46 protein-coding genes, 1 pseudogene and 1 riboswitch (2 of these 48 running past the window's edge) are annotated in these 57,671 nt (G+C 47.3%); of the genes and pseudogenes, 41 read left to right on the forward strand and 6 right to left on the reverse strand.

The window, feature by feature from the left end; genetic code table 11:
- Positions 1 to 771, reverse strand: the 5' portion of a protein-coding gene (locus BN1360_RS15955; protein ID WP_068780841.1) for a YhgE/Pip domain-containing protein. The gene continues 1,395 nt to the left of window position 1, outside the view; only the first 771 of its 2,166 coding nucleotides appear in the window; its start codon is at positions 769 to 771; its stop codon lies beyond the left edge, outside the window.
- A 476-nt stretch (positions 772 to 1,247) separates the two neighbouring features.
- On the opposite strand from BN1360_RS15955, the gene BN1360_RS15960 reads away from it, so the two are divergent.
- The 5 genes from BN1360_RS15960 (at position 1,248) to BN1360_RS15980 (ending at position 6,200) form a co-directional block, all read left to right on the forward strand.
- The gene (locus BN1360_RS15960; RefSeq protein WP_068780842.1) at positions 1,248 to 1,748 is read left to right on the forward strand and encodes a PTS sugar transporter subunit IIA; all 501 of its coding nucleotides are present in this window, start codon (positions 1,248 to 1,250) and stop codon (positions 1,746 to 1,748) included.
- A 28-nt stretch (positions 1,749 to 1,776) separates the two neighbouring features.
- The gene (gene nagE, locus BN1360_RS15965) at positions 1,777 to 3,240 is read left to right on the forward strand and encodes an N-acetylglucosamine-specific PTS transporter subunit IIBC (RefSeq protein ID WP_068780843.1); all 1,464 of its coding nucleotides are present in this window, start codon (positions 1,777 to 1,779) and stop codon (positions 3,238 to 3,240) included.
- 196 nt (positions 3,241 to 3,436) lie between these two features.
- The gene (locus tag BN1360_RS15970) at positions 3,437 to 4,606 is read left to right on the forward strand and encodes an FtsW/RodA/SpoVE family cell cycle protein (RefSeq protein ID WP_068780959.1); all 1,170 of its coding nucleotides are present in this window, start codon (positions 3,437 to 3,439) and stop codon (positions 4,604 to 4,606) included.
- A 129-nt stretch (positions 4,607 to 4,735) separates the two neighbouring features.
- A complete protein-coding gene (locus BN1360_RS15975; RefSeq protein ID WP_068780844.1) occupies positions 4,736 to 5,590 on the forward strand; it encodes a sensor histidine kinase in 855 nt (284 codons plus the stop codon).
- Complete coding sequence (locus BN1360_RS15980) at positions 5,565 to 6,200, forward strand: response regulator (RefSeq protein WP_068780845.1); 636 nt, start codon at positions 5,565 to 5,567, stop codon at positions 6,198 to 6,200. The genes BN1360_RS15975 and BN1360_RS15980 overlap by 26 nt, the downstream gene beginning before the upstream one ends.
- 48 nt (positions 6,201 to 6,248) lie before the next feature.
- Here the strand turns inward: BN1360_RS15980 and BN1360_RS15985 are convergent, their stop codons facing one another.
- Together BN1360_RS15985 and BN1360_RS15990 are read right to left on the reverse strand one after the other, a co-directional pair.
- Positions 6,249 to 7,010 (reverse strand): enhanced serine sensitivity protein SseB C-terminal domain-containing protein, encoded by a 762-nt coding sequence (locus BN1360_RS15985; protein WP_068780846.1) that lies wholly within the window; start codon positions 7,008 to 7,010, stop codon positions 6,249 to 6,251.
- A complete protein-coding gene (locus BN1360_RS15990) occupies positions 7,000 to 7,251 on the reverse strand; it encodes a hypothetical protein (RefSeq protein WP_068780847.1) in 252 nt (83 codons plus the stop codon). Before BN1360_RS15990 ends, BN1360_RS15985 begins: the two co-directional genes overlap by 11 nt.
- A gap of 360 nt (positions 7,252 to 7,611) precedes the next feature.
- Between BN1360_RS15990 and BN1360_RS15995 the strand changes: the two genes are divergently transcribed.
- From BN1360_RS15995 to BN1360_RS16005, 3 genes are all read left to right on the forward strand, one after another.
- Positions 7,612 to 7,974, forward strand: a complete 363-nt coding sequence (locus BN1360_RS15995) for a replication termination protein (RefSeq protein ID WP_068780848.1) — start codon at positions 7,612 to 7,614, stop codon at positions 7,972 to 7,974.
- A 112-nt stretch (positions 7,975 to 8,086) separates the two neighbouring features.
- Positions 8,087 to 8,274, forward strand: a riboswitch (cobalamin riboswitch).
- Positions 8,275 to 8,435: 161 nt separating this feature from the next.
- Complete coding sequence (gene metE, locus BN1360_RS16000) at positions 8,436 to 10,727, forward strand: 5-methyltetrahydropteroyltriglutamate--homocysteine S-methyltransferase (protein WP_068780849.1); 2,292 nt, start codon at positions 8,436 to 8,438, stop codon at positions 10,725 to 10,727.
- A gap of 153 nt (positions 10,728 to 10,880) precedes the next feature.
- On the forward strand, positions 10,881 to 11,507 hold the full coding sequence (locus tag BN1360_RS16005; protein WP_068780850.1) for an FMN-dependent NADH-azoreductase: 627 nt from the start codon (positions 10,881 to 10,883) through the stop codon (positions 11,505 to 11,507).
- 160 nt (positions 11,508 to 11,667) lie between these two features.
- Here BN1360_RS16005 and BN1360_RS16010 read toward each other — a convergent pair whose 3' ends face one another.
- Entirely contained in the window at positions 11,668 to 11,808 is a 141-nt protein-coding gene (locus BN1360_RS16010; protein WP_068780851.1) for an aspartyl-phosphate phosphatase Spo0E family protein, read from the reverse strand.
- Between the two features lie 259 nt (positions 11,809 to 12,067).
- Between BN1360_RS16010 and BN1360_RS16015 the strand changes: the two genes are divergently transcribed.
- The 14 genes and pseudogenes from BN1360_RS16015 to BN1360_RS16080 all read left to right on the forward strand — a co-directional run bounded on the left by BN1360_RS16015 (position 12,068) and on the right by BN1360_RS16080 (position 26,710).
- Positions 12,068 to 12,565 (forward strand): metal-dependent hydrolase, encoded by a 498-nt coding sequence (locus BN1360_RS16015; protein ID WP_068780852.1) that lies wholly within the window; start codon positions 12,068 to 12,070, stop codon positions 12,563 to 12,565.
- A gap of 258 nt (positions 12,566 to 12,823) precedes the next feature.
- Positions 12,824 to 13,537 (forward strand): MgtC/SapB family protein, encoded by a 714-nt coding sequence (locus BN1360_RS16020; protein WP_068780853.1) that lies wholly within the window; start codon positions 12,824 to 12,826, stop codon positions 13,535 to 13,537.
- A 1,524-nt stretch (positions 13,538 to 15,061) separates the two neighbouring features.
- On the forward strand, positions 15,062 to 16,846 hold the full coding sequence (locus BN1360_RS16025) for an ABC transporter ATP-binding protein (RefSeq protein WP_068780854.1): 1,785 nt from the start codon (positions 15,062 to 15,064) through the stop codon (positions 16,844 to 16,846).
- A 25-nt stretch (positions 16,847 to 16,871) separates the two neighbouring features.
- On the forward strand, positions 16,872 to 17,558 hold the full coding sequence (locus BN1360_RS16030) for a response regulator transcription factor (RefSeq protein WP_068780855.1): 687 nt from the start codon (positions 16,872 to 16,874) through the stop codon (positions 17,556 to 17,558).
- Entirely contained in the window at positions 17,555 to 18,619 is a 1,065-nt protein-coding gene (locus tag BN1360_RS16035) for a sensor histidine kinase (protein ID WP_068780856.1), read from the forward strand. The genes BN1360_RS16030 and BN1360_RS16035 overlap by 4 nt, the downstream gene beginning before the upstream one ends.
- A gap of 106 nt (positions 18,620 to 18,725) precedes the next feature.
- Positions 18,726 to 19,421, forward strand: a complete 696-nt coding sequence (locus BN1360_RS16040; protein WP_068780857.1) for a response regulator transcription factor — start codon at positions 18,726 to 18,728, stop codon at positions 19,419 to 19,421.
- Positions 19,411 to 20,505, forward strand: coding sequence for a sensor histidine kinase (locus BN1360_RS16045; protein WP_068780858.1), 1,095 nt, complete (start codon positions 19,411 to 19,413; stop codon positions 20,503 to 20,505). Before BN1360_RS16040 ends, BN1360_RS16045 begins: the two co-directional genes overlap by 11 nt.
- A 318-nt stretch (positions 20,506 to 20,823) precedes the next feature.
- Positions 20,824 to 21,318 carry an RNA polymerase sigma factor gene (locus BN1360_RS16050; protein WP_229521020.1) on the forward strand — a complete coding sequence of 165 codons (495 nt, stop codon included), beginning with the start codon at positions 20,824 to 20,826 and terminating at the stop codon, positions 21,316 to 21,318.
- Between the two features lie 77 nt (positions 21,319 to 21,395).
- Positions 21,396 to 22,238, forward strand: coding sequence for an aldo/keto reductase (locus BN1360_RS16055; protein WP_068780860.1), 843 nt, complete (start codon positions 21,396 to 21,398; stop codon positions 22,236 to 22,238).
- Between the two features lie 146 nt (positions 22,239 to 22,384).
- Positions 22,385 to 23,185, forward strand: a complete 801-nt coding sequence (locus tag BN1360_RS16060; protein WP_068780861.1) for a DUF817 domain-containing protein — start codon at positions 22,385 to 22,387, stop codon at positions 23,183 to 23,185.
- A gap of 23 nt (positions 23,186 to 23,208) precedes the next feature.
- Positions 23,209 to 23,607, forward strand: a complete 399-nt coding sequence (locus tag BN1360_RS16065; RefSeq protein WP_068780862.1) for a hypothetical protein — start codon at positions 23,209 to 23,211, stop codon at positions 23,605 to 23,607.
- Between the two features lie 62 nt (positions 23,608 to 23,669).
- Positions 23,670 to 24,554: a Rossmann-fold NAD(P)-binding domain-containing protein gene (locus BN1360_RS16070; protein ID WP_068780863.1), complete on the forward strand. Its 885-nt coding sequence runs from the start codon at positions 23,670 to 23,672 to the stop codon at positions 24,552 to 24,554.
- A gap of 38 nt (positions 24,555 to 24,592) precedes the next feature.
- Positions 24,593 to 25,340: pseudogene (locus BN1360_RS16075) on the forward strand (SDR family NAD(P)-dependent oxidoreductase).
- A 95-nt stretch (positions 25,341 to 25,435) separates the two neighbouring features.
- Positions 25,436 to 26,710 carry an MFS transporter gene (locus tag BN1360_RS16080; protein ID WP_068780864.1) on the forward strand — a complete coding sequence of 425 codons (1,275 nt, stop codon included), beginning with the start codon at positions 25,436 to 25,438 and terminating at the stop codon, positions 26,708 to 26,710.
- 181 nt (positions 26,711 to 26,891) lie between these two features.
- Here the strand turns inward: BN1360_RS16080 and BN1360_RS16085 are convergent, their stop codons facing one another.
- Entirely contained in the window at positions 26,892 to 28,193 is a 1,302-nt protein-coding gene (locus BN1360_RS16085) for an MFS transporter (RefSeq protein ID WP_148466588.1), read from the reverse strand.
- A gap of 51 nt (positions 28,194 to 28,244) precedes the next feature.
- Positions 28,245 to 28,844 (reverse strand): TetR/AcrR family transcriptional regulator, encoded by a 600-nt coding sequence (locus tag BN1360_RS16090; RefSeq protein WP_068780960.1) that lies wholly within the window; start codon positions 28,842 to 28,844, stop codon positions 28,245 to 28,247.
- Between the two features lie 232 nt (positions 28,845 to 29,076).
- Here BN1360_RS16090 and greA point away from each other — a divergent pair, with 232 nt between their 5' ends.
- The 19 genes from greA to BN1360_RS16185 form a co-directional block, all read left to right on the forward strand.
- Positions 29,077 to 29,553 carry a transcription elongation factor GreA gene (gene greA, locus BN1360_RS16095; protein WP_068780866.1) on the forward strand — a complete coding sequence of 159 codons (477 nt, stop codon included), beginning with the start codon at positions 29,077 to 29,079 and terminating at the stop codon, positions 29,551 to 29,553.
- A gap of 743 nt (positions 29,554 to 30,296) precedes the next feature.
- Positions 30,297 to 31,481 (forward strand): aminoglycoside phosphotransferase family protein, encoded by a 1,185-nt coding sequence (locus BN1360_RS16100; protein WP_068780867.1) that lies wholly within the window; start codon positions 30,297 to 30,299, stop codon positions 31,479 to 31,481.
- 409 nt (positions 31,482 to 31,890) lie between these two features.
- Positions 31,891 to 33,432 (forward strand): DUF4127 family protein, encoded by a 1,542-nt coding sequence (locus BN1360_RS16105; protein ID WP_068780868.1) that lies wholly within the window; start codon positions 31,891 to 31,893, stop codon positions 33,430 to 33,432.
- Positions 33,433 to 33,646: 214 nt separating this feature from the next.
- Positions 33,647 to 34,663 carry a glycoside hydrolase family 130 protein gene (locus tag BN1360_RS16110; RefSeq protein WP_068780869.1) on the forward strand — a complete coding sequence of 339 codons (1,017 nt, stop codon included), beginning with the start codon at positions 33,647 to 33,649 and terminating at the stop codon, positions 34,661 to 34,663.
- Between the two features lie 191 nt (positions 34,664 to 34,854).
- Positions 34,855 to 36,168, forward strand: coding sequence for an extracellular solute-binding protein (locus tag BN1360_RS16115; RefSeq protein WP_068780870.1), 1,314 nt, complete (start codon positions 34,855 to 34,857; stop codon positions 36,166 to 36,168).
- Between the two features lie 117 nt (positions 36,169 to 36,285).
- Entirely contained in the window at positions 36,286 to 37,161 is an 876-nt protein-coding gene (locus BN1360_RS16120; protein ID WP_068780871.1) for a carbohydrate ABC transporter permease, read from the forward strand.
- 18 nt (positions 37,162 to 37,179) lie between these two features.
- The gene (locus BN1360_RS16125) at positions 37,180 to 38,010 is read left to right on the forward strand and encodes a carbohydrate ABC transporter permease (RefSeq protein WP_068780872.1); all 831 of its coding nucleotides are present in this window, start codon (positions 37,180 to 37,182) and stop codon (positions 38,008 to 38,010) included.
- Positions 38,011 to 38,049: 39 nt separating this feature from the next.
- Entirely contained in the window at positions 38,050 to 39,855 is a 1,806-nt protein-coding gene (locus BN1360_RS16130; protein WP_068780873.1) for a sensor histidine kinase, read from the forward strand.
- The gene (locus BN1360_RS16135; RefSeq protein ID WP_229521021.1) at positions 39,845 to 41,434 is read left to right on the forward strand and encodes a response regulator; all 1,590 of its coding nucleotides are present in this window, start codon (positions 39,845 to 39,847) and stop codon (positions 41,432 to 41,434) included. The genes BN1360_RS16130 and BN1360_RS16135 overlap by 11 nt, the downstream gene beginning before the upstream one ends.
- Before the next feature lie 65 nt (positions 41,435 to 41,499).
- Positions 41,500 to 43,830 (forward strand): glycoside hydrolase family 3 N-terminal domain-containing protein, encoded by a 2,331-nt coding sequence (locus tag BN1360_RS16140; RefSeq protein WP_068780874.1) that lies wholly within the window; start codon positions 41,500 to 41,502, stop codon positions 43,828 to 43,830.
- Positions 43,831 to 44,311: 481 nt separating this feature from the next.
- Entirely contained in the window at positions 44,312 to 45,436 is a 1,125-nt protein-coding gene (locus BN1360_RS16145) for a glycoside hydrolase family 88 protein (protein ID WP_068780876.1), read from the forward strand.
- Positions 45,426 to 47,600, forward strand: a complete 2,175-nt coding sequence (locus tag BN1360_RS16150; protein WP_068780877.1) for an alginate lyase family protein — start codon at positions 45,426 to 45,428, stop codon at positions 47,598 to 47,600. Before BN1360_RS16145 ends, BN1360_RS16150 begins: the two co-directional genes overlap by 11 nt.
- A gap of 81 nt (positions 47,601 to 47,681) precedes the next feature.
- The gene (locus BN1360_RS16155) at positions 47,682 to 49,397 is read left to right on the forward strand and encodes a cache domain-containing sensor histidine kinase (protein ID WP_068780878.1); all 1,716 of its coding nucleotides are present in this window, start codon (positions 47,682 to 47,684) and stop codon (positions 49,395 to 49,397) included.
- Positions 49,397 to 50,983, forward strand: a complete 1,587-nt coding sequence (locus tag BN1360_RS16160) for a response regulator transcription factor (RefSeq protein WP_068780879.1) — start codon at positions 49,397 to 49,399, stop codon at positions 50,981 to 50,983. Before BN1360_RS16155 ends, BN1360_RS16160 begins: the two co-directional genes overlap by 1 nt.
- 200 nt (positions 50,984 to 51,183) lie before the next feature.
- Positions 51,184 to 52,116: a carbohydrate ABC transporter permease gene (locus BN1360_RS16165; RefSeq protein ID WP_068780880.1), complete on the forward strand. Its 933-nt coding sequence runs from the start codon at positions 51,184 to 51,186 to the stop codon at positions 52,114 to 52,116.
- 12 nt (positions 52,117 to 52,128) lie between these two features.
- A complete protein-coding gene (locus tag BN1360_RS16170) occupies positions 52,129 to 52,965 on the forward strand; it encodes a carbohydrate ABC transporter permease (protein WP_068780881.1) in 837 nt (278 codons plus the stop codon).
- A 156-nt stretch (positions 52,966 to 53,121) separates the two neighbouring features.
- Positions 53,122 to 54,510: an ABC transporter substrate-binding protein gene (locus tag BN1360_RS16175; RefSeq protein ID WP_068780882.1), complete on the forward strand. Its 1,389-nt coding sequence runs from the start codon at positions 53,122 to 53,124 to the stop codon at positions 54,508 to 54,510.
- Positions 54,511 to 54,658: 148 nt separating this feature from the next.
- A complete protein-coding gene (locus BN1360_RS16180; RefSeq protein WP_068780883.1) occupies positions 54,659 to 57,019 on the forward strand; it encodes a glycoside hydrolase family 95 protein in 2,361 nt (786 codons plus the stop codon).
- Between the two features lie 22 nt (positions 57,020 to 57,041).
- Positions 57,042 to 57,671: the beginning of an alpha-L-fucosidase gene (locus tag BN1360_RS16185; RefSeq protein WP_068780884.1), read on the forward strand. It continues 630 nt past the right edge of the window; 630 of the gene's 1,260 nt are visible here — the first part of the coding sequence; its start codon is at positions 57,042 to 57,044; its stop codon lies beyond the right edge, outside the window.

Raw genomic sequence — 57,671 nt, forward strand, 5'->3', positions numbered from 1 at the left:
CTTGCTACGGGCAAGGAAATCGGAGGTTTGGCTGACCAGGCCTTCGCCTTTTTGGGCCAGGTCGGCGACAAAGGGAAGTTCTTTTTGCACTTTTGTGACAATGGTCTGACCTTTTTGTAAATCCGTTACAGCGATATTTGCCGCTTCGTTAATCTTCGGAAACAGCTGGACCATTTGAAAGGCGAGGTGCCTGGCGTTGTTAATCAGAGGAAGCTCCTGTCTTAATTCCACCCCGATTTCATTGAAAATACGAAAAATGGTTCCATTGGCGGTTTTCACAAAATTTTGGCTGACTTCACTGACGATGGAACTAGCTCCTTTGGACGTGATTTTAGGCGCGACAGCATTGATTTTCTCATTGACATAGTATTGAATTTCCGCCTTCTCGGGGTTGGGGGTAAGAACCGTTGCTATCCGAGCCGAGAAATGGGCCGGGATGATGATGACAGCATAATACTTTCCATTTTTTAAGCCGCGGATGGCTTTATCCCTGTCGGTGAAGACCCAACCAATGTTGTGGTTCTCATGCAATGAGTTGACGATTTCTTCCCCAAGAGCAATGGATTGCCCGCGCATCGAAGTTCCGGTATCTTCATTTGCAACGGCGATCTTGATTCCCGAGGTCTGGCCATAAGGATCCCAGGAAGCACCGATATTAAACCAGGCGTACAGAGATGGGAGGAAGATTAATCCTAATATGATGATGGCGGCAGCCCAATTGGTAACAATGCCACGCAAGTCTGAGCCATAGATGAACAGTATCTTTTTCACAGCGATCTCCATTTTCGTTTTTTTGCTTATTATTCCGAGATGGCGGTAGAATCATCCATAGCTTGTTACTTCATCCGGAGAAATAGAGACGCTTTCAATTTTCCTATTGACGTTGCCAGAAGCTTGATTTATTATAGTCACATAACAACATACCGATTACATTTGGCGTGTTACCATTTAGTTCGTGGGCATGAGCCAGGAAGAGTAGTCCTAATTCATTAGGATTCTTTTCTTGGCTCTTTTTTGTTCGAATTTTTAGGCAGATGAATCTTAGTCTAGACGATGTCTAAGAATGTCTAAGAATCGGACGACACCCGTTATGTAAACGGTATCAAGATAATGATGACGTGGGGAGGGAGCCGGGCAAGAATAGTTCTTATGCGAATGTAAGATTATAGAAGATAGATCGTATTAGGACGCTTAGGTCGGTATAACCATGGATCATCTAACATACAGGATTAGGAGGAGTTAAACTCATGTTTTCGAAATGGAGAAAGAAATCAACTGAGAGCAAGCAAGTCGAAATTTTAGCGCCGGTAACAGGCAAGGCTGTTCCGTTAACGGAGGTTCCGGATGAGGCATTTGCAGCGGGGCATATGGGCAAGGGGATCGCGATCGAGCCATCAGAGGGGAAATTGATTTCACCTTTCGACGGTACCATCGTACACGTGATCAAATCGAACCATGCCGTCATGCTGGAGCATGCTTCAGGGCTGCAATTTCTGTTCCACATCGGGATTAACACAGTTTCATTGAAAGGTGAGGGGTTCACTTCACATGTCAATGTTGGTGACAAAGTGAAGGCTGGCCAAGTGCTGATCGAATTTGATACCGCCAAGATCGCCGGTGCGGGTTATCCAACGATCACGCCAATTATTGTTACAAACGCTGATGAGGTGACCGAAAGCTTGGAAGGACTCAGCGGACAAGTGACAGCAGGCCAAGACGTCATTTTAAAGGCGGTTATGAAGTCTTAAAATCACTATTTGAAAGGATGATTGTTCAATGCTAGCTTTTCTTCAGAAGATAGGTAAGTCATTGATGCTTCCGGTTGCAACATTACCAGCAGCAGCAATCCTGAATCGCTTCGGCAACATTGACTACATCAATGAGTTTCACTTTGGGGAGAATGTAGGGGGATTCTTTAATACTTATATTGCTCCGTTTCTGAATGCGGGCGGGGGTACAATATTTGATAACCTCCCGTTGATTTTTGCCGTCGGGGTTGCCATCGGATTAGCTGGAGATGCCGTAGCGGCATTGTCAGCAGTCATCGGGCAACTAATCCTACTCAAGCTGCTCGCCATTGTTCCGGGAATATTCCCTGGCATGATGCAAGCAGGAGCGGATACCAAATTGAACATGGGTGTTCTTGGAGGTATCCTGGTAGGTTGTATTTCAGCGTTTTTATACAATAAATACCATAAGATTAAGCTGCCGGATTGGCTAGGATTCTTTGGTGGCAAACGATTCGTACCTATGGTTACAGCCTTTACTATGATCTTTGTGGGCTTGATTTGTGGTTTGATCTGGGGACCTGTCCAAAGTGTTCTGGATACATTCGGGAACTGGGTTACAAGTCTCGGTGGAATAGGGTCGGCAATTCACATTGTGGCTAACCGACTTCTCGTACCATTTGGATTGCATCATATAATCAACACGATCGTATGGTTCCAAATCGGCGATTTCACCAACGCTGCAGGCGATGTTATACATGGCGACTTGTACCGCTTCTTCGCTGGAGACAAAACAGCGGGCATGTTTATGACAGGGTTCTTCCCGGTTATGATGTTCGGTCTTCCAGCAGCAGCATTTGCTATCATCCATACAGCTAAGCCAGAAAGACGTAAAGCGGTTGCGTCGATCTTCTTGGGTGCTGCACTTGCGTCCTTCTTGACAGGTATTACTGAACCATTGGAATTTGCGTTTATGTTTGTGGCTCCTGTACTATATGGTGTGCATGTTGTCTTATCCGGTATCTCGGCATTTGTAACTTACGCTTTTGGCATGAAGCTTGGTTTTGGATTCTCAGCCGGCTTTATAGACTATGCCATCAACTATGGGCTCTCAACGAAACCACTGTTGCTGATACCAATAGGTCTGGTTACCGCGTTGGTATACTATGTGTTGTTCCGCTTCCTAATTGTGAAGTTGAACCTGAAGACACCGGGCCGTGAAGATGATTTTGAGGCGGATGAGGATGAAGAGAATACAACCTCAAGTTCTGTATCTACAGATAGCCGTTCCGCCCAAATTTTGACTCAACTTGGCGGGCCTAGCAACATTAATTCAGTGGATGCGTGCATTACACGTCTACGTCTTATCGTTAAAGATGAGAAAGAAGTTAATGATGCCGGATTGAAGAAGCTTGGCGCTTCCGGTGTAATGAGACTTGGTAAGGGTGCGGTTCAGGTCGTATTCGGACCACAATCCGAAGCGATCAAGGACGAAATCAATAAGATGCTGTAACATGAATTCGGGTTAACCTTCGTTTACTTACAGGGCAGATCATTTGCGATCTGTCCTGTTTTTTTGTTGATCTCCAATTCCAGATCATTCCTTCGATGTATGAATTATGATAATATGAATGCAAAGAATTTGCCGAATTGTCAGCTTGGTAAGAGCAGCTTGTCCAAATCCAAAGTGAAGATGTGAAGCCATGTTTATACTAGACAGGTTAAAAAGATTTGACTTCGTCATTCTGTTCATTTTGCTGCTATTTATGGGCATCAGCATCACCGTTCTGTATAGTGCAACCATGAACACGGCATATCAGGGATACCATATGCAAATGCTGAAATATTATATTTTTGGTTTTTTTGTTCTGGCGGTTATCTCCCTGGTCAACTATCGGATTCTGCTCAAATTGGCGCCTTATATTTACTTACTTGGACTTGGTCTGCTGGTACTCGTCAATTTTATCGGGAACACCTATCATAACGCCACAGGATGGATGACGATCCCGGTGGTTGGGATGAGCTTCCAGCCTGCTGAATTTTTCAAGCTGCCTCTAGTGCTGTTCCTAAGTTATTTCCTATTTCGCAAGCAGAAGCCTAAGCTGGGATTCTGGCGAGATGTCCTGCCGATGTGTCTCATTACCTTCATTCCCTTTGCCGTAGTTATGGTACAGAATGATCTCGGGAACGCATTAAGTTATCTTGTCATACTTGGTGGTATGCTGTGGATTGGAAATATTAAATACACCCATGCCTTTCTAGCTGCAGTCCTATTAGTTGGAGCGGTCATCGGGGGAATCGGGGCGTATAAGGAACATCATGATGAGATTCAGCAATTTCTCGTCGATATCGGCCGCCAGCACTGGATCAATCGGATTGACCCTTGGCTGATGCCAGAGGTGGCTACGGATGACGCGGCTTATCATACGAGAAATGCCAAGATGGCGATCGCTGCCGGCGGTATGAGCGGTGAGGGTTACATGCAGGGGGAGAACGTGCAGTCCGAGCGGGTCCCTTTTACTTATTCAGATTCGATATTCGTCGTAATCGCTGAAGAATTCGGCTTTGTCGGCAGCTCAGTCGTGCTGCTGTTGTATTTTGTGCTCATCCATCGCTTGATATTGATATCACTGGAATGCAAGGAACGGGCCGGGCCCTATCTGATCGTAGGGATTGTGTCCATGCTCCTCTATCAAATCTTTGAGAATATCGGGATGTTTATCGGGCTGATGCCACTGACCGGAATTACGCTGCCATTTATCAGTTATGGCGGAACCTCGCTAGTCATTAATATGATTTGCATGGGGATGGCGATCAGTATTCGGATGTATGAAGAAGAGGAGAAGAAGGAGCATCATCATTCTGCGGCGAGTTTATAATTACTAAATTCCATACCGCCCAAACCCGGGCGGTTTTATTTTGCCTGGATTTATGCTCAACATAGCATAATAGCTTATAATATGTTGGCAGGCGGACGAGCCCTATAAATGAAGTCTCGGAGGTGCAGCATGTCGTATCGACAGCTAAAATGGATGATCTTGATTGTCCCGACGCTACTGATCGGGATTTGGGAATATGTCCGACATCAATTTCTGATGCCGTATTTATCGATGGATACAGGCAATTACTTGACCCCTGTGCTGCTGTTTATGATTAGCGTGACTTTGCAGTATAAATGGTTCCGCAAGCTGGAGAGCATGCAGGAGGAACTCCAGAAGGAGCGGGCCCATAAGGCGAGCTGGGAAGAGCGGGAGCAGTTGGCCAGAGAGCTGCATGATGGCATCGCGCAATCTTTGTTCCTGCTGTCTGTCAAAGTGGATCGGGCGGAGAAAAGACAGAATTCCAGCGGCGAGGCAGCGGATTTAAACGAGCTCCGAACGACAATCCAAGACGTTAACCGCTATGTCAGGCAGGCGATATCCGACTTGAAGCTGCCGCCAGATATTGACGCGGAAGGGAATCAGCTCTTATTTCCGGAGCGAATTCAGCAGATTGCTGATGAGTATCAACTGGGGCTGCATCTGGATTGGACACTGACCGAGGAGCGATGGTCAGCCAAGGAGAAGCTGGAGCTGCTTGCTTGTATCCGGGAGGCGATCGTGAACGCCAGCAAGCATGCCGCTGTGCAGGAGATCTTTGTGCAGGGAAGAGAACTGGAAGCAGCTTTTCAAGTGAGCATTATCGACCGGGGGAATGGCTTTACAGTAGGAGAACTATCGCCGGAGCGGTATGGACTGCGGATCATTAAGCAGCGAGCCGAGCAGATGTGTTGGAACTTGACCGTAGAGTCGATGTCGGGAGAAACCTGTATTATGATCCAAGGAGGATATAGAAACCATGAGAACACGCGTATTGATCGTTGATGATCATCCTCACGCCCGCGAGGCGATTAGTGACATCCTTTCGGAGGATGAGAGCTTTGAAATCATCGGATTTGCGGAGAGCGGGGAGGAGGCAGTCTTACAGACGGAAATGTGGATGCCAGATCTTATTCTCCTAGACATTCATCTCCCCGGTCAGGACGGACTTGCAACGACGAGGGAGATCAAGCTGAAGTTTCCGTATGTGAAAATTGTGCTTGTCACCGTTTCCGATAATGTGGCTTATCTATTTGAGGCATTGAAGCAGGGCGCGCAGGGCTATTTGCTGAAAAATCTTGAGCCGGGCATTTGGCTCGAATACCTTCGCGCAGTGGCTAGTGAAGAAGCGCCGATGACAAGTGAGCTGGCTTTACGTATTTTACAGGAGTTTTCGTTGCAGAAGCCGGACCAGACCGGTCACCATCCCCTCACGAATCGTGAACGTGAGATACTCGATTGGGTTGCCCGAGGGATGACGAACCGGGAGATTGCCAAGGCACTCGACATTTCCGATCAGACGGTAAAAAATCATCTGAAGAACATTATGCACAAGCTGCATCTAGAGAATCGGGTACAGTTGACGCGTTACGCGATGGAGCAAGGGTGGATCTAGAGCGGGCCTGTAGCCTCAGCGAAACGGGTATTACACGCATAAGGAATACTAGAACAGCCCAAAAACTCTTTTTTTGTAAAAAGGCTTAACATTGGACTTAAAATAATCTTCCAATCCCGAGGACCCATCCAACTGAATAAATGTAACGGGTGGGTCAGGAACATGTACGGAATTTGCCACCATACCCGCTTTAGCTACAATCTCATCTATGTTGCCATTTGCTTCAAGAGCAATGAGTGTGTGTGGCTTCTCATCCACCTGTGGATTGAAGAAATGCGCATGATACGCGAGCCTTACTTCTTTCATATCCGCAAATAGTTTGCCTAGCGCTTCAAGAAGCTCTTTGGGATTAACGGCCGGTTGTCCGATCATAACCTCAGTCTCTTGCTGAACTTCATATTGCTGGGAAGGGGCAAAAATAGATCCATCTAAAATGGACGCTATTTCTGCTGCCGTAAATTCTTTTCCATAGCTCGAAGTTGGATTTAGAAATACATCAGCACCACGCGTTAATTGAAAGAAATCCACAGCATTCATTGAACAATACTGAACCTCCTGGTCAATGGTCTCCTGTAAACGGCGTAATGAAGTGAAGATCGGTATATATTGCTTCTGGTTGATTTCAATATTTAACAACTGGATCGATGAACCTTCTTGTAGAACTCCTTCGTACGTCTCATGTTCACTACCGTATTGAATGGTGTAAATATTGGAGCCCATCAGTTCCTTGTAAAAATCATTTCGGGCAGAGGGGGTGGTTGCGGCCTTCACTAAAATATCCTCAAGCGTATTCTCCGGTTCAAACGTCATGATTATTATCACTCCAATCGCGATATGAGCTATAGATGAGTTTCCTGTTTTTGATCTCGCTTACCACTTTATCGTAGTTTTCTTTCCACTCGTCATAAGTATCAAATTCTTCCTTGGTAATGGGGTAATACTCGGGAACATCGCAGATCCCTGTAAGGATTTCAAAGGTGTATTGCTCTCCGAAAATGCCCGCGCTTGAATAAGGACCTTCCTTAAGCCTTTTATAGTTCCAGCGGTTCACAATTCCACAGCTCCCTTTCGTTTAAAGACGATGTGTCAACTTTTAACAATTATATTGATTTTACTCTTTTTCCTACAAAAGTTTAAGCTTCCAAACTCCTAGTTTTTTATTTCACAACCGGTTATCTTGCCCCAGAGTGGGGAATCAAGGCGGAATAACAACCTCCTTATAATATAATTTCAGTATATGAAAAATTCATAATAGGAAGATCAAATTCATGCTGCTTAGTTACTTTTACTTTAACTGCTCTCCATACAACGCTCTAGCAACGTTAATTCCACTTAAAAAGGACCATTAGGTCCATTATTGTGAAAAATTCATATGTTCGATATACTGGAAACAAAAGGGAGGTGACCGCCCATGGCTTTTATGATTGCCCAGCGGGCTTACATTAAGTTATACCTGATTACGAAGGTGGAGCAGCGTCGCGGGTATGGGTATCAGATGCTGGAGGAAATGAAGGAGGAATTCCAGCCGTTTGGGTACGTGCCTCCGCTAAGCGAGATTTACCGGGCGTTGCATGAGCTGGTGCAGGAGGGAGTTCTGTATCGGACCAAGCAGCTGAAGGGAAATGATCCGAGCGTGGATTTTCAGGAAATCGTGCTGTACCATTTTACGGAAGAGGGGCGGGATAAGGCCAAGCTTTACAAGAAGCAGGTAAAGACCGACCTCGATCGCTGTATTGGCATGCTGCAAAAGGCGGTTCAGGACAATTATAACTAGTTATAGTTAATTCCGATAAGACTACTGATTGTATCGTGTCGCGAAGCCATGTATGATGATATTTAAGAATAAATCGAGTTCAAAAAAGGCGAATTTTGAGCGCCCTCTCAACTTAATATTTGTGGGAATAGGTGCTTCTGTTGGGAGCTTAAAAGGGAAGTCCGGTGCAAGGCCGGCGCGGTCCCGCCACTGTAACAGAGGAGTCCGTTGCGATTCTTGCCACTGATGAACCCCATCGGGAAGGCAGCAGGAAGACGTTGAATCTGGAGCCAGGAGACCTGCCTATTCTGACAACACTGCATTACCTACGGGAGATAGGGAGGTGTTAAAGATTACTGCCATTGTATATCTATACAGAGGTTTCTCTTTAGCATTGCTTAAAGGGAGCCTCTTTTTATTTAAACTGGACTGGATTTATAAACGTGTATTCCATCAAACATTATTTATGGAGGTTGATTGAATTGGGTAAAATCGTAAGCGGTAATCTTGGGTATCCCAGAATCGGACGAAATCGGGAATGGAAAAAAGCAATTGAGGCTTATTGGGCAGGGCAAATCGCGGAGCCTGAACTGCGGGAACGACTAACCGCGATCCGCCTGGACAATTTGCGTACGCAGCAAAGCAAAGGAATCGATGTTATTCCGGTCGGTGAGTTTACTTATTATGATCATGTGCTGGATACGGCGGTAATGTTCGGATTAATTCCGGCACGATTCGAATATGCCGACGGGGCGGTACCGCTAGACACTTATTATGCTATCGCCAGAGGAAATAAACAGGCAGCGGCCAGCGAGATGACCAAGTGGTTTAATACAAATTACCACTATATTGTACCTGAGCTGGGTGACAGAGAGCCGAAGCTGACTGTAAATTATCCGCTGGAGGCGTACCGGGAAGCGAAGCAAGCCCTGCAAATGGAAGGCAGACCCGTATTGCTTGGTTTGTATACGTTCCTGAAATTGTCCAAAGGATATGCGGAGGGTGAGTTCAGTGCTTGGGTCGACAAGCTGCTGCCGCTCTATATTCAGGTGCTGCGCGAGCTTGTGGCAGAAGGCGCAGCCTGGGTACAAATCGATGAACCAGCTCTCGTAACGGAGCTAACCGCTGAGGATATCCAGCAGCTTCATTTGATTTACAAGACGATCGCTCAGGAAGTACCGGGAATCTCCATCATGCTGCAAACCTACTTCGCTGCAGTATCCGGATATCAGCAAGTGATTGCTCTGCCGGTACAGGGGATTGGCTTGGATTTTGTTCACGGTCTGGAAGGCAATCTTGCCGCGCTGCGTGAATTTGGCTATCCGGCAGGCAAGGTGCTTGGAGCCGGGGTTATCGATGGACGCAACATTTGGCGCGGTGATCTGAAAGCGGCGAGGCAGCTGCTGGATGAGATTGTAGAGCTGGCTCCACAGGCAGAAAAGGTGATCGTACAGCCCGCGAGCAGCCTGCTGCATGTACCGGTCAGTCTGCAGGGGGAGACGGAGCTGGAACCGCTGTTGAAGGATGCACTGGCCTTTGCGGAAGAGAAGCTGGATGAAGTCGCCAGTCTCAAGGAATCGTTCAGCAGCTTGTCCATCCCTGCCTTATTCGCGGAGAATGAGCAGTCCATTCAGGCATTGTCTGCTGCCCCGGTCCGTAATCGTCATCATGTTCGCAGTAGTGTGGAGCAGGCGTTGCAGCAGCCCGCGGTGCGGAAGAACGAATTCACCACACGCAGAGTGAAGCAGGAGCAGAAATGGCAGCTGCCGTTGCTTCCTACGACGACCATCGGCAGCTTCCCGCAGACCAAGGAAGTGCGCTCGGCACGGCAGAAATGGCGCAAAGGCGAATGGACTACGGAGCAATACGATCAATATATTCAATCTGAAATTGATAAATGGATCCAAATTCAGGAAGATATCGGTTTGGATGTACTCGTGCACGGAGAGTTCGAACGGACGGACATGGTTGAATTTTTCGGCGAGAAGCTGCCTGGATTTGCTTTTACGCGTGGGGGATGGGTTCAGTCCTATGGGACGCGCTGCGTGAAGCCGCCGATTATTTACGGGGATGTGGAATTCGGTCAGCCGATGACTGTAAAAGAGACACAATATGCGCAATCGTTGACACCGAAGCCGGTTAAAGGTATGTTGACCGGACCGATCACTATATTGAACTGGTCCTTTGTACGGACGGATATCCCGCGGAAGCATGTTGCGTATCAAATCGCCCTTGCCTTGCGTAAGGAAGTAGAAGCTCTGGAAAGAGCCGGGATCGAGATGATTCAGGTGGATGAGCCAGCCCTGCGGGAAGGGTTGCCTCTAAAACGGGAGGACTGGCAGGAATATCTGGATTGGTCGGTCAATGCTTTCCGGATTTCTACAAGCTCGGTGCAGGATACGACGCAAATTCATACGCATATGTGCTACTGTGAATTCCAGGACATCATCGATTCGATCCAGGCTCTGGATGCCGATGTAATCTCGATCGAGACATCACGCAGCCATGGAGAACTGATCAGCAGCTTCGAGGAGCATACTTATCCGCTTGGCATCGGCCTTGGCGTCTATGATATTCATAGTCCAAGGGTTCCTTCCAAGGAAGAGATGTTGTCCTTGATCGAACGGGCACTCGAGGTATTAGATCCACAATTATTTTGGATTAATCCCGATTGCGGACTGAAGACAAGGGGACAGGAGGAAACTGTCGCAGCTTTGTCACATATGGTGTCAGCGGCAGAAACCTATAGAGAGAAAGTAATTTCACGTTCTTAAATGGAAAATAATGAAGGTGTGACAAAAGCTACAGAAAATTTTCTAGAAACTGCAATTGACAAATCACCTTGGGTAATTTACTATGTTAACGATATCTCTAGAGAAAAAGTTAGTAGATAGGAAACTAGTAAATTCACCAGGAGGAACCATAAAATGGCTAAAGTATTATTTGTTAAAGCTAACAACCGTCCGGTTGAGCAATCCGCAACAGTAAAATTGTATGAAAGCTTCTTGCAATCCTATAAGGAAAATCATCCTGGGGATGAAATTTCCGAAGTGAACGTATTTGAAGCGAACCTTCCGTATTATGACAACGACATCATTAACGGAGGATACAAACTGGCTAACGGATTCGAAGCAACTCCGGAAGAAGTAAAGGCTGTTGAACTTGCGAACTCATACCTTGATCAATTCCTGAACGCAGACAAAGTGGTATTTGCGTTCCCATTGTGGAACTTCACCATTCCTGCACAACTTCTGACTTACCTGTTCTATTTGAATCAAGCAGGCAAGACTTTCAAATATACTCCAGAAGGCGCTGTAGGCCTGGTTGGCGACAAGAAAGTAGCATTGTTGCACGCTCGTGGCGGTGTATACTCCGAAGGACCAATGGCTTCTTTGGAAATGTCCTTGAATTATGTAGCTAATACGCTGGCATTCTGGGGAATTAAGAACACGGAGAATGTGATCGTTGAAGGCCATAATCAATTCCCGGATCGCGCCGATGACATTATTCAGGACGGCATCCAACGTGCCGCTGACCTTGCTGCTCGCTTCTAATTTTATTTAGTTAGCATCTGATTGCTGCAATTCACCGAATATAAAATGGGCTATCCCGACTAATCTATGATTAGCGGGGTAGCTTTTTTTATGAGTTTAATAGAAAGTATAGCGGTGAAGTGATAAAGGAGCCGCATTATAAGCGGCTCCTCTGAATCCATTACTTGTTGTTCTTGTGATACTCGTTGAGTAATTGATCAAGCTTTTGGCTCAGAATTACGATTTTCCGGTCGGTCAGCTTGCGTGTAGAAAGTTTATTTAATTCCAACCGAAGTTCTTCAATCCTGCGGATTAACTCCAACGTCGAACAACCCCTGAAATTAGAATATCTATGTTATACGTCCGCTGTGCACTGGCGACCGTCGTGCGGAATCCCTACTTTCGCCTGCTCCGCCCCAGGCGTAAAGTGGTAAGTAATCATTTCTCTATCCGAATGGGCAGCTCCTCCTTAACAGATAAAAAATGTAAGTAAAAGTCGTATCACGGCAAAATATGAAACTATTTCGTTCTTTTTTTGCTATAATAGCGAATACAGCTTAGAGATACGGAGGAATTAGAGAATGCTTCAGAAGACACATACTTTAGCAGGGCTAGTCGCGGCCGAATGCGTCATCATCTACTACAATCAGCCGCTTCTATCCTGGGAATCGGGAGCAGCGCTGCTCATTGGATGTCTGGTAGGCCCGCTAGCGGATATTGATAAGAGAGGATCAACGATGGCCAAGATTCTGCTGCCGCTGTCATGGCTGCTGCAAATCTTGCGCGTTAAGCACCGCACTTTGACACATTCCCTGCTGTTCCTGGTGTTGTTAGGCTATCTGTTGACTCCATTGCCTGACTTCTATTATTGGACGATCATCGCTGCTTATGCCTCGCATCCGCTCATCGATCTTCTGAATGATCAAGGGGTTGCTCTACTCTGGCCATTGAACCGGAAATTCCGCTTTTTGCCGAAGCCGGTCGCGATCGATACAGGATCTATGCAGGAGATCATTTTCAGAACGACATTAGCTGTACTGGCTATTATTTTACCGTTCGCACAGTGGGACTCATTTTGAGTCTTTTTTTTATTGGTGCTTCATTATAAAATGGAGTTTACTTTATGTATGTTCATGTTTAAGTCAGACTTTCAGCATTGAAGCTTATGTTTTTTGCGATACGCGTTTTTTCAAAACGCTTCTGCTGGATGAAGCCAGAGGTTGGGAAGAAGAGCTGCACGTTTCCGCAAAACGGCTTCGCAAGTATTTGGTTGCAGTGAAGTGAGTAAACCTTAGGGAATAATGAATAATACTCAATATAATTGAAGGAGAAATGTTATGGTTTCGGATTGGGAAACGGTGTTTAAACTTTGCATTGCTTTATTATTTGGTTTGTTCATTGGCATCGACCGGCAGCTGAAGCAGAAGCCGCTTGGGATCAAGACCTGTATGGTCATCTGCATCTCAAGCTGTCTTGTGACTATCGTCTCGATTGAAGCCTTTCAGAAATTTGCCGGGCCGGATCATCCCAATATGGACCCGATGCGCTTGGCGGCTCAGATTGTAAGCGGGATCGGTTTCCTGGGGGCAGGGGCAATACTGCGCCGCAGTAATGAAGGAATCTCCGGACTTACGTCCGCGGCGATGATCTGGGCGGCTTCCGGGATCGGGATTGCGATTGGTACGGGATTTTATATCGAAGCCGGGTTAGCTGTTATTTTACTGATTCTCGCTGTGAATTTCGTCCCATATCTCATTAAGTGGATCGGGCCTTATAAGCTGAATCAACGCGATGTCTCCCTGAAGGTCGTCATGGAGGAGCATGGGAATGTCACGGATCTGATTCGGATTATTGAACGCAAGGATGACAAGAGCGGCAACAGGCATATTCTACAGCATCGCATCCGCCGGCTTAAGATCAAAGACCTGGATGAAGGACGCCACCGGGTAGACATGGTAATTACAGCGTCGGAGAAGGAATATACAACAGAAATTTATAACTTTGTACGAAGTATCGAGCATGTAACCAGTGTCGAGGTCGAGAATTTATAGCAGGTAGCAGTCGAGGTCAAGGAGCTATAGCAGGCAGCGGTCGAGGTCGAGAATTTATAGCAGGCAGCAGTCGAGGTCGAGGAGCTATAGCGGGCAGCGGTCGAGGTCGAGGAGCTATAGCAGGTAGCGGTCGGGTAAAGAACCTATAGCAGGCAGCACCCTTTCTAACAGGTTGACTTTCAGCACCAAGAAGCTTGGATGTAACTGGGGTGGAAGGAGCTGAAAGAGCGAAAGAAGCGTAGTCTGGCTTAGGTGTAACTTTACGTGAAATCTGAGCTAGTTTAGCGGGCTTCCCCGTACGGTGTCCCCTTGTACAACATAATGTCCATTGCAGGAACGTTATTGTCGTTACAGGGAGATCATCACGCCATTTCATTATGCGCTAACGGAAATCACAGCCCTTATTTCGGTAAAATAAGGCCATTTGGATTTCTAACGGAACTGGGATGCGTTATTGAATCAATAATGAGGGAAATTACTTGGATTTAGCCCAAATAACGTCCCTCATTTCCGTTAGAATTTGTAACCTGCTGATTTCGGCCATATAACGGATCACATTTCCGTTAGCGTTCCTTTTGTGCGATTGGGGCATTAGGTGGATTAGGTGCGTAGGTGCAATAAGTGTGATAAGTGCAATAAGTGCAATAAGTGTGATAAGCGTGATGAGTGTGATAAGTGCAATAAGTGTGATAAGTGCAGTGCAATAAGTGTGATAAGTGCAGTGCAATAAGTGTGATAAGTGCAGTGCGATAAGTGTGATGCATGTGTAAGGGTGGTAAAGGCACCGAGGGGATAGGGACGATAGAAAAACATGACATCGCAAGCATCCACCCGGCCCGCTTGGTTCAATGCTATGATCGCTCCGTGATCCTATGGCGTGTTTCGTCGACGTGTGAAGTAGCTGATTAGTTTGATTTGTTGTGGACAAGCTTGGAATGCTCAAGTTAGCTTGAATAGTTTGATTTGTAGTGAATCGTTCGAAATGCCTAAGCTAGCTTGATTAGTTTGATTTGTTGTGAATTAGCTTGGACTGCTCGAGTTATCTTGATTTGTTGTGAATTAGCTTGGACTGCTTGATGTAGCCTGATTGCTTATCTGTCGTGGACTAGCTTGGATTACTTGAGTTATCTTGATTTGCCGTGAATTCGCTCGGAATGCTTGATTTAGCTTGAAGTAGCTAATATTAGCGAGAGCAACCTTGGGCCGACCCAAGCTGATTTACCTCAAGAAGAAGGTTTGTTTAAATTCAGTTTAAATTAGTAGGGTATTCTTCTCTATAAGAACCATTTTAAACAACCGTCTTCGTCTAACGAAACTACAGATCGTTATTTGCTTAAAAACAGGAGCAAAAAAAATCTAACGAAACACCATATCGTTATTTGCGAGAAAATGAAGCAATAAGCCCCTTATTCGCTCCAATAACGTTATCCAGTTTCGTTAGAATTTTAGCCGGCCCAAATTGCTGGAAATAACGTTACTCTGTTTCGTTAGAGGTTAAGAGCGGATCATTCAAGGAGAAGAGCCATGAAAACTGCCAAGAAAACAGATATATCCAAACCTGATTTCTCATCATTCTATCGATTAATGAAAGAGACGAAGCCGCCGGTGGCTTTAATCATTGTCTCGATTTTGCTTAGCGTTGTTTCTACGCTGGTCGGCCTGGTCATCCCGATGTTTACCAAAAGCCTGGTCGACGGATTCTCTCTGGAATCGATTAGCCGAATGCAGATCGTCGGTCTGGTCGCCGCCTTTATCGGGCAGACGCTGGCGGCCGGCGTGTCCATCTTTCTGCTGAATTACATCGGCCAGAAAGTAGTTGCCATCGTTCGCGATAAATTGTGGAAGAAGCTGCTTGCTTTGCCGGTATCCTATTTCGATAACAATCGGACCGGTGAATCGGTCAGCCGGATGACGAATGACACGGGGGTCATTAAGACCTTCATTTCCGAGCATGTCGCCAGCTTCTTCAGCGGGATCATCTCCATTATCGGCTCCGTCGCCGTACTGATCTATCTGAACTGGAAGATGACATTGATTATGTTCCTTGTGATTCCGCTGGCGGCGCTTGTGCTTGTGCCGATCGGCCGCAAGATGTATAAGGTCTCGATCAGCATGCAGGATGAGACCGCCTCCTTCACAGCGATGATCAGCCAGGTCCTGTCTGAGATCCGGCTGGTAAAAGCCTCCAATGCGGAAAAGATCGAGTATGAGAACGGAAACAAAGGCATTCAGAATCTGCTGAAATTCGGGATCAAGGAAGGGCTGATCATGGCCTGGATCAGTCCGTTGATGAGCTTCGTCTTAATGATGCTGCTCGTAATAGTCATCGGTTATGGCGGTATGCAGGTGTCTTCAGGCGTACTGACCGCCGGGGAACTTGTAGCCTTTATTCTGTATTTGATTCAGATCGTCATTCCTGTGACGCAGCTTAGCACCTTCTTCACCCAACTGCAAAAAGCCAACGGTGCGACCGAGCGGATGATGCAGACACTGAACGAGCAGGAGGAGGACTTCCATGCGGGTCTTGAAGTGGCGAATGCGCAGCTTCCCGTTAAAATTGAAAATCTGTCCTTCGGTTATAAACCGGATGAACCTATCCTTCAAGGGGTAAGCTTCCAAATGGAGCCGGGTACGGTCACGGCGGTAGTTGGCCCAAGCGGCGGAGGGAAGACCACGCTATTCCAGGTGCTAGAGCGCTATTATCTGCCGCAGCAGGGACGGATCATGCTTGGCAGCGAGCCGATCGATTCCTTCTCACTCCGTTCCTGGCGGGGGATTATCGGCTATGTGTCCCAGGAGAGCCCGATGATTGCCGGGACGATTCGCGATAACCTGTGTTACGGAATCGAACGCGAAGTCAGCCTGGAGGAGCTGGAGCAAGCCGCGAAAATGGCTTATGCCGACGGGTTTATCTCCGAGCTGCCGGAGGGCTTTGATACGGATGTAGGCGAACGCGGAGTGAAGCTGTCTGGCGGACAGCGGCAGAGAATTGCCATCGCCCGTGCATTGCTCCGTGATCCGAAGATTTTGATGCTGGATGAAGCCACATCCAGTCTGGATAGCCGCTCGGAAATCGTAGTGCAGCAAGCGCTCGACAATCTGATGGCAGGAAGGACAACGATTGTTATCGCTCACCGGTTATCCACGGTTGTTGGGGCGGATCAGATTATTTTTATTGAGAAGGGAAAAGTCACCGGACGGGGTACCCACGAACAGCTGCTGCAGCATCATGAGATGTATCGGGAGTTCGCGACGCAGCAGCTGCAGATTGCCGAAGCTTCACCGGAGCTCACCCTTCAGCAACTATAAACAGATCGTAGGTGAATAGTCGATTATGGCAAAAATACTTGTTGTTGATGATGATCATCATATCCGCGAGCTGGTCAAGGTTCTGGTTGAAGAGGCGGGGATCGGCGAGGTGCTGGAAGCGGCCGACGGGATTGAAGCGCTTGAAATGATGGAGGCGCAGCGGGCGGATATGGTTATACTGGATATCATGATGCCGAATATGGATGGCTGGGAGCTCTGCCGAGAGCTGCGACAAATGTATGAGATGCCGATTCTTATGCTGACCGCGAAGGGGGATACAAGACAGATCGTCAAGGGCTTTGATCTTGGCACGGACGATTATCTCGTGAAGCCGTTTGAGCCTGCCGAGCTTATCGTGCGGGTAAGGGCGCTGCTCAAGCGGTATCAAGTGATCGCTTCACAGAGCGTGGCGATCGGTACACTCCAGGTGGATCGTAAAACCTTCCAGGTCACGGCAGAGGATGAGAGCCTCACGCTGCCGCCCAAGGAATTTGAGCTGTTGTTCCTGCTCGGCAGCTATCCGGGCAAGACTATTTCCAGAGAGCAATTGATCGAGGATATCTGGGGTTTTGACTTCGAGGGAAACGAAAGGACGGTGGATGTCCATGTGAATCGGCTGCGTGAGCGGTTCCCGGAACAGCGGTTCCGCTTTCGCATAGTCACGATTCGCGGGCTGGGCTACCGTCTGGAGGTGTGCCAGGAAGAACGATGAAAATCCTGAAGAAAATATGGAATATCGTGCTGCATCTCGTTCAATATGCCGCTGTGCTTTTATTGCTTGTGGCCAGCTGGTTTGGTGCTTATTATATTATGGGCTGGATCTATCAATATACGGGAGTGCCTTCCTCTTCTTATATCCTGCAGGCTATCAACATCATCGTAGCATTTCATCTGTTCTTTGGTACCATGATGCTTATGGGGGGACTCTTCTTCCGTAAGAAGGAGCTAGCCAAGATGAAGAACATTCTGGACGCGATTCGCCGGATCTCCAAAGGCGATTTCTCCGTGAAGCTCGATGAACAGGCGGAGTACAGGGAATTCAAACAAATCGTGGAGAGTGTCAATGAACTGGCCGGGGAATTAGGTCGGATGGAGATGATGCGCCAGGACTTTATCTCGAATGTGTCGCATGAGATTCAATCTCCGCTTACCTCGATTCGCGGTTTTACTGAAGCGTTAAGAAATCCGCAGTTGAATGAAGGACAGCGCGGGCATTATCTGGACATCATTGAAGGAGAGAGCCGCAGGCTCTCGCAGATGAGCGATAATATGCTCAAGCTGTCCTCGCTTGAATCGGACCGTTCCTCCTTCGAGCATAGCCGATTCAGGCTGGATCGCATGTTGCAATCAATTGTGCTCGCTATCGAGCCGCAATGGCTGGCCAAGCAGATTGAGATCGAGCTGGACCTTAAGGAAGTTTATATTGAGGGCGTAGAGGAATTGCTGAGTCAGGTGTGGGTCAATCTCCTGAATAATAGTATTAAGTTTACACCGGTGAAAGGGAAGATATGGGTCGATCTTACTGCGGATGAAGAGGGGGCCAAGGTCGTCATTTCCGATTCCGGCGTAGGTATTTCCAAGGAAGATCTCCCTTACATCTTCGATCGCTTCTATAAAGCGGATAAATCAAGGAACCGCAATGCGGGCGGCAGCGGACTCGGTTTATCTATCGTCAGGAAGATTGTTGATATTCATCGCGGGCAGATATCTGTGGAATCGCAGCCGGAACAGGGAACACAATTTACAGTTTTTATTCCAATTCAGTGGCAATAATGAAAAGCTTGTAATCCTTTTTTAACCGTTTATTTGGAATCGATCTTAATTGTCATGGTATGATAGAATCATATGTGTGACTTTAGTCGATAAAAGGATGAACCAAATGAGTAAACAAATACTAATAGTAGATGATGATGAGAAAATAGCCAAACTGATAGAGATCTATTTATTAAATGAAGGATATCGTGTGATCAAGGCGGATAACGGCTTGGTAGCACTGGACATCATTGGACAGCAGGAGATTGATCTGATCGTACTCGACGTAATGATGCCGGGTCTCGATGGAATCTCGGTATGTCTGAAAATCCGCGAGACTTTGACAACGCCAATATTAATGCTAAGCGCCAAAGATGGCGATATGGATAAAATTACTGGGCTTATGACCGGTGCCGACGATTATATGGTGAAGCCCTTTAACCCGCTGGAGCTGGTGGCCAGGGTCAAATCGCTATTGCGCAGATCTTCCTATTCAGCGCAGCCGACATCGTCCGGCATAGGTCACATTATCAAAATCGGTTCTCTGCAGGTAGATAAAGAGACGCACACGGCCAGCGTTGATGGCAAGGCAGTCAAGCTGACTCCGATCGAGTTCAGCATTTTGTATCTTCTCGCCAGCCATCCGGGACGGGTGTTCAGCTCGGAGGAGATCTTTGAACTCATCTGGAAGGATAAATATTTCGAGAGCAGCAACTCCGTTACTGTGCATATCAGCCGCTTGCGAGATAAGCTGGAGAAGGAAATGGAATGCGAAGCGCTGATCAAGACCGTATGGGGGGTAGGCTACAAAATTGAAGGCTAGTCTCCGTTTTTTGTCCTGGTTGTTATGGACGGTAGTCACCTCGCTAGTTGCTTTGCTTCTGCTCTTTCAATTAGCCAAGCTGACATTCTTCCTATTTCCCCATCTTACCCTGCAATCAGCATTGATCTGGATCAACCGGAATATTGGCTTCCCGGAAGTGTATTATTTGTCCGGTGTGCCGATTCTGATGCTGTTCGCCCTGTATTTCTACAGGCGTAGTGTGCGGAGGCATGAGGAGAAATATTTGAAGCTGCTTATTGAGGAAGTACACCAGATTGAAGAGGGCTCAGCATCACGAATTCCGGTCGAGAATGTGGGTCAGCTCGGTCAGCTCGCTACAGATATTAACCGCATGATCGATCGGCTCAGAACCTCGATTGAGGAGGAACGCCGTGCCGAGCAGACCAAAAGCGAGCTGATTACAAATGTATCGCATGACCTTCGCACCCCGCTGACTTCGATTACCGGATATTTGGGGCTTATCGACCAGGATCGTTATCGCGATGAGGTTGAGCTTCGCTATTATGTCAACATGGCATATGAAGAGTCGCTGCGTCTGACACAGCTTCTGCAGGATCTGTTCGAATTCACGCGGCTGCAAAATATGGAGATGAGGCTGGAGAAGCGGAGAATTAATCTGGCCGAGATGTTATATCAGATTACAGCTCATTTCGGCTGGCAGCTGCAGGAGAGCGGGATGGAATGCCGCCTTTATCTCAAGCCTCAGCTATTCATTCTTGCAGACGGGGACAAGCTGCGGAGGGTGTACGAGAATCTGATCACGAATGCCATCCGCTATGGCAGCGGCGGAAAATATATTGATATTCGCGGTGAGCTTACGGCAAATGAGGTAATCACAGAGGTCATCAATTATGGCGAGCCGATCCCGAAAGCCGATCTGCCGCATCTGTTTGATCGTTTCTATCGGGTGGAGAAATCGCGGGCAACGCATACGGGCGGCTCGGGAATTGGACTGGCGATTGCCAAGCATATCGTTGATCAGCATGAAGGTACGATTATGGCGGAAAGTAATGAACACCGCACCGTATTCCGGGTTCGCTTAAGGAAGGATGACTCGGAATAAAGAGAGATCGAAGTATTGATCTGATGTTTGTAACAGCTTAAGGCTGCAGGTAATTAACCATTTGGAGACTATTCCAGATGGTTTTTTTGCGCTTGTCGCGTTTTTTTAAGGATTAAGCAGCGAAATCTTAAGATAAACTTAAGAAAATCTTATCCGTCCTGCAAGCTATGTCATCCATAATGGACAATAGCATTACTGGGCGCCTTGGATAGCGCTCAGATAAAACTCTCAATTACTATTTTCTGTTGCAAGAATAGAAATTGGTAAGATGACTGCGGCAATGTCCGCAGGAAATACAGAGAACCAAGGGAGAAACCTATGATGAATAGCCGAATGATGGATGTAATTTACCGTGAGTATAAAAGCGATGTGTATCAATATTTATATTATTTATGCCGGAATCACCACAATGCCGAGGACCTGATGCAGGAGACATTTTACCGGGCCCTGACGAGGCTTGACGGGATGGAACCCAAGCGAATTAAAGCCTGGCTGCTGCGGGTGGCCCATAACGCTTACATTGACAAGATTCGTAAAGATAGCCGTTCCAATGTGTATGAGAATGAATTCTTCTATAACTTCTCCAATGAAGAGACGCCAGAGACGAAGGTGCTTACTCAGGAGGTTCGCGATGAACTATTCGATCAGCTGTCCCTGCTTCCGCCGAATCAACAGCATGCGGTGTTGTTGTTCGATGTACATGGATTTTCTTATTTGGAATCTGCCGAGCTGATGGGGATTGGATTATCTCATTTTAAAATACTGCTGTACCGCGCCAGACAGAAGCTGCGTAAGAGCAGGCAGACGGCTTAGTAGGCTTGCTTCCATTTTTGGAATGAATCATTCATAATAGATGGGGAGACTAACTTATTGCAAGGAGGAATAGGGATATGGCTTTCCATCTGCAAGATACAGTGACCCTGAATAATGACGTAAAGATGCCAAGATTTGGCCTGGGTGTCTATAAGGTACAAGAAGGGGACGAAGTGATTCACGCGGTCAAGGCTGCGCTTCGTGCGGGATATGGAAGCATCGATACTGCGGCGCTTTATAATAATGAAGAAGGTGTGGGACAAGCTGTTCGCGAGGCGATGGCGGAGAATGGTCTGACCCGCGACCAGCTGTTCATCACCTCCAAGGTATGGAACTCTGAGCAAGGCTACGAGAAGACGCTGCAGGCTTTTGAGACAAGCTTGAACAAGCTCGGTCTTGATTATATCGATCTGTACCTCGTCCATTGGCCAGTAAAAGGCAAGTACAAGGATACTTGGCGTGCTTTGGAAAAGATCTATGAAGAAGGTAAAGTGCGTGCCATCGGTGTAAGCAATTTCCAAATCCATCACCTGGAGGATTTACTGGGAGAGGCGAAGGTCGTACCGGCCGTGAATCAGGTGGAGCTTCATCCTTACCTGAGTCAGAAGGAACTGCTTAGGTATGCGACCAGCAAAGGAATTTATCTCGAAGCATGGGCTCCGCTTGGACAAGGGCGCCTGCTTGACCACGAGATGCTGAAGGCGATCGGAAGCAAATACGGCAAGACACCGGCTCAGGTTATCCTGCGTTGGGATTTGCAGCTCGGGATTATCACGATTCCGAAATCAGTGAACGAACAGCGGATTATTGAGAATGCGGATATATTTGATTTTGAGCTGAGCGCAGAAGATATTGCGCAAATCGATGCATTGAATGAGAATAAGCGCTTTGGTCCGGACCCGGATACTTTCGATTTTTAAGCCATAGAAGTGCATAGTTGATAGAGCGAGGGAGCTGTGTAAGCAGCTCTCTTGTTGTCTTTCTTATTTTTCTGCAAGAAAAATTGTTCTGCCTCTCTCCTGGTGTCTGTGATAAAATCTTTTATATCCGCTGACTGGAGGAAATTATGACTTTTGTACGCAATTTGCTGCAATTCGGGTGGCTGCAGGCCTTATCTTGTATATTCCCGCTGATTATTTTTGGTACGCTGGGATTAACCAAGGTTGTGCATATCCCCGGCTTGCCGAGGTATGATCTGATTCTGATCATCTGCGTGCTGGCGCAGCTCGGGATGATTGTCTTCAAGCTGGAGACGATGGATGAACTGAAGGTCATCTGCCTGTTTCATATCATAGGTCTCTGTCTGGAACTGTACAAGGTACATATGGGTTCATGGGCTTATCCTGAACAGGCATGGACGAAAATTTACGGAGTTCCGCTCTATAGCGGGTTTATGTATGCCAGTGTAGCCAGTTATATTTGTCAGGCCTGGCGCAGACTTCAGCTGGAGATGGTGGACTGGCCCAGAGGGTGGCTTACCGTGCTTATTTGTGCGGCGATTTATCTGAACTTTTTTACGCATCATTTTATTGGCGATTATCGCTGGTGGCTCACCGCGCTGCTCTTCCTTATATTCTTCCGGACGAAAGTGCATTACACGCTTCATTCCCAGACGTTTCGAATGCCATTGATGCTGTCTTTTATCTTGATTGGCTTCTTCATCTGGATCGCGGAAAATATATCAACCTTTCTGGGGGCCTGGAGATACCCGGATCAGGAGCATAAGTGGCAGCTCGTTCATATCGGCAAGATCAGTTCATGGTTCCTGCTGGTTGTGATCAGCATTATTATCGTGGCGCAATTGAAGCATGTCAAAACGGGTCTAACCGGACGTAAAAGGGATGGGAATGAGGAAACTGTCAGTTAAGATAAGAACGGAGGTGGTCAGTGATGAATAAGTCGAAGGGTTATTTTTACTACTTGCTATGGACCATCGGAATGCTGATCGTCGTGTATTATGGCAACCAATTTGTTGGCATGATGGAATCGAAGAAAGGGGAGTTCCTTCGCATCGATTATAGCCTGCTGGGCAATATCATCTATGCGCTCGCGCTCGGGATCTATTTGAGCCTCCTGAATGGTTTGCCGACACGCAGGAAGTTTTACAGGCCATTGTTCTTTTTCGTATTTTTGCCTAGCTTGATTCTTATGATCTATCCGGTACTGGATATTTTCTTCAAGATGCCTTATTATGCTTTGTATTTGGATGTAGCCAGACAGGAGGGCCATTTCTTCTTTGGGATGCTCTGCGGGTTAACTTTGATGAAAAGTCTCTTTGGCAGTCGATAGAAAATCATGAATAGATCATGAGAAAAAGGGATTTTTGAATCACATATAAAGAGAGGTGCGCAATGGGAAATAAAGTATTGATCCTGGGAGGATCGCGATATTTCGGGAAAAGGCTCGTTCAGCTGCTGGCCAGTGAAGGTCAGGAGCCAGTGACGGTTGCTACACGCGGGCTCTTGAAGGTGGATTTCGCAGGCGAGGTTCAGCAAGTTGTTCTGGATCGCACAGACGCAGCTTCCTTGCGGGACGTAGCACAGTCGGGGCCTTGGGATATCGTCTATGACAATATCTGCTACTCTCCGAATGAGGCGCTGGCTGCGGTACAAGCTTTCGAAGGTTATGCCGGTCGGTATATTGTAACTTCTTCAGCCTCGGTGTACGACTACCTTGATCATACGTTAGCAGAGGCGGACTTTGATCCCTATCATTATGAGCTGAAGATGGGCGATCGTGATACATTGGGTTATGCTGAGGGGAAGCGGCTTGTCGAGACGGTCTTTATGCAAAAGGCCAAGTTTCCAGTATGTGCGATGCGCATTCCCATCGTCCTTGGACTGGATGACTATACACGCAGGCTGCATTTCCATATAGAGCATGTACAGCAGGGACGAACGATTGGGGTTCCTAATCCTGAGGCGGCGATCTCATTTATCACTTCCGGTGAAGTCGCATCCTTCATGAAATGGCTAGGCACGGCTTCGATTACAGGACCTGTGAATGGAAGCTCGAATGGGGCGGTAACGATCGGCCAATTAATCAGGATGATTGAACAAGCTACCGGCAAAGAGGCGCATATCGCGCCAGAGACTAGGGAGGAGCATATGTCTCCGTTTGGCATCCCCGTCTCATGGACGATGGATACGGCCAAAGCCCAGGCAGCGGGTTACACTTTCCAATCCGTTCAGGAATGGCTGCCGGAGCTCATCCGCGATATCGTATCCGGACAATGAAAAGGAATGCTATATTCGTGTGAGAGGAGCGGATTCAAGTGTCGTTGCAAGGTCGAGTTGTTATCGTAACCGGAGCGGGGCAGGGAATCGGGCGTGGGGTTGCCAAGGCCTATGCCGAGTGGAGCCTCGGTTGTCGCAGCTGAGATGAATGAGACGGCAGGAAGCAAGGTCATAGAGGAGATCAACTCCAGCGGGGGAACGGGCCTGTTTGTTCCGTGTGATGTCAGGCAGGAGGCGGATATTATCCGCTTGATGGCCGCTGCTCATGAGCGCTTTGGCCGGATCGATGTACTGATCAACAATGCGGGGGTATCCCGATTTAAAGATCTGTTTGACTTAACCGTAGAAGATTGGGACGATGTGCTGAACACCAATGTGCGCAGCTGCTTCCTTGCCTCGCGCGAAGCGGCCAAATATATGAAGGCAGGTGGACGCGGTGGGGCGATCGTCAATATCTCATCGACGCGGTATTTGATGTCGGAACCGAACTCGGAAGCCTATGCCGCTTCCAAGGGAGCCATTGCTTCTCTCAGCCATGCCCTTGCGGTGACCCTTGGGAGCAATCAGATTCGCGTTAACTGCATTAGTCCCGGCTGGATTGAGACCGGGGATTATGGAGCACTGCGGGATATTGATCATCAACAGCATCCGGCCGGCAGGGTTGGAACTCCAGAGGACATTGCCCGGGCATGTCTGTATTTGACAGATCCGAATAATACCTTTGTTACAGGAGCGCATATCGTTGTTGATGGGGGGATGACCCGGAAGATGATATATGAGCCGTAGGCTTATTTTTATATAAGGAGAATGTTATGAGACCGATTTGAGTTAAGCCATGTGCTTCCAACTTAATATTTATATACAACTGAATAGGAGTGAACATGGTGAAATTCAGATCGTCTTTTTACTATTTATGGGGTTCGCAGACGTTATCGAATACGGTAGATGTGCTCTACCTGGTGGCCTTGACCACTTATGTGCTGAATCAGACCGGATCGATTATTTTTGCCACACTGGTGCCTTTTTTTCGCGTTGTCGCTCAAATGCTCAGCGGGTTGTTGGCGCCGCTGCTGATTAACCGATATCGCTTATCGTTCCTGCTGACGCTGGCGCAAAGTGGACAGTTTATGCTGTTTACTGTGCTTGCCTTATATCTGTCACCTTGGATTGGCGGTACGAATACCGTAGTTATTTATTCCCTTATCGCTGGTCTGTCCTTCCTGGATGGGTGGACGAGTCCGGCGCGGAATGCACTGATTCCACGATTAGTGGATGATTCGAGCTTGATGAAGGCGAATGGGATTATCGGAACGACAGATCAGATCGTGCAGTTCGCCGGTTGGGCGATCAGCGGAGTGTTAGTCGCAGCCATGGGTTCTTTTCCGGTATTAGTGGTAGTTGCAGTATGTTACTGTGTAGCCGCTGCGGTTACGGTTCTGATCGAGGATCCAACAGAGGCCAAGCGAAAAAGCTTATTCGATGTGCAAACCACGGTGATGAAGGCGAAGGTGACGCCGGGGGATGGAGCCTTACCGGATGAGAAGGCTTTATCTCGCTGGGAGGTTCTGAAGGAAGGCTGGGTTGCCCTGTGGCGGGTTCCCAGGCTTCGGGCTCTAACGTTGATGGATATATGCGATGCGCTGGGGGGAATGGTCTGGGTCGGCGCGTTCATCCTTGTATTTGTCCAGGATGTGCTGCATCAGGATGAGAAGTGGTGGGGATATATTAATGCGAGTTATTTTGCCGGGGCAGTGATTGGCGGGCTTATCGTCGTCGCTCTGGTCAAAAAGTTCGAGAAGAAAATGTTTCTCTCCATGATCGTAGGAACGTTAGGTTATGGCCTGTTAACCGCCTGCTTTGCGCTAAATCATTCAGCGTGGCTGGCACTTGTCATTGTTCTCTTCACCGGGCCTTTTACCGAGCTTGCTGGAGTGACCAGGCGCACGCTCATTCAACGCAGTGTGAATAAAGAGATGCTGCCCAAAGTCTTCTCGGCGCAATCGACGCTGCTTAGCACACTGTATGGGCTGTCCCTTCTGATGTTAAGCGGGATTGCGGAGTGGTTCGGGATTGTAAATATGTATTTGCTGGCTGCCTTGTTAAGCTTGATCACGGCTGTGATCGGCTTTATGAATCGTAAAGCCATTCAGTTGTAAGAGCAACTAAAAGGGCATCTCCAAAGTCGATATTCGAACTTGGAGATGCCCTGTTTGGTTTGACTTGATATCACCATTGGCTTTGAGGGAATGATGATAATGGATATTTGTGGGTATTTTCAAAATTTCCAGTTTGCGAGTTGTTCCTATGATTCTTTTGTTGGATAGTTCGTTTGTTTTGTTATTTAGCAGCTTGGACAGACTTTTGCTGGCTGCTTCGTTTCGCTCTGAGCGAGAGCAGGAAGCACAATACGAGAACTATTGCAGCCGAAATATAAGGATAGTTGATGTTGAAATCGAACAAGAATCCGGCCACAATCGGACCGGCAATGTTGCCAAGGCTTGTGTATGCCGAGTTCAAACCAGCTACATATCCCTGTTTTTCCTCGGCCATCTTGGACATTTGTGTACCGATGGCTGGCCTTAAAATGTCGATCGACAAGAATAAAATGAATGTTACGGCAAGAATTAGCCAATACGTGTGAACCAAAAGCGTAAGCAGAACGAATACGGCAGCTATAATCAGACAGAATGAAATGACATTACGTTCTCCGAACTTGTTCAAGATCCAGCCGAAGATCGTTAATTGAACGACCGCCCCGGCGATGGAACCAAAGGTAATAATGAAGGCGATATCTTTAGCTGTAAAGCCAAACTTATGATCAACAAAAAGTCCAAATACGGTCTCATAGTTCGCCAGACCAAATGAAGCAACAAATACGATGATAAGAGCGATAAAATAAGGTTCTTTATAGGAATTGAGCAATTGCTTAACTAATGACTGTCTTGGAGCTTCGTTGGCTGTATCCTTAGCCACTTGCGCTCGTTTGTTGGATTCCGGTAGTGCTAACAAGGTAATCGTGGCGGCGACGCCACCGGCAACTGCGGCCGCGAAGAATGGAACGCGAATCCCAAATTCGGCGATAAATCCGCCAATCCCAGGACCGATAATAAAACCGGTCGTAATGGCCGCATTGATGAAGCCCATCCCGGTAGCCCGTTCTTCATCCGTAGTAGTATCTGCCGTATAGGCCATTACCGCCGGGAAGATCAATGCGGCACCCAGTCCACCGATCATTCTGCTTATGAACAGTAGAGCTGGCGCGTTAGCGATCCCGAAGAGAAACTCTGATACTGCAAATACGATCATCCCGATTACGATAATTTTCTTGCGTCCGAACATATCGGATAATCTCCCGGCATAAGGAGAGAATATTAGCTGTGTTAGCGAGAAGGATGCGACCAACAAGCCCACGGTGCTGCCGCTAATATGCAGCTCTGTCATATAAGTCGGCATGATCGGAACAACAAGGCCGATTCCGGTAAATACGATAAAAATATTAAGCATGAGAAGCAGTAAAGCTCCTCGGTTTTTAAATAATAATCTCATAATGATATCCTCCGCATGGTGTAGAATAGTTGAGGCTGTCGGTGGATACTTCCGATTCCTGGAACTATACTGACCGTTCGTTTTATAAAAAATTAAAGCGCTAAATACCTTTTATTTAAACCTCATTTGAAAGAACCTATAAAATTAAAGAGGGGGTTTAGCGATACCATATAAATAAATTTTAATGGCTTGCTGATACAATTGAATCGCATTTTGTAATTTCAACTGCCGCGATATATGACTCAGACCGATCACGAGACTCTCTAGAATAATAGCGAGACATTCAATATTTTCTGCTTTGAACTCCCCGTTATCGATACCCTGCTGAATCAGATCCCGATTAAACTTAAGGTGCCCCTGCACCATTTCAATAATACGTTCCTCAACATCACCTGGCTTCTCATCATGATTGAAGAACTCGCCAGCTGCTTTGGAGAGGGGATGATTAAGATCATCAAGCACCATCTGTTTGGCGAAGCCGTACAGCTTATCGGTGACTGTCTTATATTGAGACACATTCTCTTGCCATTTCGCTTCCCACTCCTGTTCCCACTCATCCAGTAAATAGAGGAATAGACCTTCTTTGCTCTTGAAATGATAATAAATATTCCCTTTACTGCTTCCGGTCGCCTCCGAAATGTCCTCAATCGAAGTTGCTTTATAGCCTTTATTGACAAATAAAGCTCGTGCAGCATCAGCAACTTTTCGCTTTGTCTGTTCACTTTGCAATTGCTTCTTGTTCAATGCAGCGCCCTTCGATTCCATGGCAATCGGCTCCCTTAACTTCATGGTATAATTATTTTATACTGAACGTTCGTTCAGGATTATAACAAATTTTATGGGGGGTGCGCAAGACTTTTGGTTAAAAGATTGCAAGCCTCAAAATTTTCTGAAAAATTTTCTTAAGTTTATGCTCCGTTCTTTACGGAAATAGTTTAAAATAAGGGTATGCAGGACAAATAGGAGATGTAGATAAATGGCTAATGAAGAAGAAGTAATACTGACACAAGAAGGGCTCGAGAAGCTGGAAGCTGAGCTAAAGGAACTGAAAGGCCCACGGCGCAGTGAATTGGCTGCACGGCTCAAATTAGCCATCAGCTATGGCGACTTGAAGGAGAACAGCGAATATCACTCCGCCAAGGAAGACCAGGCATTTATGGAGACACGTATTCTCACCTTAGAGAAAATGCTGAAGAACGCCAAAGTTGTTGATTCTGACAGCGTGGAAGAAGGAACAGTTGGCATCGGCTCGACGGTGATACTGAACGACTTGGAATTCAAAGAGAAGGTGGAGTACCAAATCGTTGGACCTACCGAATCAGATGCGTTCGACAACAAAATTTCTTATGAGAGTCCCCTCGGTAAGGAGATTCTTGGCAAGAAAATAGGAACCGTCATCAACGTCGAAGCTCCAGTAGGTATCATCAAATACGAAATTCTTGAGATTAAATAAAGAGAAGTGAAGTTATAAAAGAATTGGCCCCTTGTAGACGATCGTATCGTTTATGTGGGGCTGATTTTTTGTACGGAGAATAATCATTAACCTATGATCATTTTCATCTCAAATTAAATCGGCATGAGCGGCCTACTTCAAAATGGAGAACGAAGGTGGGTTATCTCATCTTATATGCAACGGTTGGGGGATTGAGTTGGATATGTGGCTGACCGGTATAATTTGCTTATAATCAAATTTTCTATTGATCTCTTACAAAAGGTTATGTTTCACTATAGGGGTAAATTGTATTTCAACTTTTTATTGCGAAAGGAGATGTTTTTTAATGACTGCTTCTAGGGTATTGGTGGTTTTAACTTAACCGAATATCTGGCATGGTAAATTCCAATCTTTGATTATAGCTTGGAATGAAAGAAAACGGGAATATCCCCCGTGTTTTTGCTATGCCGTAAACAGTAACCTTTCGTGAATACTGCTGTTAGTGCGGGATACGATGAAGGTCGTATCTCTTTTTGATTACAAGCCACTTTTTGGCTTTTCGCCGCGAAACAGCAGCTTCTTAGGAGGCTGCTTGCTCGCGGTATTTTTATGCCCAAAAACAACTTTAATTTTTAGGAGAAAATAGGGACAATGATTGATTTGAAACAATACGGCTATATCGAAGCCAAAACGCCGACGATCGGTTTAATACCCGTGAGCGTAGGGAGGTTATCTTAGATGAAGAAAAACGGAGGATTTAAAAAATGAACCATAATGATTTTTCACAAGTTGAGCAGACTCAGATTGAATCCGAAAAGCTGAGAATCGTTTTGAGTAAAATGCTCGGCAAGACCATAAGCCGGGCGGCTTATCAAACCAAACAACTGCAAGGCGGGACAGTAGGCGATGTGCGGCTTGTAATGGGCATGGCTGAAGCTTCCGACGGTCAGAATTTGCCGTATAAGGTGGTTTGGAAAATACAGAAAAAGTGGGAACGCTCCGGTGATCCGAACTCATGGCGCAGAGAGTATGATTTGTATCAAAGCAATCTCGGCGCAGCGTTCACGCACGCTCTCCGCTGGCCAGAATGCTACCATTCGGAGTTTCGGGATGGGGACATAGGACTGTGGATCGAGTATATAGACGGCCTATCAGGTAGCGATCTCACCCTTGAAATGCTTGAACAAGCGGCGTTGGAGTTGGGACGGTTTCAAGGCAGTATTGCAACACAGCACGATGACTTAAGGGGAATCCCATGTCTTGGGGATAAAGGCTTTTTAATGAGAGAGTTCAATCAATGGCATACGCAGTCATTCACATACGATTTTCTTGTGTCGGAGCCGTGCCGCATGCCGGGATTTTTGAAGCAAATGCTCAAAGACGGCGACATTCAGTTGGTTGAGGGAAAATCGTTTGAATATAGCTACCTACGTTCAAGAGGCTGCAATATACCGGAACACCTAAAACAGATGCTTATGGACATTGATAGCCGTAAAGATGAAATATTCGATAAGCTGCAAAACCTCCCTGTCGTATTGTGCCATCGGGATTTCTGGAATGAAAACATATTCTTTACCGACGGGAAAATAAGGATGATAGACTGGGACACTGCCGGTTGGGGCTTTCTCGGAGAGGACATCGCGAGCCTAATTGTAGACGGCATGGACGTTACAAGATTTGAGGAGAACTATCGCCGGCTTGTTCCGGCATACCTGAAAGGCATTTTGGAATATATAGATATACCGCCGATGGATGAAGTGTGTATTTTGACAATGACCCTCATCAAGTTCGGATACCGCATGCTGCAGGAGTATATGTTTTCGGAAGATTCCACAGAAAAGAGTTATGGCGTAAACGCGCTGCAAAAAATCTATGAATTGAGGGATAGCCCGCAAACCGCAATGCAAAATGGTCAGAATTCTCCCCTACATGAGGCGCAGGAATCCTAAAAAAGTAGTGTGATCAGACTATCAAGCGGTCAAAAATGTCCGTCCAAGTGATCAGGTCCAATGCAAACGGGGCAACTCCAAGTCGGAAAATCGACTTTTGAGACAGCCCCTTCTTTTTTTCTCGTGAATAGTATCGCGGCGATTATTAGAATAAGCTGCTGTTCAAATAGAGCTTCAATGTAAAAGGAAAAGGAAATGGACATGGAAATGCCTTCAATAGTTGGTTGGAACTTCTGCTTTCCTTGATCCAGAAGTGCTTTCTTTAAGCGCGTCATTCACGGCTTAGGGGACAAGGATGTGAAATTTCGGATAATATCGTAATTTACTAGGATATTTCCTGAGCCTATTGGAAGGTAATATAACAATTAGAAGTCATTTTTATCTTTGAAAAAGGAGATGAGCAAACATCATGTCAAAAGTGGTATACCTTCCATTAGACGAGCGTCCATGTAACTATCTGTTTCCCCAGCAGCTTGCTAAAATGACCGATTTGCAGATGGCGGTGCCTGGATTAGGGATCCTCGGCAGTAAGAAGAAGCCAGCCGATACGGCAGCGGTGAGACAATGGCTGCTGGAGGCGGCGCAGGATACCGATGTACTGCTCGTATCGATTGATATGCTGGTGTATGGCGGGATCGTTCCTTCCCGGCTGCATCATTTGTCCCTGGAGGAATGCATACGCAGGATTTCCGTGCTGGGTGATATCAAACGATCCTATCCGTCCATTAAGATACATGCCTTCAATCTCATCATGAGGGTTCCGAACAACAACAAAGATGAGGAAGAGCCTGATTATTACAAATTCCATGGAGGGCAAATTTTCAAATATAGCTATTTGACGGACAAGTCGGAGCGTGACGGTCTATCCGAAGCGGAGCGTCGGGAGCTTGAAAATTTGCAGGAGATGATCCCGAAGCCATATTTGCATGATTTTATCGAACGCAGAGTGATCAATCAGGGGATCAATCATTACGCATTACAGCTAGCGAAGGATGGCATAATCGATCATTTGATTATCCCGCTTGATGATAACTCCCAGTACGGCTTTTCTTCCAGAGAGCAGCGAAGGATGATTTGCCGGGTTGAGGAATTGGGCATTATGGATCGCGTCATGATTTATCCGGGTGCCGATGAAATCGGGTGTACGATGTTCTCGCATATTTTTTGCCAGCTCAAAAACTATAAGCCTGAAATATTTGTACGTTATTCGTCCACCCAGGGCCCGACAATTAAGCCGAAATATGAAGACCGGAGCCTGAACGAGAGTATCAAGTCTCATGTCACCGCTTCAGGTGCCTTGATGACGGATCATTCCTTTGAAACGCCGCTGGTTCTTGTCGTGCATTCACCAGCTATCGATCAGGCAGGGATGGCAGAGCAGATCCCATTCAAAGACAGGCATCGTTCTTACTTTTCCGAGATTCACTACAAAGAGACGGTTGAGGCGATGCAAAATTATTTGCGCAAAGGGAAACTGGTTGCTCTCGGGGATGTCGCAATCTGCAACGGCGGGGATCCAGTGTTGATGAAGCTGCTGAAGCAAAAGGGTTTGCTGGATCAATTGACGGCATATGCCGGCTGGAACACTTCGGGAAATACCCTCGGTACGGTGATTTCTCACTTTATCATCATTTCTTACTACATGGGACAGGCTGAGAACAATATCATTCATGAAAGCCGCAAATTTTACTATCATCGGCTTGTTGAGGACTTTATTTATCAATCCTTGGTTCGCCAGGATATGCTGGAGAATGATCTGCCCAGACTGAACGCCAGCTATTACCTGATTGGACATTGTCTGGACGAAGTGCATGCGATCCTTGCTGCTAAAATGAAAAGCGCAGTGGTTCAGTATTTGGGTAACATTAAGGAAGGGCAAATCAGGATCGAAAATCTGCATTTTCCTTGGGTACGGATGTTTGAAATCGGATTTGAGCTTGAGATTGATTAGAACTTTTGGACAGGCTGCTCCCTAATGCTGTTTACCGCTTTTGGACGGCCTTTTTTCATGTCTTTGAAATCGCTTTTAGCAAACGTTTTTTTATAAAATAATACCCAGATTATTCAGATGATTTCGAAAGTTTGTAGGATATTTTGTGCTGAAGCCCCAGTCTATAATAGCACTATAAACAAATATAAAGGGCTTTCAAAAGGAGGCAGACCCGATGAAAATTACTAGACATCCGGACAATCCCATTGTGGTTCCGGGAGGATACGAATGGAGGAAGGTTACAGTATTCAATCCGGCGGTTATCATCGATAACGGGAAATTTTATATGATTGAGCGTACCGCAGGCTCGCTTACCCCTTGCAAAAATTATCTAGGACTTCTGGAAAGCGAGGACGGTGTGAACTTTACCCATGTGAAGGACGAGCCTATCCTTACTCCGGATATGCTGGGCTTTCCTTACGGAAGCGTACAGGATCCCCGGATTGTAAAAATAGATGACACCTTCTATATGAACTATGCGCTCCGGCCTTGTGCGATGAACTATTACCCAACAGGCGCGGGCATTCCGGAACGTTCGATTCCGACGTATCCTGACGGATGGGGGCAGCAGGAGGGGCATTGGCTGACCCGCTCTTCGATCGTAACCTCGAAGAACCTTGTTGATTGGGAGTTTCTTACGGATACGACGCCGCTGGACATTAATGATCGGGACAATATTCTTTTCCCTGAACAAATTAATGGCAAATATGTGCTGCTGCGCCGTCCGGAGGAATATGTAGGCGGGGCCTATGGTACAGAGAAAGCGGCAATGTGGATTACCTATTCGGAGGATCTCATTCATTGGGAGGAGCCAAAGCTGCTCGCCAAGGCTGAGAATATGACCTGGGAATCGAGAAAAATCGGCGGTTCCACGCCTCCAGTAAAAACCGACCGCGGTTGGCTGGTGCTCTATCATGGAGTGGATGATAATGTTGTTTACCGGGTAGGAGCCATGCTGCTGGATCTGGACAATCCAGAGAAAATCATCGCCAGAACGAAAAACTTCATAATGGAGCCTGAAACGTATTATGAAAAATTTGGTTATCAAATTCCGAATGTTATTTTCCCGACTGGCAATGTAGTCAAGGATGGATTGCTCTATATTTACTATGGAGTTACAGACACAGCGATTGCGCTGGCTACAGTGCCGCTGGATGATTTGGTGGATTATATTCTAAATGAACCGCAATAATATTTTGTAGTCGAGCTAATCGTCTCTATTTACAAAAATCAGATGAATAATTCGGATATAATCGAAAGTTTGTGGGATATAGTCCGGATGAAAACGCTTTTATACTAAATATATAGAAGATGGACATCAATTAACTCCCATCTTTTTAGGCAGACAGCTTGTCTTTCAATTATAAGAAAAGAGGGTTGATTATGGGGAAAGCAAACAAAGGTAAAAAAGCCGTACTTCTCGGTCTGGTTGCCATGCTGGTTATGGTCATGGCAGCTTGCGGCAAGGACAAAGCAGCAGAGGGCAATAACAACGGAGGTTCAAAATCAGAGACTATCACTTTGAACATGATGCACCCCTGGACTTCTCCTAACGTGGACAATGAAGTCTACAAGGCTCGGATCGCCGAGTTCGAGGAGCAGCATCCGAATATCGTGATTAAGCAGGACGGCGTACCGGCAGCACAGTACAAAACCAAGCTGCGGACGTTAGCTGCGGCTAACAATTTGGCGGATATTAACGTGGTATGGCCTGGAGCGGATCTGGATCCGCTCGTAGCAGGCGATTTGCTGCAGCCGATCAATGACATGATGGATAATTGGACTTCGATTATGCCGGAAAGCGCATTAGCGGGATTTAACGTAGATGGCAAGCAGTATGCCATTCCAACGAAGCAATCGTTCGTGGATATTATTTATTACAACAAAGAGATGTTTGCGCAGGTAGGATATGATCAATTTCCCGATACCTACGACAAGTTCATCGATGCGGTGAAGAAGTTGAAAGAAGCGGGAATTACGCCGATTTCTTTAGGAAATAAGGAACAATGGCCGCTCCAGTCTTCTTATATCTCGATCATCGGGGACCGTTATACGGGTAGTGATTTCCTACCGTCCGTGTTAGAGAAACAAGCGAAGTTTACAGACCCTGAATTCGTAAAGGCGCTATCAGTCATTGATGAGTTGACCAAGCTTGGAGCCTTCAATACGGATGCTAACAATATGGATTCCGTTCAGGGTCAGGATTATTTCATTCAAGGAAAAGCAGCGATGCACATCTCATCCTCGACTGTTGACGGAAGGATTCGAATTAATAATGAGGAAGGGGACAAGTTCGGCATTGCGCTGTTCCCGAGCGTAGAAGGCGGCAAGGGTGATCCGGTTAAGAGTGCCGGCGTCGTGCAATACGGCATTGCTATCAAGAGCGGACTGGATGAGAAGAAGCAGAAGGCAGCTGAAGAGTTCATGAAGTTTTTCGTGAATGAGGATTTATATAAGGAATTGATCCGCAACGGAATTGTAGTTCCAGCGAAAGTGGATGTGCCGGAGGACGCGAGCAAATATTTGAAGGAGATGCTGGAATTGACCGGCAACGGAACGGCTCCGGTATTTGACAGCGTCGTTCCGACACAGGTGGTCGATGTTCTGCAAAACGGCTTGCAAGCCCTTACCGTAGGTAGAGGAACGCCTGAAGAGCTGGCTAAGGAAGTTCAAGATGCCTTTGACACGATGAATTAGAAGCTGATTCTATATCATCCTGTCGTTCAAATCCGATGCCCGGAGGAAACCCGAAATCCGGGTTTTCTTCATTCATCGGGATTGAAAGCACGATGACAACAAAGGAGGAATCCCTTGATGCAAACACTTAAAGGAACGAAGCTGGCGATATTTTTCGGTTTATTTCCTGCATTGCTGATTTATTTGGGAATAGCCATCGTTCCGATCGGGTTGTCCTTATATTACTCCGTAATGAACTGGAATGGTATCGGCTCAATGACGTTTGTCGGCTTCGATAATTACGTACAAATCTTAAACAATAGCACCTTATGGCTGTCTGTGAAAAATAACGTCATCATTATGGTTACCGGTCTGATCGGTCAGCTTCCACTTGGTTTGCTGCTAGCGATTTTGCTAAACCGCGGGCTTAAAGGCTCCGGATTTTTCCGGACGATCGGCTTTATGCCTGTTGTCATTTCTTCGGTCATGGTATCGCTGATCTGGGGGATGATTTATAACACAGAGTATGGGATGCTGAACAATCTGCTCGGGTTTATAGGCCTTGAGGGCTGGCAGCAGAACTGGCTTGGCGATGTAAAATGGTCGATGCTGTCGATCAGTATCGCTTATATTTGGCAAAACTGCGGTCTTTATATGGTTATTTTTCTGGCTGCTCTGCAAAATATTCCTGATGAAGTCAATGAGGCAGCCGAACTGGACGGGGCAACCGGCTTCAAGCGGACGATGCGGATCACTATTCCGATGATCAGAGGCACTATTATGGTATGCGTTGTCTATAGCATTAGTAATTCCTTCCGCGTGTTTGATCTTATTCAAATATTGACGGGCGGCGGTCCCGCGCATCAAACCGAGGTTATGACGATTTATATGTACAACAGTGCCTTCATGAACATGCGCTACGGTTATGGCAGCGCGGTTTCTATTCTAATCCTGCTGTTCAGTCTCGTTGTAATTACATTGATTAATCGGTTGGCCGGTGAGAAAGATGCCTAAGGAAAGGAGGAATAAGCCATGAAGAAGAAGTCTGGTCTGTTCCAGTTATTCGCATACACATTTTTAAGTCTATTCGCTATTATGAATATAGTTCCTCTTTTTTGGATGGTGGTAAACTCCTTTAAGAAGGAGCAGGAATACGCAGCAAATCCATTTTCGCTCCCGACCCATTTTCAATTTTCCAACTATGTCGAGGCGTGGAAGGTTGCCAATATGGATGTGTATTTTTTCAACAGTATTCTCGTTACCCTTGTCTCTCTCATCGTAACGGTACTGTTAGGGGCATTGGCAGCTTATTTTCTGTCACGGTTTCAATTCAAGCTTCGCGGATTGACTTACAGCTTATTCCTGTTGGGAATGCTCGTTCCGATTCATGCCACATTGATTCCGATATTTCTAATTATGCAGAAGCTGCATTCAATCGATACCTATTTCTCGTTAATTTTGCCGTATACGGCATTTCACTTGTCTCTGACTGTCTTTATTCTGGAAGGCTTTATGAAAGGGTTTCCTAAAGACCTGGAAGAGTCGGGCGTAGTGGATGGAGCGGGAATTTACCGCATCTTCTGGTCGATTATTCTGCCGATTACAAGACCGGCACTCGCTACGGTCATTATTTTGAACTTTATCTACAATTGGAATGAATATTTATTCGCGCTCGTATTGATTACCTCATCAGAGTTGAAGACGCTACCGCTCGGACTTGCCAACTTTGTCGGCATTGAAACGGCAAGCCTGACTTTGCAAATGGCTGCGCTGACGATCGCCCTGATCCCGATCATTATCTTCTACCTGCTGCTGCAGAAGCAGCTTGTTGCCGGTATGACGGCGGGAGCCGTGAAGGGCTAAGCCGAGGTCCGTAGGGTAGCGTAGGAAGGAGAACAGCTTATGGGGACAAGCAAGGGGAGATTTCTCGGCAGCTTCGGTTTAAAACGAAAGGCGCTTGTCATTTTTCTGATCTTTGTCATTCTGCCTACCTTCGGCGTCGGTGTAGTCGTGCAGTATAAATTTAATGAGATATTAAGAGAACAATTCATCAATTCTACGAAACGCAATTTGGATAACGTAACCAATCAGCTGGGAGAGCAGACCAAAATGGTCGAGGATATCGCCAACTATCTCATTTTAAGCCCGGACATGCGTCTATTTCTGCGCCCCTCTCCGCCTTTGAACAGTGAACAAAGAACGAATCTCAAGCGCAATATTGAGGATTTTCTTACGTTCCAGCTCATGTCGAGAAGCTATATCCGATCCATTGAAATAACAGGATTTAACGGCAGCTTAATCGAGATGGGCGAACCGTTCAGTGGGGATGAGACGAAGTGGGAGCAGGAGGCTGATGCTCGTAGGGGAGGAATCGTCTGGACTGAAGGTTACAATCTGAACAGTGATTGGTATGGCGATGTCCGGATTATGTCCTTGTTCCGAATTTTGAATTCCTACAGTCAGATCACTCAACCGCTAGGCAGGTTAACGATCCGGATGGATGAAGCGGGCATAGTCCATTTGCTGGAACAAGGGATATTTAAGGAAGGGGTAGGAACTGTATTCATCGTTGGGGAGAAAGGGCAGTTTATTCTCGGCTCCAAGGATCAAATGCAGGATAGCTTTATTCCGAATGCGGCTTTGCTGGACAAGCTGGTTAACAGCAGGGGCGGTTTCATCACTTGTTCCATAGAGGACGAGCGCTATTTGACGTTGTACAAGGGAATTGAGAACACAGGCTGGAAAGTCATCGCTATGATTCCGGAGGCAACTGTGGCGGAGGAATTCCGTTCCGTTAAAGTAATCATGGTAGTTATATTGGCCGCAATTTTACTGCTTGGGTTGACAGCGCTTATCGGGTTCCATTACACGATTATCCTGCCGATCCTTCGCTTGAAGAAGGAAACTAATCGCGTGATGCACGGGGATTTCAATGCGCGGGTACCGGTGAATTCACGAGATGAAATTTCTGAGTTGAATCACAAGTTTAACGAAATGGTCTTCACGATCAAGCAATTGATCGATCATAAATATAAGCTAGAGCTCCGGGAGCGGGAATCCGAGCTGAAGCTGATGCAGAACCAGATGGATCCCCACTTTCTATATAACACCTTGGATATGATCCGCTGGACAGCGCGCCTGGAGAAGGCGTCAAAATCAAGCCAGTTGATTGAGATGCTCTCGAAGTTTTTCCGCTCTAGCGTGAACAATGGCAGCTATCAGACAACACTGCGCAAGGAGCTGGAATTTGCACAATCCTACTTGTATTTGCAGCAGCGTCGTCTCGGAAACAAGCTGAAATATTGTCTTTATTCAGAGGCGGATATTGAGGACGCAGTAACGCTAAAGGCTACGATACAGCCATTGGTAGAGAATTTTATTAAGCATGGCTTTGATCGTAATAAAGAATTTGGCGATATTAAGGTAAGATGCTACTCGGCTGAGGATGAAATTTGGATCGATGTGATCGATAATGGCAAAGGAATGGAGCCTGCAAGGGAAAATGAGATTCGAAGCTCGCTGCAAAATGGAGGAAAACCTGGAGGCAGGGAGGGAGCCATGAATAACATACACGAGAGAATATCAATATTCTTCGGATCAGACTACGGTTTGGAAATTGTAAATAATTCGGCCGAAGGCATGTGGGTACGGGTCAGGCTTCCCCGCGAAACGGCCGACAAACTTGGCGGTGAGCAGTATGAGCAATAATATGGTGTCTAGCGACAGACGGATAAGGATGCTGATTGTGGACGACGAGCCTGTCATTTGCGAGGGTCTTCGCTGCACAATCAATTGGGACGAGCTTGGCGTAGAGGTCGTAGGCGAGGCATATGACGGGAAGGAAGCGCTTCAGATGGTTCAGGAGCATGATGTTGATTTCCTCCTTTCTGATATTCGGATGGAAGATATGGACGGCTTGCATTTAGCAGAGCAGTTGAAACAGCAATTTCCGAGGGTGCAAGTCATTATGATCAGCGGCTATGAGGATTTTGAATATGCTCGTCAGGCAATCAGGCTTGGCGTCAGCGATTATTTGCTTAAGCCGGTCGAAATCGAAGAGTTGACTGCGGTAGTAAGCAAGGTTGTAACCAGTATTCGTAAGCGGGAACAGGAAGGAGTCCCTCAGGAGGCCAAGCTGTGGCTGCTCGATATGGCCCGTCACGGGATTTCGTACAGTAAAGAAGTGCCGACGTCGCTGCATGGCGTGCAGTTCCGTATTCTCGCCACTCAGCTGGACAACTTCTACGAACGATATAGTACAATACCGCCTGTTCAATATAAAGAGATTCAGGATAGATGGATGAGCATGATTCAAGGCTACCTGCATCACTCCGGGCTGCGTTCGGTATCTGTTTTTTATCACGAAAACTTGTTAATCACGTTAGCTGTGTCGAATATCAGGCTGGATCGCAAGACCTGGGATGAATTACTGGCCTCAGCAATCCTGTCTGCAGAGAAGGATATCGTCCTATATGGCGGGGCTTCTCTTCCCTATGATGATCTGGCTGACACTTCGGCTTATTGTGCTGAAGCTACCGAACTCCTGTCATATCATGTTTCGGAAGGACTTCCTGTTCTGCTTCCGGAGTATCGGGATAGTATCGGGATGAATCGGATACTGCCGGATTTTGATATTGCGGAGAGGGTACAACAACTGGTATCGGCGCTGTTTAAGCAGGATCAGGATGAAGTGAAGGAACTGGTGGCATCGATGTTTCAATTTTTTCGAAAAGAAGGATTCCTGCTGCCGGATATCGTCAAAATTTACGAAGAGCTCTTTGCTCTGCTGCGCCAACGGCTTCGCAAAAGCGGAATGACCGATTTGGACTACGGGCATAACGAGACTCCGAATCTGAACGTTTACAACTCTTATACTGGGCTAGAGGCTTTGGTGCTAAAAGAGATTCAGCAATTATTACTGCTGATCGACAAGCAGGGAATCGATAAATCCTACTGGATCATCGAGAAGGCGAAGAAGTATATGAACGATCATTATCAATCGGATTTGAAGGCTTCCGAGGTGGCTTCCTGGCTGAAGATCACGCCGAGCTATTTCAGTTATATTTTTAAGCAAAGCACAGGAAAAGGTTTTACAGAATACATGAATGAGGCCAAGATTGATCAAGCCAAAGAGCTGCTGGCCACAACCCACGATAAGGTATTCGAAATTGCGGATAAGGTAGGCTACAAGGAATATAAGTATTTCGTATCTGTGTTCAAATCGTATACGGGCATGACGCCGAAAGAATACCGCGGGCTTAGTGCCAGCAAGGATGCAGGCAAGTAAGCTGGTTATGACTACACATGAGGACGAATGAGGCAATATCAGTGTATGGCAGGGGGAATCAGGTAATGGAAAAGTACAAGATGTCCTCCGTTCCAATAGAGGAGCGGGTGCAGGACTTGCTCTCCCGGATGAATCTTCAGGAGAAGGTTGGACAGCTGAATCAACGGATGTACGGATGGAATGCCTATGTTCGAAACGGCGATGGAATTTCGCTGACGGAAGCTTTTAAGCAGGAGGTTGCCTTTGGAGCCGGGATGGGGGCATTGTATGGATTGTTCCGCAGCGATCCTTGGTCGGGCGTCAATTATGAAAACGGAATCACAGTGGCAGAGAGCGCTGAAGCCGCGAACATGGTGCAGCGTTACGTAATAGAAAATACGCGATTGGGCATTCCGGTCTTATTATCAGAGGAATGTCCGCACGGACATCAGGCGCTGGATGGGACGCTTCTGCCGGTTAACTTAGCCGTAGGCTCGACCTGGAACCCGGCGCTGATGCAGCAGGCTTACGCGTATGTGGCTGCGGAAATAAGAAGTCGAGGAGCCCATATCGGCCTCGTGTCAGCACTGGACATTTTACAGGACCCCCGTTGGGGACGTTCCGAGGAATGCTTCAGTGAAGACCCCCATTTGGCTGCACGCTTCGCGGAAGCAGCTGTTCGCGGGATGCAAGGAGCCGAGCCGGGTGAGCTGGCTTCTCCGAATAAGGTTGCTGTAGTACTGAAGCATTTATGTGCCCAGGGTGCGGGGCAGGGAGGGCGAAATGCGGGGCCGGCTGCGATCGGGCAGCGTGAGCTGCGCGAAATTCATCTGCCGGCAGCCAAAGCAGGAATGGAAGCCGGGGCAGCCGGATTTATGGCAGCGTATAACGAAATTGACGGGATTCCTTGTCACGCCAATCAGGCGCTGCTCACTGGTATTCTTCGCGAGGAATGGAAGTTCGATGGGATCGTGATGGCCGACGGCTGTGCAATCGACCGGTTGCTGGCGCTAACTGGAAGTCATGAATCGGCCGCTGCGCTGGCTTTATCCTCCGGAGTGGATTTAAGCCTCTGGGATAACTCGTTCTCAACGTTAGAAAGGGCAGTAAAGCAGGGGCTGGTGTCGGAAGTCCAGATAGACCAAGCGGTTAGCCGCGTACTGCTGCTTAAGTTCCGACTTGGCCTTTTTGATCATCCCTATACTGAGAAGCTGCGTGCGATTTCCGTTGTCGGCCGGCCGGAGTTCCAGCAGATTAATTTACAGGTCGCGCGCGAATCGGCGGTATTGCTGAAGAATGAAGGGAATTTGCTGCCCCTCGGCAAAGCAGGAGAGCTGCGGCGGATCGCGATAATCGGCCCTAATGCGGACCGCTTGTATAACCAGCTAGGCGATTATACCAGCGTTCAACGTAATGGAACCGGGACCACGGTGCTGCAGGGCATCCGCATGTGCGCCCCGGAAGGCGTAGAGGTCGTTCACGCCTGGGGCTGCGGCATTCGCGATGAATCGATGGCAGGGCTGAATGAAGCGGTGGAAGCTGCCAAAGAGGCGGATGTTGCGGTGCTCGTAATTGGTGGCAGCAGCGCACGCCAATTCGGCGGCAATTTCGACAGCAATGGTGCGGCGATCGTCTTGGAAGGCAGCCCATCCGAAATGGACTGCGGGGAAGGCGTGGATCTGGCGGACCTTTCGCTTGGCGGCATTCAGCTGCAGCTGGCTGAGGCGGTCGCTGCAACCGGAACGCCTGTAGTTACGGTGATCATCCAGGGGCGGCCGCATGCTCTGACCGACATCGTCCAAATCAGCAATGCAGTGCTTTGCGGGTGGTATCCCGGCATGGAGGGCGGCCAGGCGATCGCTGAAATTCTGTTCGGGCAGGTGAACCCTAGCGGCAAGCTGCCGGTTTCGCTGCCACGTTCCGCTGCGCAGCTTCCGGTTTACTATAACCAGAAGGATCCGGGCCGACCGCGTGTTTATGTTGACATGCCTTCCGCTGCGCTGTACCCTTTTGGTTACGGATTAAGCTATACGACTTTTGAATATGGGCAGGTCATCTTGTCAGAGAATGAAGTTTCCACAGCTGCCTTGGAAGCAGGCAGGCGGATTACGGCGACGGCAACAGTTAAAAATGCAGGAGAACGAGACGGAGCCGAAACAGTTCAGTTGTATATTCAGGCCCGCGAATCGGGGATTACCCGGCGAATAGCCGAGCTGAAAGCTTTTCGCAAGATCGAATTACCTCCAGATGAGCAGCGGACGGTCACCTTCAGCATAGGCCTGGAGGAACTGGGAATCTGGAATCGGGAGATGAGGTTCGCGGCAGAGCCTTGCCGGGTTGTCATTCAAATTGGCGGCAGCTCCCGGAATACAGTCTCGGCGGAATTGGTAATTACTGGAGACAATTTGCCAACATAAATATTAGCAGCTCAGACTGTCGGCAAAGTCTTTGTCGGCAGTTTTTTTATAATTGTATCTATTAAAGGGGCCATTTCTAATGTCGATTTCCCGACTTGGAGACGCTCCTTTTTACCTTTTAACCACTTGATAAGTACGATTACGCAATTTTGTATTCCCGTAGCGTTGTCCTCTGGATCATCCCATTTAACTTTGCCCATCTTTATAACTTGTTTAAATACTATTTTGAAACAGAAAAAGTAAAAAGATTAACACCATCTCGTACATAAAAAGCAAGGCCCGGCACGGACTGTGTTATATGATAGATTCGAAGAATAACGGGGGATTTCACGGTATGGGGCTCCTTTTTTCAGTTATCAATGGTCTGTTTTCGATCAAAAGTCAAAATTGTTCACATAAGGTCAAAAATAGCCCCTACTAGGAAGGCACTGGACTTCTTATTATAGGCTTAAGACAACATGACTCGAAAGGAGCAAGTACGATGTGGAACAAGGCGATTGAAGATGCGGTAAGTAAGGTTAGGGCAAATATGGAGCGGTTCGGAACGAGATTCCCGCATATTAGTACGGACGGCGTCTATCAGCTGAATGACAATGAGGATTGGACGAACGGATTCTGGAGCGGGATGCTGTGGCTGTGCTATGAGTATACGGGAGATGAGGCCTTCCGCGAGAAGGCGATCGAGACGGTAAAAGATTTCCGCCGCCGCTTTGATGCGAAGATCGTGCTGGATCATCATGACATCGGCTTTTTGTATTCCCTATCCTCGAAGGCGCAATGGATTATTGAAAAGGATGAAAGCGCTCGCCAATTGACCCTAGAGGCAGCGGATCACCTCTTGAAGCGTTGGCGGCCAGCCGGAGGCGGCTACATCCAGGCGTGGGGACGCGAGGGCGATCCCAAAGAGGCCGGAAGGATTATCATTGATTGCCTGTTGAACCTGCCGCTGCTGTTCTGGGCAGAGCAGCAGACCGGCGATCCGAAGTATCGCGAGGTCGCGATTACGCAGGCTGAGAAGACGAGACGTTATATTGTGCGTGGAGACGATAGCTCCTATCATACTTTCTTCTTCGATCCTAGCACGGGCGAACCGATCGGCGGAGCTACGCATCAAGGCTATACAAACGGTTCAACCTGGACACGCGGCCAGGCATGGGGGGTATACGGATTTGCCCTAGCTTATCGTTACACAGGCGATCCTATATTCCTGGAGACTTCAAGAAGAATGGCGCGCTATTTCCTCTCCCATTTGCCTGAGGATCATGTAGCTTATTGGGACTTTAATGCGCCGATAGACAAAGACACCTACCGTGACAGCTCAGCTTCCGCTATCGTAGCGGCGGGTCTGCAGGAGCTGTTGGAGCATCTGGATGAGCAGGATCCGGATCGGGAGTACTTCAAGCAAGCCTTGACCGATTCCTTGACCTCCCTGGTAGAGAATTACTCCACGATAGGGGAGGAAGCGGAAGGACTGCTGAAGCGCGGTTCTTATTATGTACGTGGCGGACTGTCGCCGGATGATTATATGATCTGGGGCGATTACTACTATCTTGAAGCCTTAATGCGTCTGGAAAAAGGAATAAAGGGGTATTGGTATGAACGTTAACGGTACGGAAGCCAGTCATCAGGACAAAGTTTATTCGGTCTTTTCGCTGCTGCAGCTGGAGAAGCCTGAATTAGCGGATGTAGCTGCAGCGGTTAAGCAGGATCACTATGAAGAGGCGCTGCAAGCCTTGCATCGTTATTATCTGGAGCGTCATCTGCCAGGAAACCGAAGGTCCTGTGAGGAGACTGCTCAGATTACCGATTATGTCAAAGAGAACTGGGCGGATGAAGTGGCGATGGTGATGAAGACGGCCGATGAAGTCGTCAACCAGACATTTCTATTCCAATTCCCGTGGGATATGGAACGGACGCAGGTTCCGGTTACGTTTGATGGAGCCATGGATTGGAACTGCATTCCGGATGTCGATCCGGAATGGGCATATATGCTGAATCGGCATCGCTACTGGATCGCTCTCGGTCAGGCCTACGCCATGACCGGAGAGGATAAATATGCGGCGGCATTATGCCGCCAGCTTGAGGATTGGATCGATCGCAATCCGGTGCCGAGCGAGCCTACCCGCGATACGCTCAACTGGCGTACGATTGAAGCAGGTCTGCGCGGCAGCAACTGGATTAAGACGCTGCGTTATGTGTGGGATTCCCCGCTGTTCACGCCGGTCTTGCTGGCGAAAGTGCTGATCTCCTTATCCGAGCATGCCCGGTATTTGGCGGAGGCCTTTACAGGCTGGAAGCGAATCAGCAACTGGGGGGTGCTGGAGACGAACGGATTGTTCCCGATTGCCTTAACCTTCCCGGAGCTGAAAGGTTCCGAGCAGTGGCGCAGTCTGGCCGAAGAGCGCCTTGGAGAGACGGCACGCATTCAGGTGATGGCAGACGGAATTCATTGGGAGCAATCGCCAACCTATCATCATGAGGTGATGTGCTGCTATCTCGATTGTCTATATTTAGCCGAGCAGCATGGGATTAAGCTGGACGAGGATTTCCGCGGCAAAGTACACGAGATGGCTATGGCTTCCTTGTATTGGGCTAATCCCGGTCATAGGCAGCCTATGTTCGGCGACAGCGATGATAATGATGTTCGTTCCTTATTGACGTACGCGGCGGCGCTATTCAAGGATGGAACTTTACGTTTCGGCGCTGATCAGCAGATGGACTATGATAGTGCGTGGCTGCTGGGAATGGAAGCCATTAGAAACTATGAGAGCTTGAGTTCTGTGGAGCCTGCGGAAAGATCTCATGCTTTTATCCACTCCGGGCATTATGTAATGCGTTCAGGCTGGAGCGAGCAGGATTTGTATATGTACTTCCACTGCGGGCCGCAAGGCGGCGGACACGGACATGCGGATATGCTGCATATTGACCTGCACGCTTACGGGAAGGAATTTCTAACGGATCTCGGCAGATACAATTACAGTGACCATACACCGGTCCGGCAGGCATTAAAAGAAAGCGCAGCCCATAACACGACAACGGTGGATGACAGCGGATTTACAGAAATTGCTGACACCTGGATGTTTGATCGCATTGCCAGCCCGTTGGGCAGCAAATGGATTAGTCGTCCTGATTACGACTATGTAGAAGGCAGCCATGATGGATATTTGCGCTTGGACGATCCGGTGCTCGTGAATCGGAGAATTATTTTTATCAAGCCGCATTACTGGCTGCTCGTTGACCGCTTCCAAAGTAAGGGAGAACATCAGTACAAGCAGCATTTCCATTTCGGGTCGGGTGCAATCGGATTAGAGGAGAACTCACGAATCTGTCGTACGCAAAATGACGGAGAAGCGAACCTGCTCATCATCCCGATCCAGAGTGAAGGATTACATGCCGAAGTCTCCGAGAGCGTTATTTCTCGTGAGTATAATTTGCTGGAGTCTAGCCCTCAGCTGACTTATTCACGGAGTGGTAGCGGATTGACCACCATGATGCAATTGCTCTACCCGCTGCGTCCTGGTGAGTTGGCAGCCCCGCAAGTGAATAAGATCCCGGTATTCCGTCATACTGGTGAACAGGTCGAGGATGCCCAGGCTGAGGCATGTCGGATTGTCCATCCTGAATTAGGAACTGAGCATATCCTGGTGATCAGTCATAAGGTGCCAACAGGTCATTACGATTCCTATGTAGTGGATGGCGTACAGATTTTTGGAGAGATCGTGCTTATTGCGGGCTCAACGGACAAAAGGCAAATTACGGTTATAAATTAATGAATGCCTAAGGGATGACGAACTGATAAAATAGAGATGAGAGTTCAATTGAACTACCTACAGAGAGAGGCGCGGGAGTGCATGTTCAAATTAACATACTATAGACGAATTCAGCTGTCATTCCTGGTACTTATCTTCATCCCATTGATTGTCGTCTCGACCGTCTCATTTCTGTTAATTCGCGGTTCGATGGTCGAGAAGCTTCAGCTCAGCAATGAGAATTTTCTGAATGTAATGACCGACGAGATGAACAAGACAGTTGATGATGTCACGTTCGCATCCCATTTTATTGTAAACGATGCCAATGTACGAGCCAATTTAAAGTCTTTTGCCGATACGAAGCGAATCAATAATTACAATGATTATGTACTGTTTACACAAATTCAGGATTTGTTCAATCTAATTAACACAAAGCCGCTGAACAACAATATTCGCATGTATCTTGTGAACCGTCAGCATTTTGTTATTTCTTCCGGAACGGAGAACTTGACGGGGATGAATGCCAGTGTGACCCAGTTGATGAAGCGAGTGGATCTGAATGAACCTGAGAAGCTGCAGTGGCTTGGTATGGCTGACAGTGGTCTTGGCAACAGAAGCTACTATATTGCCAGGGTTATCTACGACAGTCGGGAGAAGCAGTATGTATCCGTTCTGCTAGTCTCGATTGCGGAATCCTATTTTAGCAAGTTATTAAGTCCTGTGGAGTTTGGCAAGGTCGCGGTATTTGATTCTTCGGGCGAATTGATTTCCGGAAATCCGGAATTGTCTCTAGAAGAGAATACAGAATCCGGCCACAATGTACGAACGTTCCGCGACATCTCTAAGTCAAGCTGGAAGCTTGTCTATGAGGCATCGGAGAAAGAATGGTCCGGTCAAATTTCACGTACGTTCTACACAGGATTGATCGTCGTTATTCTGCTGTTCCTTGTCTTCCTGATGACCTCCATGGTGATCGCCAAGCGGCTGCATAGTCCGATCCACAAGCTGCAGCGGGTTGTTCGTCAATTTGGTCTTGGCAATCTGGATGTGCGGCTGGATATTAAAGGCAGGGATGATATCGCCGAACTGGGCCGTACGCTGAACACCATGCTGGATCAACTGCAGCAGCTGATTCACGATATCGAGCAGGAGCAGGAGCAGAAGCGGGTCATGGAATTGGAAGCGCTGTTTATGCAGATTCGCCCTCATTTTCTGATCAATACGCTGAATTCAATCAAATGCAGTCTCATCCTACAGCAGGACAAGCTGCATAGCGGAATTATTGATTCCCTTATGAGCCTTCTGCGCGCTTATCTGAAAGTGAACGAACCGACGACTCTGGAGGAAGAATGCAAGCTGCTCGCTCACTATGTAGACATTATGAAGATACGCAGTGAGATCCCGTTGAAGCTTGAGATTGATCTGGAGCCGAAGACGAAAGAACTGATCGTACCCAAGCTTATTCTACAGCCGCTGGTCGAGAATGCGATCGTGCATGGATTTGTGGATCATCCGTCGCCAACGATTCGAGTTATCTCGAGGCAAGTCGCAGGCGGAATTAGGATTGAGATTGAGGATAATGGAAGCGGTATAGAAGAAGAGACGTTAGGAAGGCTTAACCGCAGACTCATGTTCAATGACGAAGAGGACGGTTCTTATCAGAGAGTCGGATTGATCAATGTCGTTCAGAGATTGAGATTGACCTTTGGAGAAGAAGCTGCAATGACGATCAGCAACCTCCAGCAGGGAGGTACTTCGGTTTCTCTGTATTTGCCTCTGGGGATACACCATGTTTTTCTATCTGGGGGGAATGAATAATGTATAGAGTCATGCTTATCGATGATGATGTTCCCATGCTTAAAGTGCTGCAGCAGATGATCGACTGGGAAGCGAACAATCTGCAAATTGTCGGGACGACCTATTCAAGCGTGAAGGCCATGCATATGTTTGAAGAGGTTCAGCCGGATATCGTAATTACAGATATAGGGCTGCCGCAGAAGAACGGAATTGAGCTGGCCGACAGCTTTACCTCGATCAAGCCGGATGTGCGGGTGATCTTCCTGACCTGTCATGAAGATTTCAACTATGCCCAGCAGGCAATCAAGCTGAAAGCGGATGACTATCTGATCAAGGATCAACTGACTGCGGAGCAGCTGCAGAAGAGCTTGGAGAAATCCGTCACGATTCTGAAGTCCAGAAGCGGTCTGGTTCGCTGGAAGACTTCTAATTACAACAGCCAGCTATTCCGTCAGGATTTACTGAAGAGGGTCATTGACCGGGCACCGTCCGAGATGACGATGGCGTATGCTTCGCAAATCGGAGTCTCCTGGAATTATCCGTGGTTCATGCTGGGTGTCGTGAATGTACAATTTTCCAGCTTTGATAAACGATACAAGCAGAATGAATATCAGCTCATTTTGTACGCGATATACAATATTGCGCTGGAGCTGTCCGAATCGTTTGAAGGAATTACACCGATTCTGGAAAAAGACCACATCGCGATTTTGTACAATTTCCGCATAAATCTGGCTCAGAATGCGACACAGCATTTTAGCAATTTCCTGCAGCAGCTGCGTTCCAAGTGTGTAAACTATCTTAAAATTCAGCCCAGCATTGTATCGGTAACAGATAAAATGGAGCTGGATTCCGTCGGGCCAGCCTATCAGCAAATATTGCAAGGTAAATTGGAGTTTTATGAAACGGCCGATTACACGATTGCTGATCTTTCCCAGAGCGCTGTCCCGATCTTCCAGCAGGCCCCGCAAGGTTTCCTGAATAGCTGTGTATCGCAGCTGGAGCAGGCGGTCATCAAGCAAGATCTGGACGGTATCCACAGCATTCTGCTGGAGATCGCCAGAAATGCCCGGGAATCGATGATCGAACCGGGTGATTTTGCGAAGGAGCTTTCTTTTATGCTGCGGGGGATTGAACTGATGTTCTCTAACTTGAAGTTTGAAGAGGATCTGTTCAAATATTTAGCCTTATCTCGCACACTAAGCGATTCCATGGAGCTGATTGAGCGCAAGCTCGTCCAGATTACGGAGAGCAGGGACAAGCAGGGGAGCAATACGACTCAGGAGCCGAAGCTGCAGGTCATTCAGCAATATATTGAGCAGCATCTGGCGGATAATATCACTTCGATCGACATGGCGCGTTATCTATACTTGAATCCGAGCTACTTCTCCCGTTATTTCAAACGGATGACGGGGCTGACTTTTACCGATTATGTGCATCAGTACAAGATGAAGCTGGCGACTAAGATGCTGAAGATGTCCAATCAAAACCTGGAATCGATGGCGATCGGCCTGGGGTATTCGGACAGAACCTATTTCTCCAAAGTATTTAAGAAATACGTAGGCACAACGCCAAGCGAATATAAAGCCAAGCATACGGCGCGCAAATAATCATAGGGAGCAGAATAAGCGTGGTAAATTGTTCAACAATTTGCTGCGCTTTTTTGCATTTTAAAAAGACTTGTATTGCCATAAGTTCGGCGTTCGCTAGAAGTCAAAATCGTGCACACTCCTGGTCATAATCACTCCTTCTAGTTGCCTACGAATATATTACTATAAGGATAACTTATTAATTGTTGAGGTGATACAACGTGGAGGCAGTCAAACAACCCGTGCCGGACATCCAGAGAGAACCACGCAAGAAATTTTGGACTCCGCAGCGCAAGGAAGCATTGATCGGTTGGCTTTTCCTAACGCCTGAAATTGTAGGCATGCTGTTCCTTAATGTATTCGCACTTGGATTTTCCCTATATTTGAGCCTATCGAAATGGGATCTATTATCCGGGGTGAAGGGCATTGAATTTACCGGGTTCGATAACTATGTAAAAATGTTCCATGATCCGACGATTATCCAGGCTGTTAAGAACAATCTTATCTACATGATACTGACCGTGCCTATACCGATCGCAATCGCTTTGGTGCTGGCAGTGCTCATTCATAACAGCGTTTTCTTCAAGGATTATTTCAAGGTAGCATTCTTTATTCCTTACATATCGTCGATTATCGCGGTAGCGGCGGTATGGAGTGCATTGTTCCATCCATCTTTGGGTCCGATTAACCAGTTCCTGATGGATATCGGCATTTCCAATCCGCCTAAATGGCTGGTTGATCCGAAGACATCCTTATTGTCGATCGCTATTATCAGTTCTTGGGCGAGTCTCGGTTACACCATTATTATCTACATGGCGGGTCTAACGAACATCTCCAATGAAATATATGAAGCCGCGGATATCGACGGAGCAGGGCCTTTGAAGAAATTTTTCGCTATCACGGTACCGATGCTGCGTCCAACAACCTTCTTCCTATTGATTACGATGCTGATCGGCTCGTTCAAAGTGTTCGACGTCATCGCGTATCTGACCGAAGGGGGTCCAAACAACTCTTCCATGGTGCTGGTATACCGCATTTACGAGGAAGGCTTCAAATATCATAACATGGGCTACGCTTCCACCATTTCCTGGCTGCTGTTCGCCATTATCGGCATCATTACAGCATTGACCTGGAAAATGAGAAATGAAGACTAGGGGGAGTATCAAATGCAGCTAATTCGAAAAAACTTGTCAAAAGCGATAATCACCCTCTTCATGGGTGCTCTGTCCGTCGTATTTCTAATACCTCTCGTCTGGATGGTATCGGCAGCATTTAAGTATGAGAAAGATGTCATGCGCTTTCCGATTCAATGGATTCCCGAGAAGATCAATGTAGCGTATAACTTCAAGACCGTCTGGATGGGGAAGGTTCCCTTCTATGAATTTTATTTCAACTCATTCAAGATCGCTATTATTACCACTCTTATTACGTTAATTATCTCGTCGATGTCGGCTTACGCGTTGACGAAGATCAATTTTAAAGGACGGAATATTGTATTCCTGGGACTTTTGTCCTTCATGATCATTCCTGATCAAGCGACATTGATTCCGCGCTTCTTGCTGATTCGCTGGTTCGGGCTCTATAACACACATGCAGCGATTATATTTATGAGCATGTTCTCGATCTACTTTACATTCCTGTTGCGGCAATTTATGATTGGCGTCAGTGATGAGTTTATTGAAGCAGCAAGAATCGATGGCGCTGGCCATGTAAAAATCTTCACCTCTATTATGGTGCCGCTCTGTAAGCCGGTGTTGGCAACGGTAGCGATTATCAAATTCATCTGGACCTGGAATGACTATCAGAATCCGCTCATCTTCTTGCTGGACAAGGATCTATATACCATTCCACTCGGAATGACCCTGTTCCGTGATGACTTCACCAATAACTACGCGATTATGATGACAGCAGCTGTATCGGCAATTATTCCACTGCTGATCGTGTTCATCGCTCTGCAGAAACAGGTTATTAACGGGATTGCGCTGGGTGGCGTTAAAGGCTGATCAGAGATCAGCCTTATCCATAAAGAAAGCGCTGTCGAAAAGTCAAAAATGTAATCCTATAACATCAAAATTTTGCACTTGGCCTTTGAGGCAACCGCCTATAATGGGACTTGTACAAGCACTACACTAAAAAATCTTCAGTGCGGGGGGAACAAGATGAAACACAAGAGTAAAAAAAGTTTTTCAATCATTCTCGGTACAGTTCTTGCCATCAGCTTGATGTTAAGCGGATGCGGAAAATCTGGCAACGGAAATGCAGCATCGGGCGCAAATAATTCCGGTAGTACTAAATCCGACAAACAGGTGACGATCAAGTATTACAACTGGGATAACGATGCACAAGCAGCCGGAACTGATGCAATGCTGAAAGAATTCATGGAACAGAATCCGGATATCAAGGTTGAGCATGTCGTTCTTGTACCTGGTGATTCTGTAGAGATGGAGAAGAAGCTCGACTTCCTGATCTCCTCTGGAGAATCGATTGACGTTGTACAATTGGCAAGCTTGGGTTCTGCTATTGAACGGGCAGGCCGCGGAGCGTTCGCACCTTTGAATGAGTTCTATGAAAAAGAAGGCGTTAAACCTGAAGATGAATACTGGGTTAATGCCAAGGTTGACGGCAAGTACTATGGCATGCAATACACCAAGAGCATCAACTACATCATGATGAACAAGGATGCCTTGGACGAAGCGGGTCTTGAAGTTCCTAAATACGGCTGGACTTGGGATGACTTCCGTGAATACGCGAAGAAACTGACCAAAGGCGAAGGCGTTGATAAACGTTACGGTACTTACTTCCATACTTGGGAGCTCTACATGAATGCTCCTGCTCAGACGATGATGAAGGACCCATTCGTATATGATGACGGTACGACGATCCTGTCTGACCCATCGTATAAATATTTCTTCCAATTGCGTAAAGACATGGAGACGGTAGATAAGACAGCTAAGCCTTATTCTGACATTCTCGCAGCGAAGCTGAACTATCGCACCGAGTTCTTCAACGAAGAAGCGGCTATGATCCTGACTGGTAACTTTACGATTGCTGATCCAGGCAACACAGAGCAATATCCACATAACTTCAAGACGGCGTTTGCACCGGTACCAGTACCTCCTGCAGGAGCTGAGCCTAAAGGTTATGAAGGCAAATACTTCACAAGTGGTTCGCAAATTGTAATGGGTGCTACTTCCAAGCATAAAGAAGAATCTTATAAGCTGATGAGATTCATGACCACAGCAGATTCACCAAGCAGACAAGAATTCTCCGGCTACAAGAAAGCGAACAACGAAGAGCTGCTGACCAAGCTGGTTGCTGGTCATGAAGACATGTATGATATGGATTCCCTGAAATATTCTTTGTTCAGCGATGACATCAAGTTCCTTGACGCTGGTGCGAAAATGACCAAAGCTAATGCGGAAATTACTAAAGTTATCGATGATGGCTTCAGCAAGTTTATGCTTAGCAATGAGTCATTGGATGATGTACTGAAGTGGATGGTAGATGAAGCTACCAAGTACATTAACGAAAAAGGCTACGTTGAATAATACGAGTTTGGTTAGATAGTGAAGGTTTGATGATTAACATTTGACTTGCAAGGGCCGTCTCAATGATCTTTTGAACATGAGAGACGGCCCTTGTTATCTATTTAAACGGGAATATGCAGATTATTTGGGAGTAGATAGGGGTAGAACGATGACGAATTTGATGAACGAGCTTATAGAGAAGCAGCCTGCCCGGATCTGGACGGAGTCATTTCCAGTCGGTAACGGCAGGCTGGGAGCGATGATATTTGGCGGCGTGTCCTCCGAGCGGATCGGTCTGAATGAAGATTCTGTCTGGTACGGGGGACCCAAGCAATGCGACCATCCACAGGGCAAAATGAAGCTGGATGAGATTCGAGATCTGTTGCGCAGAGGCGAGGTTCAACAGGCTGAGAAGGAGATGCTTCTTCATTTCACGAATGTTCCGCAATATTTCGGTCCTTATCAGCCGCTGGGAGATTTGCTGCTTCAGTTCACTAACGTCAAGTCGGAAGCGGAGGATTACTGCAGGAGATTGGATCTGAGTACAGGGGTCGCTTCGATTAATTATGCAGCGGATGGAGTCCGCTATCATCGGGAAGTCTTTGCCAGTGCCGTTCATCAGGTAATCGTCGTTCGCATCACGGCATCAGAGCCAGGTGCTGTAAGCTTAACCGCACGCTTAAGTCGGCGTCCTTTTGATGGAGACTTGCTGCGGGAGAATGAGAATACCTTAATTATGGAGGGAATTTGTGGGTCTGATGGGGTTAAGTACGCAGCGGTATTAAGCGCTCAAACCACAGGCGGGGAGTGCCGGGTAATCGGTAATTACCTGGACATCCGGTCCGCTGATGAAGTAACGCTCTTACTCACGGCTCAGACCACGTTCCGCTGTGAGAATCCGCGCCAGGAAGCGCTCTGTCAGATGGAAGCAGCAAGGGCATTCACGTACAGAACATTACTTGATTCGCACAGGGCCGATTACCGTATGTTGTTTGAGCGTGTTAGCCTTGAAGTTTATTCGGAGGATCCAGCAGGAGAAGCCGAAGTGATTGTAGAACCGTTAGGTACGAGCCGTGATGATGCAGAAACTTATCGTTCCACTTCTGAACGGCTGCAGTTTTATCGGCAAGGAGGCGAGGACCCACAGCTTGAAGCGCTATTCTACCAATATGGCCGCTATTTGCTCATATCAAGCTCCAGACCGGGCAGCTTGCCTGCGAATTTGCAAGGGATCTGGAATGATAGCTTCACTCCGCCGTGGGAGAGCGATTATCATCTGAACATTAACCTGCAAATGAATTATTGGATCGCCGAGACAGGTAATCTGCCAGAATGTCATGAGCCGTTATTCGATTTTATCGATCGACTGGTCATTAATGGACGAAAGACAGCGGCAACCTTATATGGGGCAAGGGGCTTCACAGCTCACTCCAGCTCGAATATCTGGGCGGAAAGCGGCTTGTTTGGCGCCTGGACGCCCGCGATCTTTTGGCCGACGGGCGGGGCCTGGCTGGCGCTGCATTTATGGGAGCATTATCGGTATAATTTGACAGAAGCCTTTTTGCGTGAACGGGCTTATCCGGTGTTGAAGGAAGCGTCGCTGTTCTTTCTTGATTTTCTGGTTTTTGATGAGAATGGCTATTTGGTTACATCCCCCTCGCTCTCACCAGAGAATAGCTATGTGAACGAGACGGGACAGGCAGGTGCGCTATGCTCCGGCCCATCTATGGACTCGCAGATCATTTATGCGGTATTTACTGCTTGTATTGAAGCGGCGGAAATTTTGGGGCTGGATGAGGAATGGATTGAGCGATGGACAGGAGCCCGGGCAAAGCTGCCAAAGCCTAAAGTGGGACGTCATGGTCAGATTATGGAATGGGCCGTCGACTATGAAGAACATGAACCGGGCCATCGTCATATTTCTCATTTATTTGCTCTGCATCCGGGGGAACAGATTGTTCCCTATAAAATGCCTGAGCTGGGGGCCGCCGCCAGAAGGACGCTGGAACGGCGGCTGCAGCATGGAGGGGGACACACGGGCTGGAGCCAGGCGTGGATCGCTAACTTCTGGGCCAGGCTTGGCGATGGGGACAAAGCGCATGGCAGCCTGCGCGAGCTGTTGGTCAAGGCAGTGCACCCGAATCTGTTTGGCGATCATCCTCCGTTCCAGATCGATGCTAACTTTGGTGGGGCTGCAGCTATTCAAGAGATGCTGCTGCAATCCCATGGCGGTGAGATCCGACTGCTGCCGGCACTTCCTGCGGCCTGGTCAAGCGGGTTAGTTGCAGGCTTGCGGGCCAGAGGCGGCTTTGTCATTAATATCCGCTGGCAGGCCGGGGAACTGGAAGCCGCAGAGATTTATTCAACAAGCACAAGGGACTGTACTTTGTATAGTAAAGAGCGGCTCGCCATATACGATGCTAAGCATGTTCCTGTAACGATGGCAAGCTTACACTTTGAGCAGGGTTATCGATATACATTTGCTGCGGAGCCTGGACATACCTATCTGATCGTACTTAATAAACAGTAATTTTATGAAGGAGTAAATAACTATGAATAATGAATTGAAGAAGCAGCCAACGGATTATGTTATGGCTCTGCCAACTCCGGAGCAGCTGGCCTGGCAGGATAAGGAGCTGGGCTTGTTTTGTCATTTTGGAATGAATACGTTCTGCGATCAAGAATGGGGAGAAGGCAATGATTCACCTACTCTGTTCAATCCAACGGAACTGGATGCACGGCAGTGGGTTAGAACGGCAAAAGAGGCGGGATTTCGCTATTTTGTATTGACGGCGAAGCATCATGACGGGTTCTGCCTCTGGCCAACCTCGACAACCGATTATTCCGTCGCTTCCAGCCCGTGGAAAAATGGACAAGGCGACGTTGTAAGAGAATGTGCGAACGCCTGCCGTGAGGAAGGTGTCGGCTTTGGCATCTATGTCTCTCCTTGGGACAGACATGAGCCATGTTATTCAGATCCACAGAAATACGACGACTTCTATTGTCGTCAATTAGAGGAATTGCTAACGGGTTACGGGCCCCTGGTGGAAATCTGGTTCGATGGCGCTGGCTCCGAAGGCCGTGAATATGACTGGCGGCGGATTATCGGCCTTGTCAAGCAGCACCAGCCAGAGGCGATGATCTTCAATATGGGCGCTCCGACGATACGCTGGGTTGGTAAT

This window comes from Paenibacillus sp. GM2, from assembly GCF_900069005.2.
GTDB lineage: Bacteria > Bacillota > Bacilli > Paenibacillales > Paenibacillaceae > Fontibacillus.

Bases quoted from the DNA above. Each gene is read 5' to 3' on its own strand.
- BN1360_RS16160 (WP_068780879.1), top strand. From the start codon at position 49,397: ATGTATAGAGTCATGCTTATCGATGATGATGTTCCCATGCTTAAAGTG.
- BN1360_RS16180 (WP_068780883.1), top strand. From the start codon at position 54,659: ATGACGAATTTGATGAACGAGCTTATAGAGAAGCAGCCTGCCCGGATC.
- BN1360_RS16155 (WP_068780878.1), top strand. From the start codon at position 47,682: ATGTTCAAATTAACATACTATAGACGAATTCAGCTGTCATTCCTGGTA.
- BN1360_RS16140 (WP_068780874.1), top strand. From the start codon at position 41,500: ATGGAAAAGTACAAGATGTCCTCCGTTCCAATAGAGGAGCGGGTGCAG.
- BN1360_RS16105 (WP_068780868.1), top strand. From the start codon at position 31,891: ATGTCAAAAGTGGTATACCTTCCATTAGACGAGCGTCCATGTAACTAT.
- BN1360_RS15995 (WP_068780848.1), top strand. From the start codon at position 7,612: ATGGCTTTTATGATTGCCCAGCGGGCTTACATTAAGTTATACCTGATT.
- BN1360_RS16050 (WP_229521020.1), top strand. From the start codon at position 20,824: ATGATGAATAGCCGAATGATGGATGTAATTTACCGTGAGTATAAAAGC.
- BN1360_RS16120 (WP_068780871.1), top strand. From the start codon at position 36,286: ATGCAAACACTTAAAGGAACGAAGCTGGCGATATTTTTCGGTTTATTT.
- BN1360_RS15960 (WP_068780842.1), top strand. From the start codon at position 1,248: ATGTTTTCGAAATGGAGAAAGAAATCAACTGAGAGCAAGCAAGTCGAA.
- BN1360_RS16115 (WP_068780870.1), top strand. From the start codon at position 34,855: ATGGGGAAAGCAAACAAAGGTAAAAAAGCCGTACTTCTCGGTCTGGTT.
- BN1360_RS16060 (WP_068780861.1), top strand. From the start codon at position 22,385: ATGACTTTTGTACGCAATTTGCTGCAATTCGGGTGGCTGCAGGCCTTA.
- BN1360_RS16070 (WP_068780863.1), top strand. From the start codon at position 23,670: ATGGGAAATAAAGTATTGATCCTGGGAGGATCGCGATATTTCGGGAAA.
- BN1360_RS15975 (WP_068780844.1), top strand. From the start codon at position 4,736: ATGTCGTATCGACAGCTAAAATGGATGATCTTGATTGTCCCGACGCTA.
- BN1360_RS15980 (WP_068780845.1), top strand. From the start codon at position 5,565: ATGAGAACACGCGTATTGATCGTTGATGATCATCCTCACGCCCGCGAG.
- BN1360_RS16170 (WP_068780881.1), top strand. From the start codon at position 52,129: ATGCAGCTAATTCGAAAAAACTTGTCAAAAGCGATAATCACCCTCTTC.
- BN1360_RS16130 (WP_068780873.1), top strand. From the start codon at position 38,050: ATGGGGACAAGCAAGGGGAGATTTCTCGGCAGCTTCGGTTTAAAACGA.
- BN1360_RS16055 (WP_068780860.1), top strand. From the start codon at position 21,396: ATGGCTTTCCATCTGCAAGATACAGTGACCCTGAATAATGACGTAAAG.
- BN1360_RS16015 (WP_068780852.1), top strand. From the start codon at position 12,068: ATGCTTCAGAAGACACATACTTTAGCAGGGCTAGTCGCGGCCGAATGC.
- BN1360_RS16040 (WP_068780857.1), top strand. From the start codon at position 18,726: ATGAGTAAACAAATACTAATAGTAGATGATGATGAGAAAATAGCCAAA.
- BN1360_RS16005 (WP_068780850.1), top strand. From the start codon at position 10,881: ATGGCTAAAGTATTATTTGTTAAAGCTAACAACCGTCCGGTTGAGCAA.
- nagE (WP_068780843.1), top strand. From the start codon at position 1,777: ATGCTAGCTTTTCTTCAGAAGATAGGTAAGTCATTGATGCTTCCGGTT.
- BN1360_RS16020 (WP_068780853.1), top strand. From the start codon at position 12,824: ATGGTTTCGGATTGGGAAACGGTGTTTAAACTTTGCATTGCTTTATTA.
- greA (WP_068780866.1), top strand. From the start codon at position 29,077: ATGGCTAATGAAGAAGAAGTAATACTGACACAAGAAGGGCTCGAGAAG.
- BN1360_RS16035 (WP_068780856.1), top strand. From the start codon at position 17,555: ATGAAAATCCTGAAGAAAATATGGAATATCGTGCTGCATCTCGTTCAA.
- BN1360_RS16125 (WP_068780872.1), top strand. From the start codon at position 37,180: ATGAAGAAGAAGTCTGGTCTGTTCCAGTTATTCGCATACACATTTTTA.
- BN1360_RS16150 (WP_068780877.1), top strand. From the start codon at position 45,426: ATGAACGTTAACGGTACGGAAGCCAGTCATCAGGACAAAGTTTATTCG.
- BN1360_RS15985 (WP_068780846.1), bottom strand. From the start codon at position 7,010: ATGACGTTTGAACCGGAGAATACGCTTGAGGATATTTTAGTGAAGGCC.
- BN1360_RS16030 (WP_068780855.1), top strand. From the start codon at position 16,872: ATGGCAAAAATACTTGTTGTTGATGATGATCATCATATCCGCGAGCTG.
- BN1360_RS16135 (WP_229521021.1), top strand. From the start codon at position 39,845: ATGAGCAATAATATGGTGTCTAGCGACAGACGGATAAGGATGCTGATT.
- BN1360_RS16025 (WP_068780854.1), top strand. From the start codon at position 15,062: ATGAAAACTGCCAAGAAAACAGATATATCCAAACCTGATTTCTCATCA.
- BN1360_RS16065 (WP_068780862.1), top strand. From the start codon at position 23,209: ATGAATAAGTCGAAGGGTTATTTTTACTACTTGCTATGGACCATCGGA.
- BN1360_RS16100 (WP_068780867.1), top strand. From the start codon at position 30,297: ATGAACCATAATGATTTTTCACAAGTTGAGCAGACTCAGATTGAATCC.
- BN1360_RS16080 (WP_068780864.1), top strand. From the start codon at position 25,436: ATGGTGAAATTCAGATCGTCTTTTTACTATTTATGGGGTTCGCAGACG.
- BN1360_RS16145 (WP_068780876.1), top strand. From the start codon at position 44,312: ATGTGGAACAAGGCGATTGAAGATGCGGTAAGTAAGGTTAGGGCAAAT.
- BN1360_RS16110 (WP_068780869.1), top strand. From the start codon at position 33,647: ATGAAAATTACTAGACATCCGGACAATCCCATTGTGGTTCCGGGAGGA.
- BN1360_RS16175 (WP_068780882.1), top strand. From the start codon at position 53,122: ATGAAACACAAGAGTAAAAAAAGTTTTTCAATCATTCTCGGTACAGTT.